The organism is Citrobacter sp. VF227 (assembly GCF_052950715.1).
Window position 1 is genome coordinate 862,050 of record NZ_JBRFVF010000002.1, and the last position, 57,671, is coordinate 919,720.

50 protein-coding genes and 1 pseudogene (2 of these 51 cut by a window edge) are annotated in these 57,671 nt (G+C 53.7%); 22 read left to right on the forward strand and 29 right to left on the reverse strand.

Features of this window, described 5'->3' with window-relative positions:
• From phoA to ACU8YC_RS11585, 3 genes are all read right to left on the reverse strand, one after another.
• Positions 1-923, reverse strand: partial view of an alkaline phosphatase gene (phoA, locus tag ACU8YC_RS11575; protein ID WP_446895347.1) — the 5' portion only. Its footprint begins 493 nt before the window's first position; only the first 923 of its 1,416 coding nucleotides appear in the window; the start codon lies at positions 921-923; its stop codon lies off the left edge, out of view.
• 104 nt (positions 924-1,027) lie between these two features.
• Complete coding sequence (locus ACU8YC_RS11580) at positions 1,028-1,270, reverse strand: sigma-S stabilization anti-adapter protein IraP (protein ID WP_151218589.1); 243 nt, start codon at positions 1,268-1,270, stop codon at positions 1,028-1,030.
• Positions 1,271-1,516: 246 nt separating this feature from the next.
• Entirely contained in the window at positions 1,517-2,713 is a 1,197-nt protein-coding gene (locus tag ACU8YC_RS11585; RefSeq protein ID WP_446895348.1) for a multidrug efflux MFS transporter, read from the reverse strand.
• Between the two features lie 301 nt (positions 2,714-3,014).
• Here ACU8YC_RS11585 and ddlA point away from each other — a divergent pair, with 301 nt between their 5' ends.
• Positions 3,015-4,109, forward strand: coding sequence for a D-alanine--D-alanine ligase (gene ddlA / locus ACU8YC_RS11590; RefSeq protein WP_187259352.1), 1,095 nt, complete (start codon positions 3,015-3,017; stop codon positions 4,107-4,109).
• A 21-nt stretch (positions 4,110-4,130) separates the two neighbouring features.
• Here the strand turns inward: ddlA and ACU8YC_RS11595 are convergent, their stop codons facing one another.
• Positions 4,131-4,358, reverse strand: a complete 228-nt coding sequence (locus ACU8YC_RS11595; protein ID WP_278238057.1) for a DUF2754 family protein — start codon at positions 4,356-4,358, stop codon at positions 4,131-4,133.
• A gap of 263 nt (positions 4,359-4,621) precedes the next feature.
• Here ACU8YC_RS11595 and ACU8YC_RS11600 point away from each other — a divergent pair, with 263 nt between their 5' ends.
• Positions 4,622-4,945 (forward strand): DUF2755 family protein, encoded by a 324-nt coding sequence (locus ACU8YC_RS11600; RefSeq protein ID WP_151218585.1) that lies wholly within the window; start codon positions 4,622-4,624, stop codon positions 4,943-4,945.
• Here the strand turns inward: ACU8YC_RS11600 and ACU8YC_RS11605 are convergent.
• Entirely contained in the window at positions 4,930-6,033 is a 1,104-nt protein-coding gene (locus ACU8YC_RS11605) for a DUF1615 domain-containing protein (protein WP_187252937.1), read from the reverse strand. The two genes, ACU8YC_RS11600 and ACU8YC_RS11605, sit on opposite strands and share 16 nt — an antisense overlap.
• 15 nt (positions 6,034-6,048) lie before the next feature.
• On the reverse strand, positions 6,049-7,269 hold the full coding sequence (gene sbmA, locus ACU8YC_RS11610; protein ID WP_187252938.1) for a peptide antibiotic transporter SbmA: 1,221 nt from the start codon (positions 7,267-7,269) through the stop codon (positions 6,049-6,051).
• A 383-nt stretch (positions 7,270-7,652) separates the two neighbouring features.
• On the opposite strand from sbmA, the gene ampH reads away from it, so the two are divergent.
• Complete coding sequence (ampH, locus tag ACU8YC_RS11615) at positions 7,653-8,810, forward strand: D-alanyl-D-alanine-carboxypeptidase/endopeptidase AmpH (RefSeq protein ID WP_446895349.1); 1,158 nt, start codon at positions 7,653-7,655, stop codon at positions 8,808-8,810.
• A 1-nt stretch (position 8,811) separates the two neighbouring features.
• Here the strand turns inward: ampH and iprA are convergent, their stop codons facing one another.
• Both iprA and ehaB read right to left on the reverse strand, forming a co-directional pair.
• Positions 8,812-9,435, reverse strand: coding sequence for a hydrogen peroxide resistance inhibitor IprA (iprA, locus tag ACU8YC_RS11620; RefSeq protein WP_151218582.1), 624 nt, complete (start codon positions 9,433-9,435; stop codon positions 8,812-8,814).
• Between the two features lie 89 nt (positions 9,436-9,524).
• A complete protein-coding gene (gene ehaB / locus ACU8YC_RS11625) occupies positions 9,525-12,446 on the reverse strand; it encodes an autotransporter adhesin EhaB (RefSeq protein WP_446895350.1) in 2,922 nt (973 codons plus the stop codon).
• 487 nt (positions 12,447-12,933) lie between these two features.
• Between ehaB and hemB the strand changes: the two genes are divergently transcribed.
• Positions 12,934-13,908 carry a porphobilinogen synthase gene (gene hemB / locus ACU8YC_RS11630; protein WP_042310217.1) on the forward strand — a complete coding sequence of 325 codons (975 nt, stop codon included), beginning with the start codon at positions 12,934-12,936 and terminating at the stop codon, positions 13,906-13,908.
• A 58-nt stretch (positions 13,909-13,966) separates the two neighbouring features.
• Here the strand turns inward: hemB and tauD are convergent, their stop codons facing one another.
• The 4 genes from tauD to tauA are packed head-to-tail and all read right to left on the reverse strand — an operon-like array spanning position 13,967 to position 17,386.
• Positions 13,967-14,818 carry a taurine dioxygenase gene (gene tauD / locus ACU8YC_RS11635; RefSeq protein WP_187259349.1) on the reverse strand — a complete coding sequence of 284 codons (852 nt, stop codon included), beginning with the start codon at positions 14,816-14,818 and terminating at the stop codon, positions 13,967-13,969.
• Positions 14,815-15,645, reverse strand: a complete 831-nt coding sequence (tauC, locus tag ACU8YC_RS11640; RefSeq protein ID WP_446895351.1) for a taurine ABC transporter permease TauC — start codon at positions 15,643-15,645, stop codon at positions 14,815-14,817. Before tauC ends, tauD begins: the two co-directional genes overlap by 4 nt.
• Complete coding sequence (gene tauB / locus ACU8YC_RS11645) at positions 15,642-16,409, reverse strand: taurine ABC transporter ATP-binding subunit (RefSeq protein ID WP_370618886.1); 768 nt, start codon at positions 16,407-16,409, stop codon at positions 15,642-15,644. Before tauB ends, tauC begins: the two co-directional genes overlap by 4 nt.
• A gap of 14 nt (positions 16,410-16,423) precedes the next feature.
• The gene (gene tauA, locus ACU8YC_RS11650) at positions 16,424-17,386 is read right to left on the reverse strand and encodes a taurine ABC transporter substrate-binding protein (RefSeq protein WP_210904701.1); all 963 of its coding nucleotides are present in this window, start codon (positions 17,384-17,386) and stop codon (positions 16,424-16,426) included.
• A 419-nt stretch (positions 17,387-17,805) separates the two neighbouring features.
• Here tauA and ACU8YC_RS11655 point away from each other — a divergent pair, with 419 nt between their 5' ends.
• The 6 genes from ACU8YC_RS11655 to fbpC all read left to right on the forward strand — a co-directional run bounded on the left by ACU8YC_RS11655 (position 17,806) and on the right by fbpC (position 25,600).
• Positions 17,806-18,435 carry a response regulator transcription factor gene (locus tag ACU8YC_RS11655; RefSeq protein WP_151218773.1) on the forward strand — a complete coding sequence of 210 codons (630 nt, stop codon included), beginning with the start codon at positions 17,806-17,808 and terminating at the stop codon, positions 18,433-18,435.
• Complete coding sequence (locus ACU8YC_RS11660) at positions 18,435-19,976, forward strand: MASE1 domain-containing sensor histidine kinase (protein WP_151224834.1); 1,542 nt, start codon at positions 18,435-18,437, stop codon at positions 19,974-19,976. Before ACU8YC_RS11655 ends, ACU8YC_RS11660 begins: the two co-directional genes overlap by 1 nt.
• 85 nt (positions 19,977-20,061) lie before the next feature.
• A complete protein-coding gene (gene uhpC / locus ACU8YC_RS11665) occupies positions 20,062-21,366 on the forward strand; it encodes an MFS transporter family glucose-6-phosphate receptor UhpC (RefSeq protein ID WP_446895352.1) in 1,305 nt (434 codons plus the stop codon).
• Positions 21,363-22,394 carry an ABC transporter substrate-binding protein gene (locus tag ACU8YC_RS11670; RefSeq protein ID WP_003021397.1) on the forward strand — a complete coding sequence of 344 codons (1,032 nt, stop codon included), beginning with the start codon at positions 21,363-21,365 and terminating at the stop codon, positions 22,392-22,394. Before uhpC ends, ACU8YC_RS11670 begins: the two co-directional genes overlap by 4 nt.
• A 69-nt stretch (positions 22,395-22,463) precedes the next feature.
• On the forward strand, positions 22,464-24,542 hold the full coding sequence (locus tag ACU8YC_RS11675) for an ABC transporter permease (RefSeq protein WP_151218575.1): 2,079 nt from the start codon (positions 22,464-22,466) through the stop codon (positions 24,540-24,542).
• An 11-nt stretch (positions 24,543-24,553) separates the two neighbouring features.
• Positions 24,554-25,600 (forward strand): ferric ABC transporter ATP-binding protein, encoded by a 1,047-nt coding sequence (gene fbpC / locus ACU8YC_RS11680; RefSeq protein WP_151224831.1) that lies wholly within the window; start codon positions 24,554-24,556, stop codon positions 25,598-25,600.
• A 38-nt stretch (positions 25,601-25,638) separates the two neighbouring features.
• On the opposite strand, the gene mmuM is transcribed toward fbpC, so the two are convergent.
• The 9 genes from mmuM to ACU8YC_RS11725 form a co-directional block, all read right to left on the reverse strand.
• Positions 25,639-26,571: a homocysteine S-methyltransferase gene (mmuM, locus tag ACU8YC_RS11685; RefSeq protein WP_151218573.1), complete on the reverse strand. Its 933-nt coding sequence runs from the start codon at positions 26,569-26,571 to the stop codon at positions 25,639-25,641.
• A complete protein-coding gene (gene mmuP, locus ACU8YC_RS11690) occupies positions 26,558-27,961 on the reverse strand; it encodes an S-methylmethionine permease (protein ID WP_151218572.1) in 1,404 nt (467 codons plus the stop codon). Before mmuP ends, mmuM begins: the two co-directional genes overlap by 14 nt.
• 274 nt (positions 27,962-28,235) lie before the next feature.
• Positions 28,236-29,450, reverse strand: coding sequence for a 3-(3-hydroxy-phenyl)propionate transporter MhpT (gene mhpT / locus ACU8YC_RS11695; RefSeq protein WP_210904699.1), 1,215 nt, complete (start codon positions 29,448-29,450; stop codon positions 28,236-28,238).
• A 68-nt stretch (positions 29,451-29,518) separates the two neighbouring features.
• Positions 29,519-30,532 (reverse strand): 4-hydroxy-2-oxovalerate aldolase, encoded by a 1,014-nt coding sequence (gene mhpE, locus ACU8YC_RS11700; RefSeq protein WP_151218570.1) that lies wholly within the window; start codon positions 30,530-30,532, stop codon positions 29,519-29,521.
• Positions 30,529-31,479, reverse strand: coding sequence for an acetaldehyde dehydrogenase (gene mhpF, locus ACU8YC_RS11705; protein ID WP_446895353.1), 951 nt, complete (start codon positions 31,477-31,479; stop codon positions 30,529-30,531). The genes mhpE and mhpF overlap by 4 nt, the downstream gene beginning before the upstream one ends.
• Positions 31,476-32,285 carry a 2-keto-4-pentenoate hydratase gene (gene mhpD / locus ACU8YC_RS11710; protein WP_252837917.1) on the reverse strand — a complete coding sequence of 270 codons (810 nt, stop codon included), beginning with the start codon at positions 32,283-32,285 and terminating at the stop codon, positions 31,476-31,478. Before mhpD ends, mhpF begins: the two co-directional genes overlap by 4 nt.
• Positions 32,286-32,294: 9 nt before the next feature.
• Entirely contained in the window at positions 32,295-33,161 is an 867-nt protein-coding gene (mhpC, locus tag ACU8YC_RS11715; RefSeq protein WP_151218567.1) for a 2-hydroxy-6-oxonona-2,4-dienedioate hydrolase, read from the reverse strand.
• Between the two features lie 28 nt (positions 33,162-33,189).
• A complete protein-coding gene (mhpB, locus tag ACU8YC_RS11720; protein ID WP_151218566.1) occupies positions 33,190-34,134 on the reverse strand; it encodes a 2,3-dihydroxyphenylpropionate/2,3-dihydroxicinnamic acid 1,2-dioxygenase in 945 nt (314 codons plus the stop codon).
• Between the two features lies 1 nt (position 34,135).
• Positions 34,136-35,800, reverse strand: a complete 1,665-nt coding sequence (locus ACU8YC_RS11725) for a bifunctional 3-(3-hydroxy-phenyl)propionate/3-hydroxycinnamic acid hydroxylase (RefSeq protein ID WP_446895354.1) — start codon at positions 35,798-35,800, stop codon at positions 34,136-34,138.
• Positions 35,801-35,992: 192 nt separating this feature from the next.
• Here ACU8YC_RS11725 and ACU8YC_RS11730 point away from each other — a divergent pair, with 192 nt between their 5' ends.
• Positions 35,993-36,805: a DNA-binding transcriptional regulator gene (locus ACU8YC_RS11730; protein WP_446895355.1), complete on the forward strand. Its 813-nt coding sequence runs from the start codon at positions 35,993-35,995 to the stop codon at positions 36,803-36,805.
• A 135-nt stretch (positions 36,806-36,940) separates the two neighbouring features.
• Positions 36,941-37,130, forward strand: a pseudogene (locus tag ACU8YC_RS11735) (putative quinol monooxygenase); the annotation flags it as partial.
• 108 nt (positions 37,131-37,238) lie between these two features.
• On the opposite strand, the gene ACU8YC_RS11740 reads toward ACU8YC_RS11735, so the two are convergent.
• Positions 37,239-37,715: a cold-shock protein gene (locus tag ACU8YC_RS11740; protein ID WP_187252951.1), complete on the reverse strand. Its 477-nt coding sequence runs from the start codon at positions 37,713-37,715 to the stop codon at positions 37,239-37,241.
• Between the two features lie 86 nt (positions 37,716-37,801).
• Positions 37,802-38,047 (reverse strand): DUF2543 family protein, encoded by a 246-nt coding sequence (locus tag ACU8YC_RS11745; RefSeq protein WP_151218563.1) that lies wholly within the window; start codon positions 38,045-38,047, stop codon positions 37,802-37,804.
• 407 nt (positions 38,048-38,454) lie between these two features.
• On the opposite strand from ACU8YC_RS11745, the gene ACU8YC_RS11750 reads away from it, so the two are divergent.
• Positions 38,455-39,231: an MBL fold metallo-hydrolase gene (locus ACU8YC_RS11750; RefSeq protein ID WP_446895356.1), complete on the forward strand. Its 777-nt coding sequence runs from the start codon at positions 38,455-38,457 to the stop codon at positions 39,229-39,231.
• A gap of 18 nt (positions 39,232-39,249) precedes the next feature.
• Positions 39,250-40,200 (forward strand): GlxA family transcriptional regulator, encoded by a 951-nt coding sequence (locus ACU8YC_RS11755; protein ID WP_446895357.1) that lies wholly within the window; start codon positions 39,250-39,252, stop codon positions 40,198-40,200.
• Here the strand turns inward: ACU8YC_RS11755 and ACU8YC_RS11760 are convergent.
• On the reverse strand, positions 40,197-40,805 hold the full coding sequence (locus ACU8YC_RS11760) for a class I SAM-dependent DNA methyltransferase (protein WP_151224825.1): 609 nt from the start codon (positions 40,803-40,805) through the stop codon (positions 40,197-40,199). The two genes, ACU8YC_RS11755 and ACU8YC_RS11760, sit on opposite strands and share 4 nt — an antisense overlap.
• Before the next feature lie 163 nt (positions 40,806-40,968).
• Here ACU8YC_RS11760 and ACU8YC_RS11765 point away from each other — a divergent pair, with 163 nt between their 5' ends.
• The 4 genes from ACU8YC_RS11765 to lacA all read left to right on the forward strand — a co-directional run bounded on the left by ACU8YC_RS11765 (position 40,969) and on the right by lacA (position 47,199).
• A complete protein-coding gene (locus ACU8YC_RS11765) occupies positions 40,969-42,051 on the forward strand; it encodes a LacI family DNA-binding transcriptional regulator (RefSeq protein ID WP_151224824.1) in 1,083 nt (360 codons plus the stop codon).
• Between the two features lie 121 nt (positions 42,052-42,172).
• Entirely contained in the window at positions 42,173-45,250 is a 3,078-nt protein-coding gene (locus tag ACU8YC_RS11770; protein WP_446895358.1) for a beta-galactosidase, read from the forward strand.
• Between the two features lie 54 nt (positions 45,251-45,304).
• The gene (locus ACU8YC_RS11775; protein WP_187252955.1) at positions 45,305-46,558 is read left to right on the forward strand and encodes an MFS transporter; all 1,254 of its coding nucleotides are present in this window, start codon (positions 45,305-45,307) and stop codon (positions 46,556-46,558) included.
• Between the two features lie 29 nt (positions 46,559-46,587).
• Positions 46,588-47,199 carry a galactoside O-acetyltransferase gene (lacA, locus tag ACU8YC_RS11780; protein WP_446895359.1) on the forward strand — a complete coding sequence of 204 codons (612 nt, stop codon included), beginning with the start codon at positions 46,588-46,590 and terminating at the stop codon, positions 47,197-47,199.
• Between the two features lie 106 nt (positions 47,200-47,305).
• Here lacA and prpE read toward each other — a convergent pair whose 3' ends face one another.
• The 4 genes from prpE to prpB form a co-directional block, all read right to left on the reverse strand.
• On the reverse strand, positions 47,306-49,192 hold the full coding sequence (gene prpE, locus ACU8YC_RS11785; RefSeq protein ID WP_446895360.1) for a propionate--CoA ligase: 1,887 nt from the start codon (positions 49,190-49,192) through the stop codon (positions 47,306-47,308).
• Positions 49,193-49,232: 40 nt separating this feature from the next.
• Complete coding sequence (locus tag ACU8YC_RS11790) at positions 49,233-50,684, reverse strand: bifunctional 2-methylcitrate dehydratase/aconitate hydratase (protein ID WP_187259338.1); 1,452 nt, start codon at positions 50,682-50,684, stop codon at positions 49,233-49,235.
• A 40-nt stretch (positions 50,685-50,724) separates the two neighbouring features.
• Positions 50,725-51,894, reverse strand: coding sequence for a bifunctional 2-methylcitrate synthase/citrate synthase (gene prpC, locus ACU8YC_RS11795; RefSeq protein WP_003838667.1), 1,170 nt, complete (start codon positions 51,892-51,894; stop codon positions 50,725-50,727).
• Between the two features lie 80 nt (positions 51,895-51,974).
• On the reverse strand, positions 51,975-52,856 hold the full coding sequence (prpB, locus tag ACU8YC_RS11800; protein ID WP_151218557.1) for a methylisocitrate lyase: 882 nt from the start codon (positions 52,854-52,856) through the stop codon (positions 51,975-51,977).
• Between the two features lie 252 nt (positions 52,857-53,108).
• Here prpB and prpR point away from each other — a divergent pair, with 252 nt between their 5' ends.
• Positions 53,109-54,719 (forward strand): propionate catabolism operon regulatory protein PrpR, encoded by a 1,611-nt coding sequence (gene prpR / locus ACU8YC_RS11805; protein ID WP_151224820.1) that lies wholly within the window; start codon positions 53,109-53,111, stop codon positions 54,717-54,719.
• 32 nt (positions 54,720-54,751) lie between these two features.
• On the opposite strand, the gene yahO is transcribed toward prpR, so the two are convergent.
• Complete coding sequence (gene yahO / locus ACU8YC_RS11810; RefSeq protein WP_151218555.1) at positions 54,752-55,027, reverse strand: DUF1471 family periplasmic protein YahO; 276 nt, start codon at positions 55,025-55,027, stop codon at positions 54,752-54,754.
• 274 nt (positions 55,028-55,301) lie between these two features.
• On the opposite strand from yahO, the gene ACU8YC_RS11815 reads away from it, so the two are divergent.
• The 3 genes from ACU8YC_RS11815 to ACU8YC_RS11825 form a co-directional block, all read left to right on the forward strand.
• Positions 55,302-55,934 carry a LysE family transporter gene (locus ACU8YC_RS11815; protein WP_210904691.1) on the forward strand — a complete coding sequence of 211 codons (633 nt, stop codon included), beginning with the start codon at positions 55,302-55,304 and terminating at the stop codon, positions 55,932-55,934.
• An 80-nt stretch (positions 55,935-56,014) separates the two neighbouring features.
• The gene (locus ACU8YC_RS11820) at positions 56,015-57,403 is read left to right on the forward strand and encodes a diguanylate cyclase (protein WP_151218553.1); all 1,389 of its coding nucleotides are present in this window, start codon (positions 56,015-56,017) and stop codon (positions 57,401-57,403) included.
• A 119-nt stretch (positions 57,404-57,522) separates the two neighbouring features.
• Positions 57,523-57,671, forward strand: the 5' portion of a protein-coding gene (locus ACU8YC_RS11825) for a 4Fe-4S binding protein (RefSeq protein ID WP_446895361.1). Its footprint extends 958 nt past the window's final position; only the first 149 of its 1,107 coding nucleotides appear in the window; its start codon is at positions 57,523-57,525; the stop codon falls past the right edge of the window.

Sequence of the window (57,671 nt, forward strand, 5' to 3'; positions counted from 1 at the left end):
CAGGTCACAACCGGTTTATCCAGATTGCCATGATAAGATGCCTTCGGTCCTTCCCAGCGTACCGGCATATTGCCGTCAGAGAACAGACCCAGCAGCGGTTTATCCTGATTAGCTTCAGTAATCGCCGCCAGCGTAGCCGCATCACTCACCAGTTGATAACCGCGGGCCTGGGCTTGTTCACGCAATGTTTTACCCTGCCATTCGCCTGCCGCTGCGGTTTCCGCAAACGTTTTTGCCCCGCCGCCCAACGTAACGTCAGCCCTGGAATTGAGTAATTGTTCGGTGATTGACCCTTTGCCGCCTTTTTCCAGCGCATTAGTTGGACATTTTTCACGGGTCACGTCAGGGCCATAGCACTTACGCGAGGTCACATGAGCAACCAGCGCTGCCGGAGTCGCATCCTGCAATTCAGCGGTAGAAACGTTGCCCGTCGCCAGCCCCGCTGCTTTTGCCATTTCAAGAATTGTGGTGTGATCTTTTTCGTGGATATCCACGCCCAGAGCACCATTATAGGTTTTCACACCGGTGGTCCACGCCGTGGCGGATGCCGCAGAATCCGTCACATAATCGGGTTTGCCCGTTTTTTTATCCAGCGCATAATGCGTGTATTGTCCGGTCAACGGTAAAGCATCAATACCTTTAAAAAAGCCGCCTGCGCCTTCGGCATAATTTCGTGCTGCCGTTATTTCTGAGTCACCCATCCCATCACCAATCAATAGAATAATATTTTTGGCAGGTTTATCGTTCAGAGAATCGCGCAGAGCCGCCGTTTGATCGGCAGCCAATCGGCGGGCACCGCCCGGTGTGGTGATATCACCCTGAGCGGCACGATTATCCAGAACCGGCATAGCAGATGATTCTGCATAAATAACCGGGGTAAACAGCAAAGGTAACAGGGCAATAGCGAGTGCGCTTTGTTTCACTTTATTTTCTCCATGTATAAATACAGTAAAATTAAAACAAAGCGACTATAAGTATTTGATGTGACACTTTTATGATAATTCGTGGACGACGCGCCACAGATGACTCAAAACGCTTTTGGCACACTCTCGCCTGCGTTATGAATGCTGGTCAGAAATGCAGGCATACGGCCTACCCCAGCCACAGCATCCTCTATCTGGCGAATAAAAATTTGCCGATCGTTCCACGTCATATTACGCAGCATTTCGATGATTACCTGCTCGAGCGTTTCAACCTGCGTCGCCAGCTCTTGCGACTCTTCTTCTTTTTGGGCGAGCTTAAGTAACAACTCAGTGATGAGATTTTTCATTTGCGTATTCCCTTAACCAAATATGAGCCACGTTATCATTAAGACTCACCACTGCCTAGAGGATGAAAGTTGTATTTTTATAAAAAATAAAACATTTTGCGAAAACAATCACAACACAAAATAAGGAGGGGCGTAGTAACGTAGAATCATTGCATATAAAAGGGTATGGGAATTAATAATAACATAGATATATAATGCACAATTATGGATTAACAACGCTGACGAGCAGCGTTGTTAATCAGAACTTCAGCGTACGCTACGTCGACGTCGCAGCGCGATAGCCAGTTGCCAGATATTGATAAGCACAATGCTCGCCGTGGCAATAAACACCCAGCGAAAGCCCGCCATTGCTGATACCGTTGCTCCCATTAATGGCCCGGCCACGTTACCGAGGTACATAAATGACTGGTTATAACCAAAAATTCGCCCGGTTATCTGGTCGCTGGAGTATTTCACCAGCAGTGTCTGCACTGCGGGCAACATTGCGCCGTCGGCAAATCCGAGCAGAAAACGTAAGATTCCCAACTGCAATGGCGTGGTGACCCATGACATGGCGAAAAACAACACTACCGCGAAGATTAACGTCGCCATTAAAATCCGTTCGGTCCCAATACGGTCGCCTAACTTACCTAGCCGGGGCGCTGAAATCAGGGCCGAGACGCCCGGCACCGAAGCAATCAACCCGCTGAGAAAGGCAATATTCGAACTGTCTGGCACCATCGATTTAATAAACAGCGCCAGAATCGGTCCAATTGAGCCGTTACACAGTTGGATAACCATAGTAGTAAAAAACAGGCTAATCACCAGCGCCGGGTAAGGCAGTGAGGCAAAGACGGCCTTACCGCTCTGACGTTCGCTTTTTTTGATAGTCGGGCGCACGCCCTCTTTGATTAAGAACAGCGTGACCAGGAAACTCACCACCAGCAAGGCTGCGGTAATACAGAATACTGCCCGTAAACCAACATGATCGGCAATAAAGCCCCCCATCAGCGGCCCGCCAATGACGCCGCTAATTTGCGCCGTCGAAAGTGTACTCAGTGCCCATCCGCTGCGTTCGCGCGGTACCTGTGAGGCCACCAGCGCCATCGCATTGGGAATATAGCCAGAAGTTAACCCCATCACCCCACGCAGAAGAAAAAGCTGCCAGACGTTGGTGGCAAAGGCCTGCAGTAAAATCGCAATCGCCATCCCCAGAGAAGCACGCAGCAACATCAGCTTACGTCCTTTACGGTCCGCTAAACTGCCCCACATCGGAGAGACAATGGCTGAAATCAGAAAGGTGACGCTGAACGTTAAGCCGGACCACATTGAGAGCGCTTCATGCGAGGTCACTCCCAGTTGGGAGATATAGAGCGGTAAAAAAGGCAGGATTTGGCTAATCGCCAGTCCGGTAAAAAAGCAACCGAACCACACGGAAATAAGGTTAACTCTCCAGGATTCCATAAGGACTCATAACGATAAATAGCTGAAAACTGCGAGCAGCTTAACAAATTACTTAGCCAAATAAGGGTTCACAGGTGCGATAAATCACAGTTTAGGATTTTATCTCCCCTCTCATCATATTTGTGATACACCTCACACCAAACCCATAATTTAAACAGGGAATTATGCTTCACGGTCGATCTGCGCGTTTACGCCTATCACTTCCCCGGTTATCCACTAAAACAATCTGCCAGAAGCCGAGGAAACCTACGTTTTGTCGTGGTAATGTATGTGCTTTGCATTCATGGAATGGGTTTTTAAGATGGCAAAGTTGCGGGTAGGAATCGTATTTGGTGGTAAATCAGCGGAACATGAAGTGTCATTGCAATCGGCAAAAAATATTGTCGATGCCATCGACAAGACTCGCTTTGACGTTGTGCTGTTAGGTATTGATAAACAAGGGCAATGGCACGTCAGCGATGCCAGTAATTATCTGCTCAATTCAAACGATCCGGCGCATATTGCGCTGCGTCCCTCCGCGACCAGCCTTGCTCAGGTACCGGGTAAACAAGAACATCAGTTGATCGATGCGCAAAACGGTAAGCCGCTGCCTACGGTCGATGTTATTTTCCCAATTGTACACGGCACGCTGGGTGAAGATGGCTCTTTGCAGGGGATGCTGCGCGTGGCGAATCTACCATTCGTCGGATCTGATGTATTAGGTTCTGCGGCCTGTATGGATAAAGACGTGACCAAACGTCTGCTGCGCGATGCCGGATTAAACATCGCCCCGTTTATTACGCTGACTCGCGCCAATCGCAACAGCATCAGCTTTGCCGAGGTTGAGTCTCGCCTGGGTCTGCCGCTGTTTGTAAAACCGGCCAACCAGGGATCGTCCGTTGGCGTCAGTAAAGTGACCAGCGAAGCACAATACGACCAGGCCGTCGGACTCGCATTTGAATTCGATCATAAAGTCGTCGTCGAACAAGGGATCAAAGGCCGCGAGATCGAATGCGCGGTGCTGGGTAACGATCATCCGCAGGCCAGTACCTGTGGCGAGATCGTGCTGAACAGTGATTTTTACGCTTACGACACCAAATATATTGACGACAACGGTGCCAAAGTGGTTGTTCCGGCAGCAATCGCACCGGAAATTAACGATAAGATCCGAGACATTGCAATTCAGGCTTATCAGACGTTGGGCTGTGCCGGCATGGCCCGCGTGGACGTTTTCTTAACCGCAGAGAACGAGGTTGTGATCAACGAGATCAACACACTGCCGGGCTTTACCAACATCAGCATGTATCCAAAACTGTGGCAGGCGAGCGGTTTAGGCTATACCGATTTGATCACTCGCCTGATCGAGCTGGCGCTGGAACGCCATGCGGCAGATAGCGCGCTGAAAACCAGTATGTAAACCCGTCAGGATGCCCGATCTCTATTGGGCATCCTTTGTTTCATCTTCATCTTCATCTTCCACCCGGCGACGAATAATTAATCCGGCCAGCCAAAAGCTAATCACCCAGGTAACCAGCCCCACCGCATAGGTTTGCCACCCCTGCGCTTCAAAACCGAGCAAGCCCACCACGCCGTTCAGAATAAAGATAAGCCCGATTGCGAAGGCATAGTAGTGCCAGTCTCGGCGGATTTTTACAGGCAGGTTCATAACAGCTCCGGTAGAAATACAACATGGAAGCGCATCCTCGCACATTTCCTCATGGACGTCTGTGGCCTGTACGGAAATTCTGAAATGTAACTTAATTTCACTTAAGGTTACTCAATTGTGACGGAAAGCAAAAAACCGAAATCCAGGAATAATCTCTACCTGAAATTACCATCATTCTGATATTGACATTGCCGATCACCTGTCAGACTCACGGTGAGTTCCAGGCATTACGTCAAAAAAGCAGGTTATTTCCGGAGGTCTTTATGGCTGATTTTACGCTCTCAAAATCCCTTTTTAAGGGCAAGCATCGGGACACCTCCTCCCTGCCCGGCAACATTGCGTATGCCGTATTTGTGCTGTTTTGCTTTTGGGCGGGCGCGCAGATTTTAAATCTGTTGGCCCACGCTCCCGGCATCTATGAACAACTAATGCAGTTACAAATGCAAGAGACAGGGCGACCGCGAGTTGAAATCGGTTTGGGTGTCGGTACCCTTTTTGGGCTGGTCCCTTTCATCACCGGAAGCCTGATTCTGGGTGCTATCGCGGCATTCGTGCACTGGCGCCGTCGTCATCATAACGACGACTGACCCATACATCTCGCCCGACGATCGTCCACGCGTTTCGCAAACCACGCGGTAGTCAGATTTCGCGTGATCTTCGGGCTTTCCAGTTGAATGCCTGGCAGCATTTCACGGGGGAGCGCTTTCCCGGTCTTCGCTTCCGCCAGCTTATAGACCTTCTCGTACAACGCAGTCTCTTCAAACGCCAGGCTGTCACCTTTTTGCAATTGACGGCTGATCTCACTCTCGCTCATATCCAGTTTCCCGGCCAGTTTACGCACTGCCAGCTCGGTTTTACCCGGTTCGCTGCTACCGTAGAGAATCAAATCCCCATCCATCGCCAGCTTCACCCCGCTGGCTTTACTGACCGCATTCTGGAAAGCCGCATTGCGGCTGGCATACCATCCGGCATTAAAATCGGCGAAGCGGAAGATGGGCGCACTGTAGTTCGCCGGGTAGTTAAGCAGATGATACGTACCAAACCACAGCCCGCCGCGACGGCTAAACACTTCCTGACGCACGGTTCCCGCCATTTTCCACGGATAACCGCCAGCATGTTGCTCGGCAAAGGCGATACTGACCTGCATCGGACCGCCGGTATGCACCGGATTAAGCGAACCAAATAGCGTCTGCCCCATCGGTACCATATTAATAAAATCATCAAAGATGGCACTCAGCTGTTTTTCCGTCTTCACCGAATCCAGACGTTCGCTGTAGCTTTTCCCCGTTGGCGAGTTAATCTTCAGCGCGGTATGCACCACAAACAGCGGAATGTGCATACGCTCGGCGCGGCGGTCGATTTCTTTCCAGGCGATTTTATTCAGTCCTGGAACAGCAGGGTCCGCCTGATAGTTAGACTCCTGCTGAGCCACCGCCAGCACCGAACAGATATTTTCAACCGTCGGCGCCAGCTTCTGGCTTTCAAACGTCTTTGCCAGGTCCTGTGCCCACGCGTCCCTGTCTTTCACGCTGGCGGGCATTTTCTGGCGCACCACGCTCGCCACATCGACGGCTTTCTCCCCCTTTTTTAACGGCTGCGCAGGTTGGCTACTACATCCCACCAGCACCAGAGCGGCCAAACCGGACAAGGGGTAAAGACGGGAAACCGTCGACATAACATCTCCTCATTATTAACCAAGGGTATGGGTAACTTCCTGAATATCCTGATCATCAAGCTCACGTTCAAAGCTGCGCAGACGCTTATATATAGACATCAGTTCAACTAACGTTGTCCAGGAGTTAATCAAATACTGGAACGAGCCGCGCACCTGACCAAACACGTTTGTAATTTGCGTCATCAAACCAAGCGTAATCGTACCGGCAACAATCGACGGAAACAGCAGGAACAAACCGAAAACGTTATCAACCTGCAGGTACAGAATACGGGCGATATTGAAGTACATATAGTGAAAATAGAGGCGGAAGTAGTTCTGGCGTACCGCGTGAAACAGTTCACGCACCGTTGGCGGTGTCGCACGATTGGCGTCATCTTCACCGTATACCAGTTCTTTACGGTAGGCCGCCTCCACGCGCTGGTTTTTAAACTCCAGCCCTGGAAGTTTAATCCCGACTACCGCCAGTAAGCCAGTTCCCATCAGGGACCAGACAATCGCGGCAATCACCAGGCCATAAGGCACATGCCCAATAATTGGCAGGTCAGGAACATGGGCAGAGAGTGTGACCAGCACGGGCAAAAAGGCGATCAGCGTCATAATCGCGTTGATAAAGCTGACTCCCATATTTTCCAGCGTGGAGGCAAAACGCATAGTGTCTTCCTGCACACGCTGCGCAGCGCCTTCGATATGACGCAGATGCTGCCAGTGCGCCATATAGTGTTCATTCATTGCGGTCCGCCAGCGGAAGACATAGTGACTGACAAAGAAGTTGTTCATCACGCCAATAATTACGGCAATCAGTGCAATGCCGAGAAAGATGCCCACTTCATGATAGAACTGCTCAATCTTCACCTTGTGCGGCGCGCTGAGTGCGGTTTGAATCAGATCATAGAATGGCGCATACCAGGCGTTGACGGCGACGCCAACTTCAACCAGAAACCAGGTCACGAAAATAATCAGCGATGTGCCGAGTATCGACCAGTACTGCCAGCGGTGCGGGCTGTAGATAAACCAAAACAGCGCGAACACCCCAACGCAAAGAATGTAATACGCATAAAAAATCAGGTAATCCAACGACCAGAATCGGGCCGCGCTAATCGGTACATCTCCCGACGCGCCGGTAAAGCGTGCAACCCAGGCTCCCCCACCTGCTTGCCAGAATACAACAGCGACCAGTGCCCAAATAAATGCCGAAATAAAGAACGCTCCCGGCTTTGGGAAAAAAGACTTAAACATAGTGCTCTCCTGCTAACTTCTTATCGTTATGACGACTGCTGTGCATTTGCCACTCTGAAAGTACGTGGCCAGATGGCTTACGCCCAAAAACACAAGCTGAAACCCACATTGTGACCAAAACCGGGGCACTTAGTTCGCCCCCCAGTTATGAAGAATTGTTTCTGTGGTTTTCACACTCGACAACGTTCCAATCTGTGCTGATTATCACAGCGTGAGATCACAAAAGCGAATATGCATAATCCCGAAAACGATCGCGTTTACTCATCGTTACGTTTTTCACACTATCATTGGCTGATAAGCGCTTTGCAATACGCTGATGAGTAGTATAAATACGCATACGCACGACATCCTTTTTCACTTTCTCTAACTCATGGACACCACCGTTGAAACGTAGTCTGCTTTTTTCTGCCGCGCTGTGTGCGGCGTCATTGACATCTGTCCAGGCGGCACAGCCTATAACCGATCCGGTCTTCGCCTCTGATATCGTTGATCGTTATGCCGACCATATATTTTACGGCAGTGGTGCTACAGGGATGGCACTCGTAGTGATTGATGGCAATCAGCGCGTATTTCGCAGCTTTGGCGAAACGCGTCCCGGTAACAACGTCCATCCGCAACTGGATTCCGTAATTCGTATTGCCTCCATCACCAAATTAATGACCAGCGAAATGCTGGTAAAATTACTCGATCAGGGCACAGTTAAACTCAACGATCCGTTGAGTAAATATGCACCACCTGGCGCACGCGTGCCGACTTATCAGGGCACACCGATTAGACTGGTGAATTTGGCGACGCATACCAGTGCGCTGCCGCGCGAACAGCCAGGCGGCGCAGCAAAGCGCCCCGTGTTTGTCTGGCCAACCCGCGAACAGCGCTGGAACTATCTCTCAACCGCCACGCTAAAAGCCGCACCGGGCTCGCAGGCTTCTTATTCCAACCTGGCGTTTGATCTACTGGCCGATGCGCTGGGAACCGCCTCAGGTAAGCCTTATCCGCAGCTGTTTGAAGAAAAAATCACCCGTCCGCTGGGGATGAAAGACACCACCTTTACGCCGTCCCCCGATCAATGTCGACGCCTGATGGTCGCGGAAAAAGGAGCCAGCCCTTGCAACAACACGCTGGCGGCGATGGGCAGCGGCGGCGTCTATTCAACACCCGGCGATATGATGCGCTGGATGCAGCAGTATCTCTCATCTGATTTTTATCATCGTAGCCAACAGGCCGATCGGATGCAGACGCTGATTTATCAGCGTACACAGTTGACCAAAGTGATAGGGATGGATGTTCCGGGCAAGGCCGATGCACTTGGTTTGGGCTGGGTCTATATGGCACCGAAAAATGGCCGACCGGGAATTATTCAAAAAACCGGCGGCGGCGGCGGATTCATCACCTATATGGCGATGATCCCGCAGCAAAACGTTGGGGCGTTTGTCGTGGTAACACGTTCTCCGCTGACCCGCTTTACCAATATGAGCGACGGTATCAACGATCTGGTTGCAGAGTTGAGCGGAAACAAACCGCAGGTTATTCCCGCATCCTGACTTAATACTCAAAAGGCAAACGGTTAATGTTCACCAGTTTGCCTTTATTCATTTCAATGTAACCACCTTTACGCAAAGCCGCGAGAACTTCAGCAACAACTGAGCGTGAAATTCGCGTGCGTTGGTGAATATAGTTCATGACACCGACACGCGAACGCAGTTCGTCGTCCCATTTCGTCATGGATATCAGCGTCGCGCGGATCTGATCGTAGGAGTTATTGCCAATTAACTGTAAGTCGCGCATTTCAAGCATGCAGTTTTGCCACGCTAACCAGCAGAAGGCTTCGCGCCAAACCTGGCATTGTTCAATTATATTAATCGTTTGTGAAGCCGGAAGATGATATCCCGTACAATTACTTTCGGTTATTAATCTGTAAGGTACATCTGTTTTCATCACGCCATCCGAAAGCCCCATAATAAACGGAGCCTGCGCGATGCCAACCAGCACATTTTCTCCTCGTCGCAGGGAAATTACGCCGCTTAATATAATAAAGGTATCGTCACTATTTATATCACTGGAATATATAATTTGCTTTTCGTTATCATATTTGAAATGTTGTCCGTATTTTGACAAACATTTATCAAGCTTACCAAATTCCAAAAGAGGTTTATTCGTCGAGAACATTTGTGCATTCCTTGCAACAAATGCCCGTCAAATCCGTGACGGGCATTATTCTGAATTAAATTACCTTATACTTCTCAGCGAGAAAATTCTTACCAGGTATATTTAACACCAACGTTTGCAGCCCAGTCTTGATCAACATCACCGCCACCGAGGTAGTTAGCATCGGTGTAAGCACTGAAGTTCTTGGTGAAGCTGAACTGAGTACCCAGTCCAACACGTACCGCAGAACCTTCTACGCCATTGTCGATAGAGTCTCCGTTTACGTTAGAATCGTTGTTAGAGTCATCGTAAACATAGGCCAGTTTGAAGTACGGGGTCAGCGCCTGATCTTCGCTGTAGGCGAAGGTATAACCTGCATCTACACCCAGTTCATAACGCATGCTGTCATAAGACTGACCGTCAACTTTCATGTCGTTGCTCAGCTTATAGTCATCACCAGACTGGAACAGACCGGATACACTACCGTAAGGCGTCACGTAACCGGCATCACCCAGTTTCAGGTCGTAACCCAGTTTCAGGCCAAAGCCCCAGGCATCAGCAGAGGTGCTGCCATCAACATACTGACCGTTGCTCATGTTAGCAGACAGATCGTTGTTGAAGTGGGAGTAGCTTAAGTTACCGTCAACAAAGATGTTGTTGTCAAAGCGAGCAGAAGAGTAGATGTAGGCCGTCTGGCTGTCTTGATCCACCTGACCAGTACGGTCGCTCATATCACCTTTCGCAAAGCCTGCCGCAGCACCGACAATCCACTTAGCGTTGTTGCCATCGATTTTGGAATCAACACCGACCATGATGCCGCTGACATCCTGATCGTAGTTAATACTGCCGTTATCCGCGTCGAAGCTGCCGCCGAAGTAGCTTACCCATGCACCACCGTTATCTGCCAGACCATGACGAGCGTTAGTCAGACGAGTTCCAACGGTGTCTTGTTCCAGGTTCCAGATATTGGTGTTAGCAGACGGAATGCTCAGCGCCATGTTCGCGTAGTCGGTCAGCTCCATCTGCTGCAGAACAACGGTGTTACCCTGCTGCTGCGCCTGATAGGTGTAAGCACCCAGATCCGCTTTGTTAGCTGCAGAGAAGGTCGCAGTGCTGTTGGTGTCGTTAACATAAACCAGTTCTTTGCCTTTGTAATCAGCAATAGAACCAGTACCGGTCGCGTTATCGATACGTACTTTATAGTTACCAGTTGCAGCTGCAACGTGGTCACCATAGTTATCAACTTCAGACTGATCGTAGGAGGTGTCGGAATCGCCGTTACCATTGATAGTCAAGTGACCATCAGAGTTCATTGCGATCACGCCGTAACCATAGTTAGCCTGAGTTTTGTCGTTAGTACGGTCGTTGGTCAGGTCGGCATTCAACACATAGTTGGTACTGTTGATGTCGAAAACACCCGCATTAACATGGTTGTAAGCGTCGGTGTAGCTGGTCAGATTCAGCGTATCAACCTGCAGTGCATCACCTGTGCTGTTACCCACATCCAGAACACCATTGTTGGTTACGTTGATAGTATTTGCATACAGCGCAGCATCACCTACGCCCCAGCCAGCAGCAACATCATCCGCAATTGTGACGGTACTGTTGTCAATAGACAGGGTATCGGTCGCAACATGACCATCCTCGTTGATGTTCAGGGCAGAAGCACCGGTCAGCGCGATAGAGTCAGAAATCAGATCAGAATCGCCTACATTCACGACGGAACCACTGTTGATGCTCAGGGTATCAATCAGAGAAGTTTTGGTGGTATCCCACTGTGAAGCGCCGTTCAGCGTGACGTTGAACAGACCGCTCTGGTAGACGGCGTTGCCAACCACATGACCATTTTCATTATAAGAACTCGTATCGCTGTCAATACCGTAGGTTGAATCAGGCCACAGGCTATTGGCTGCAATATCAATCAGCGTAGCGGTAGCTTCTGTACCCGCAGTATAGCTGTCGTAAACACCATCGCCATCAACATCAACCTGATGTACGGACATCGCTGCGCCAACCCACTTGCTGCCGTTGTTCAGGGTCAGGTCCAGACGGTCAGTACCGTCCCAACCATTGGTATCCAGATCGGCATCAGTATCACGGTAAGTATCAGCGCCGTTCGGGAAGAAGTTCTCATCGAAGTTGCTGGAGAACACCACGTCGCCCATCAGCGTGGAATTGTTAAAGGTGGCAGTAGTCTGCATCGCGTTGTCGGCATCTGGATGCGCAATAACAGCCAATGCAACATCATCAGCAGTATAAGAACCGCTGTAATCGCTTGCATTGCTGGTATTACCAAACCAGCCAGAAGTGCCTTCATCAGACCATGAACCTGAGGTCACAGTAGAATCACTGACAGCAATAGTATTATTAAATACTTCGCTGCTGTTTACACCAGTACTAACGGTATTATCGTCAATATCTTCCCACTCGTAACCCTGAGTCAGCGTAATACCCGCAACGTGAGAGTTATTGGAGATAGACAGATCAACTTCCTGATCCAGAGTAATAGCCGTGCCCAGATTATAAACATCGACAACATGCGTATCAGCGGCGTCATTATACGTACCGTTGTAGGTATAATGTTCGTAGTTGTCATCGATAGTTGAATTAATGACGTTCATCGCCAGACGATCGTAGTAATAGTCGGTGCCCGTACGGTTAGTACAATCCGTGGTCATACACTCGGATGTCACCATACCGTGAATAGTACTATTTTTAATCGTCAGGCTATTGTTATTGCTGTCAGCATAAACTCCATCATCCAGGTAATAAGTCGAAATAACGCCGTTGACAGTAGCGTTATTGATTACCGGATAAATATCACCGTTATAAATACTATCAGTGTCGTAATTATTCCAACCGACATATTCATCATAGTAAACGCCATCAGTATAAGATGCGTCGTTATAATGCGTGAAAGTAGTATAAGTAGTGCCAGAGATATCAGTGGAAGCATTCGCCTGAGAAGTGATTGCCAAAGTGCAGGCTAATGCTAATTGTGAGACTACAAGTTTCTTTTTCCAAGTGTGCATTTGTCATCCCTCCTCAGGGACGTAATATAGTTGATCCATCAATTATCAATGCATAGAAAACATTTTATGTTTCGCAGGAACGATTATGCGGCGTCATGGAGGAAAGGTTCAATTATTCTTTGCCCGTTGTCCGAAAACGGACAACACCACGAATGCCAACTTCTTTATTTAAGAAACAAAAAAATCATTACCTTCAATTAATTACGGACAACCAGTCGTTCAAAATATATTATTTACCAATGAATTACGATGCATACAAACAAATAACTAATAAATAGACGCATCTTATGCATCGGGATATAAAAGCAAACATATAGATATTTAAAATAATAAATAATAATAAACAACATAATGAATATGAATAAATGGCTCTAATGACTCAACCTTCCATCAAGGGAAATCCAGATATAACGCCAACTTTCGTAACCCCCTCGCCTTCAGGTTCGGGTATACTGCGATCTTCGATTCCACAAACATCAGGCATACCATGACAGACCTAATCCAACGCCCTCGCCGCCTGCGCAAATCTCCTGCGCTGCGCGCTATGTTTGAAGAGACAACACTCAGCTTAAATGACCTGGTGTTGCCGATCTTTGTTGAAGAAGAACTCGACGATTACAAAGCTATTGACGCCATGCCTGGCGTGATGCGTATTCCAGAGAAGCATCTGGCGCGCGAAATTGAACGCATTGCCAATGCGGGCATCCGTTCGGTCATGACTTTCGGCATTTCCCACCATACGGATGACACCGGCAGCGATGCCTGGAAAGAAGACGGTCTGGTGGCGCGCATGTCGCGTATCTGTAAACAGACCGTGCCGGAAATGATTGTCATGTCCGACACCTGTTTCTGTGAATACACCTCGCATGGCCACTGTGGTGTGTTATGCGATCACGGCGTTGATAACGATTTAACCCTTGCTAACCTCGGCAAACAAGCGGTCGTTGCCGCAGCAGCGGGTGCGGACTTCATTGCGCCTTCCGCCGCTATGGACGGTCAGGTGCAGGCGATTCGCCAGGCGCTGGATGCTGCGGGCTTCACCGATACCGCGATCATGTCCTACTCCACTAAGTTTGCCTCTTCTTTCTACGGCCCGTTCCGTGAAGCTGCAGGCACCGCGCTGAAGGGCGATCGTAAAACCTATCAGATGAACCCGATGAACCGCCGCGAGGCGATCCGTGAATCACTGCTGGATGAAGCCCAGGGCGCAGACTGCCTGATGGTAAAACCGGCTGGCGCATACCTCGATATTCTGCGCGATATTCGCGAGCGCACCGAGTTGCCGATTGGCGCTTATCAGGTCAGCGGCGAGTATGCGATGATTAAATTCGCAGCAATGGCGGGCGCTATTGATGAAGAGAAAGTGGTGCTGGAAAGCTTAGGGTCGATCAAACGCGCTGGCGCGGATCTGATCTTCAGCTACTTCGCACTGGATCTGGCTGAGAAAAAAATCCTGCGTTAATAACGTCGCCTTATCGGGCCTGCTTTTTCAGGCCCGATGAAAAAGCACCACCGGACTGTTAGCCTGCACGGAAGTAAGGCTTATCTCCCAGAATCGTTGCCCGATGCATAATGCGCCGCTGCGGTAGATAATCCGCATTCGCATAATGCTGTGTCACGCGATTATCCCAAATCGCGACATCGTTAGGCTGCCAGCGCCAGCGTACCTGGAACTCCGGTTTAGTGATATGCGCGAACAGAAATCCCAGTAACGTCTCGCTCTCTTTTTCCGTCACATCGACAATTCGCGTCGTAAATCCCTCATTCACAAACAGCGCCTGTTTTCCGCTTACCGGATGTGTGCGCACCACCGGATGCAACAGAGGCGGATGCTTCACTACCGCCTCCAGCCAGCGCTGATGCTCCTCCTCCGTTTTGCGGTATTTATATTCCGGGAATGATTTACGGAAATCATGCTCTGCCCGCAGACCGCTCAGCAACTGACGCAAAGGCTCTGAAAGCGCCTCAAAAGCAGCAATTCCGCTGGTCCACAGGGTATCGCCCCCGGTTGATGGCAGCTCTTTCGCCGCTAAAATCGCCCCGGCAGGCGGCGTGTCAATAAAGGTTACATCGGTGTGCCAGTTGTCGTTATCCGGGGGATTATCATTATGCGTATCCAGCACGATAATCTCTTCTACCCCTTCGGCATGCGGATAGACCGGATGAATATGCAGATCGCCGAAACGCAGCGCCAGCGTACGCTGCTGTTGCGGCGTAATCACCTGCTCACGCAGAAACACCACCTGGTGACGCAGTACTGCGTGATAAAGCTGCTCGAACTGGTTATCACTCAGCGGGCGCGCCAAATCCGCACCGGTAATTTGTGCGCCAATATACGGCCCCAGCGGGGTAATGATCAGACGTTCACTCATTGTACTTCTCCATGCCAGGGCGTCAGACGGCGCTGAAGCGCACGCAGACCCAGTTCTAAAATAAACGCGATAACGGCAATCACCGCGATCCCCGCCAGCACCACATCCGTTGCCAGAAACTCACCGGCTGACTGCACCATAAATCCTAAACCTCGCGTGGCGGCAATCAGCTCTGCGGCCACCAGCGTCGACCAGCCCACGCCAAGCCCGATCCGTAACCCGGTGAGTATTTCCGGCAATGCCCCCGGCAAAATAACAAACCACAGCACCTGCGCACGGCTGGCTCCCAGCGATTGAGCAGCACGTACTCTCACCTGCTGCGCGCTTTTGACCCCCGCCAGCGCAGACATTGCTACAGGGGCGAAAATCGCCAGATAGATCAGCAGGATCTTCGAGGTTTCGCCAATGCCAAACCAGATGACCATCAGCGGTAGATAGGCCAGGGGCGGAACCGGACGATACAGCTCAATGATCGGATCGAGAATGCCGCGCATCGTCGGACTCAGTCCCATAGCGATTCCAACCGGAACGCCCAGCAGCACCGCCGCCAGCAGCGCGATAACAATACGTGTCAGACTCGCCGCCAGATGCTGCCACAGCGTGGCATCCATAAATCCCTGCGGACCGGCAATAACGATCAGCTTTTGTAAAACCTGTCCCGGTGGCGGTACAAACAGCGGACTGACTAACTGCAGCGCCGCCACAGCCCACCACACCGCCAAAATAACGGCCAGCGTACCGAGGCTTAAAATAATCTGCCGCGAGAACGGCCAGCGCCAGTTGAGCGCGCGCTGGCGACGGGGTTTATCATTAATGACCACGCTCATGAAAATGCCTCCCGTTGTTCAAAGACTCGACCTAACACGTACTCGCGCATGGCGATAAACTGCGGATCGGACTTAATGCTGCGACTCGACTCTCCAGCCACAAAGCGACGGGCGAAATTCAGCGGCAGACGCTCCAGTACCCGGCCAGGGCCTGGCGACAGCAATACCAGCTCCGTTGCCATAAACACGGCTTCTTCAATATCGTGGGTAATCAACAGCACCTGTTTGCCCGTCTCATGCCACAGCTTCAGCAGCAGAGTTTGCATCTGCTCGCGAGTAAAAGCGTCGAGCGCGCCAAAGGGTTCATCCAGCAGCAACAGCCGCGGGTTGGCCGCCAGCGCCCGGGCAATACCGACGCGCTGCCGCTGCCCGCCAGAAAGCTGCCAGATAAAACGTTTTCCCGCATCCTCCAGCCCAACTTTCTGCAGCATCTCCTGCGCGATTCGTTGACGCTGGAGCTTCTCCACCCCCGCCAGCTGCAACCCAAAGGCCACGTTGTCCTGCACGTTGCGCCAGGGCAGCAGGCCTTCGTTCTGGAACACGACTCCGCGATCTGCGCCGGGACCGTCAACTTTCTTACCCGCCAACGTAATGCTACCGTGCTGATACGGCGCAAACCCGGCAATCAGATTTAACAACGTGGTTTTCCCGCAGCCGGAAGGTCCGAGTACTACCAGAAGTTCGCCGCTATCAAGCGTCAGGTTGATATCCTCCAGCGCCGGTTTTCCACCGTAGCTGGCGGCAAGATGTGAGATTTTCAGCATCAGTGCCTCCTTATTTATTGCACGAAGCGATCGGTCACGTACTGGCTATAATCTGTCGCCACGGCGGGGACTTTGCCCTGCTCTTTAAGGAACTGCGCGGTGTCGATAATCGCTTTATTCACCGCTCCATTTAGTTCGGCAGTCTGCTGTTGCGGCGTCAGGTAAGCGTTACCTTTCACCAGCCCCGGTACATCCGCCTCCGGCACACCGCTTAAACGCGACAATTTACTGATATTTTCTGACTGCTTTAGCCACTCATCAGGATTGGCGATATAAGGTTGCTGCGCGTCGATAGCGCTTTTGGCAAAGGCTTTAACTACCTCTGGGTATTTCTCGGCAAAATCTTTGCGCACCACCCATACGTCCAGCGTCGGCGCGCCCCACTCGCCAACCTGCGATGAGTCGGTTAACACCCTGCCATCTTTTTCCAACGCATTGACCGCAGGCGCCCAGACGTACGCGCCATCAATGTCCCCACGCTGCCAAGCGGCAATAATTGCCGGTGGCTGCAGGTTCACAATCTCAACCTGACCGGGCTTGATGCCCCAGTGTTTTAACGCTGCCAACAGGCTGTAATGAGTAGTAGAGATAAACGGCACGGCAATGCGTTTACCTATCAAGTCTTGCGGTTTACTGATATTTTTCTTCACCACCAGCGCTTCAGAATTGCCAAGTTTTGATGCCAGCAGGAAAACCTCAATCGGCACCTGCTGACTGGCTGCTACCGCCAGCGGACTGGAGCCAAGATTACCGATCTGCACGTCGCCGGAGGCCAGCGCCCGGACGATGCTCGCGCCGCTGTCAAATTTGCGCCAGTCAACAGTCGCGCCGCTCTCCTTCGCAAAAGTGTTATCCGCCTGCGCCACTTTGGCGGGTTCGGCGGAGGTCTGATAAGCGACGGTGACGTTCACCGCCTGTGCCTGAAATGCGATGAATGCCAGTACGCCGAGAAATGCGTTACGCGATGAAATAGCCATGATTTTCTGTTCCCCTGTCTTGTTATGGGGGCAGTATTTCGTTGCGGCACAATTTGATAAAGGAATTAAAAATTCTGGCTAAGAACAAAGCGTTTTTAGAAAAAAAGCGGCAATGCTTATACACAAAATCATTCAAGATACGTTGAGGCGGTAACGGAAGCCCCCCAGGAGCATAGATAACTATGTGACTGGGGTTTCTGACAAATCTGCCGGGAGCAGATTTGAACGCTGTTTGCAGCGGCCCCATAAGGGGCGAGGCCCAGGGATGGGCCGAGTAATCCGCAGCCAACAATGAGGCAGCTTGAAGGATGCCTTGTATTGCGATTTTGTTACATTCGTTACATAACTGCACCTGGATGATTGCCAGCGCGGCGCTGGCAGGCATCATAGACTGCATTATCAGGCAAGAGAGCAATATCATGATTCATGTTGTGCTGGTGGATGACCATGTGGTGGTGCGTTCCGGCTTTGCGCAATTACTCAGTCTCGAAGACGATCTCAACGTTACCGGTCAGTACAGCAGCGCAGCTCAGGCGTGGCCTGCGTTACTGCATGATGACGTAAACGTTGCGGTGATGGATATCGCCATGCCGGATGAAAATGGTCTGAGCCTGTTAAAACGACTGCGAGCACAAAAGCCCGGTTTTCGCGCCATTATTCTCAGCATTTATGACTCTCCCACATTTGTGCAAAGCGCGCTGGATGCCGGCGCCAGCGGTTATCTGACCAAACGCTGCGGACCAGAGGAACTGGTGCAGGCGGTACGTTCAGTCGGTATGGGCGGGCATTACCTGTGCGCCGACGCGCTGCGGGCGCTACGCGGCGGCGAACAACCCGCACGGGTCCTGGAGGTACTGACCCCCCGCGAGCGCGAAGTGTTTGATCTGCTGGTCAAAGGCGACAGCGTGAAAGAGATAGCCTTCAAGCTCGATCTCAGCCATAAAACGGTGCATGTTCATCGCGCGAACGTGCTGGGCAAACTGCAATGCCACAGCACCATCGATCTGGTGCATTTTGCCCTCGACCACCAGTTGCTGACGGGGCATTAATGTCGCGTAACCTTCGTCATTGGGTTATTTCTCTGTTTATTCTGCTGGCCTGGGGATCGGGCTGGCTGATGCTGTGGACGCTGGGTTTTTACCTGACCCACAACGGCCAGCAGGCGGCGCTATTCCTGCCGCACGGCGTCTATCTCGCGCTGCTCATCCTGCTTTCTCGCCGTTACTGGCCCGCGCTGATATTGCCGCCGGTGCTGATGTTGTTCTGGCTGCACAGCGAGCAATTATTGAGCGGCTATATCCTGCTGGCTGCGCCGTTTATTAGCCTTATTCCGGCAAGCATCGGCCAGTCATACTGGCACCGCTTCCCCCTTTACTGGCAGCGCTTAACGCTACTGCTGGCTGCGGTGACGCTTACCTCATTGCTCAATACCGCCCTGCTTTCACCATTTATCCAAAGCCCGGCAACGTTAATTGGCCTGGCGTCATTTACCGGTGGCGTGCTGCTGACGCCGTTTGTCTATCTGATCTATGAATTTCTGCGCCAGCAGCACCGCTATCATCTGCTCGGGTTGGATACCACCAATCCCCCGCTGCGCACCTCACTTATCATCTGGTGCAGTCTGTTTTTTATTATTGGCATTGGCACCCAGATGGTGCTGTCACCAGAGATTGAGCGTCTGCTGCTGATCGTGGTGTTCCTACCGAACGTGGTGATGGCATGGAAATTCGGCTGGCAGGGCGGCGTGTTGTCCGGATTGCTCGGCAGTATGATGATCACTATCGCCCGGCAAATCGGCGTCGGGTTCAGTAATTTACTGGAGCTGGAGATTTTCCTCGCCACCCAGGCGCTGCTGGGCATCGGGCTTGGGATCGCTATCAGCCGCCAGCAACATCTTGCACAAAACCTGCACCATTATCGCCAGCGTCTGGAAGCCGAACTGGCGGCACGCCGCGAGCTGACCGAGCAACTGATCCGCACCGAAGAAAATACGCGCAAAAGCCTGGCGCGGGAACTGCATGACGAAATTGGTCAGAATATCACCGCCATTCAAATTCAGTCGCAGCTGGTCAAACGCGCGCCGGGACGCGAGCAAACGCTTGTGGCGGCAAATCAGATCAACGACCTTGCCCGGCGTATTCACCACTCCACCCGCCAGCTGCTGCGCCAACTGCGCCCGCCCGCGCTCGATGAACTGGCCTTTAAAGATGCCCTGCATCACCTGGTGAATGAATTTGCCTTTGCCGAACGAGGCATTCGCTGTTGGTTTGACTATCAGCTTGAAAATACGCCAGAAAATGAAACGGTGCGCTTCACACTGTATCGGCTGCTGCAGGAGTTACTCAACAACGTCTGTAAACATGCCGACGCCAGCGAAGTATCGATTACGCTGCGTCAGCAGGAACAGCGCTTGTTTCTGGAAGTCGCTGACAACGGCGTGGGCATTCTGCCGGAAAAAATTCCCGGTTTCGGTATTCAGGGGATGCGTGAGCGGGTCAGCGCTCTTGGCGGCGAACTGACGCTCGAATCGAACGGTGGCACACGGGTAATTGTTAACCTGCCCACAAATTTGCAACAAATCAGCCGCTAACCAGGAAAAAGTCTTAGCCACTCTGGACTTTCTCTCATCCTCTTTTGCTTTCACTTTCCTATAGTCAGCACAAACGGAGACAGCCATGCACGCACGCTCAGCCAGCGAAACAGACCAACAATACCGGGCGCTACGCCCTCGGCTGCTGATGTGTATGGTAATTGGTTACGCCGCGTTTTATCTGACACGCAAAAGCGTCAACTACGTTCTCCCGGCGCTGCAAACGGACCTCGGTCTGGATAAAGGCGATATCGGCCTGCTGGGATCACTGTTTTACCTGACCTATGGCCTGTCGAAATTTACCGCCGGACTGTGGCACGACAGCCACGGACAGCGCGCGTTTATGGGCATCGGCCTTTTCGCCACCGGCGTTTTGAATGTGCTGTTCGCCTTTGGTGAATCGCTAACGCTGCTGCTGGTGGTGTGGACGCTAAACGGTTTTTTCCAGGGTTGGGGCTGGCCGCCCTGCGCTCGACTGCTGACTCACTGGTACTCGCGCAACGAACGCGGATTCTGGTGGGGCTGCTGGAATATGTCGATCAACATGGGTGGGGCAATTATCCCGCTGATAAGCGCCTTTGCCGCCCACTGGTGGGGCTGGCAGGCGGCGATGCTGGCACCGGGGATTATCAGCATGGCGTTAGGCATTTGGCTCACCCTGCAACTGAAAGGCACGCCCCGGGAAGAGGGATTACCGACGGTTGGAGAATGGCGACACGACCCGCTGGAACTGCGCCAGGAACAGCAAAGCCCGCCGATGGGACTGTGGCAAATGTTGCGCACCACCATGCTGAAGAACCCGATGATCTGGCTGCTCGGCGTGTCGTATGTGCTGGTCTATTTGATCCGTATTGCGCTTAATGACTGGGGCAATCTCTGGCTGACAGAAAGCCACGGCGTGAATCTGCTCAGCGCCAATGCCACGGTGATGCTGTTTGAGGTCGGCGGCTTGTTCGGCGCGCTGTTTGCCGGATGGGGATCAGATCTGCTGTTCAGCGGTCAGCGTGCGCCGATGATTTTGTTGTTCACGCTGGGGCTGATGGTCTCTGTCGCCGCGCTGTGGCTGGCACCGGTACACCACTACGCACTACTGGCAATGTGTTTCTTTACGGTGGGCTTTTTTGTGTTTGGCCCACAGATGTTGATTGGCCTCGCGGCGGTGGAGTGCGGACACAAGGCGGCGGCAGGTTCAATCACCGGTTTTCTCGGACTGTTCGCCTATCTGGGGGCCGCGCTTGCGGGTTGGCCGCTGTCGCTGGTCATAGAACACTACGGCTGGTCGGGAATGTTCAGTTTGCTCTCGGTCGCTGCTGTCTTTATGGGTTTATTGCTAATGCCGCTGCTCATTGCGGGTATTACCCCTTCTCTCAGTCAAAGGATAAAACAATGAAACTGACGCTTACCTCTACCCTGATTGCTTCCGCTCTGACGCTGGCGGCCTTCAGCAATGCCGCTCAGGCGCAGGGCCGTCTGGTGGTGTATTGCAGCGCCACTAACGAGATGTGCGAAACCGAAACCAAGGCCTTCGGTGAAAAATATGACGTGAAAACCTCATTCATTCGCAACGGCTCGGGCAGTACGCTGGCAAAAGTGGATGCCGAGAAGAAAAACCCGCAGGCGGATGTCTGGTACGGCGGGACGCTGGATCCGCAGTCCCAGGCCGGTGAAATGGGTCTGCTGCAGCCCTATAAATCCCCCAATCTCGAACAGATCATGGAGAAATTCCGCGATCCCGCGAAGGTGAAAGGCAACCTGTCCTCTGCGGTTTACGTCGGTATTCTGGGTTTTGGCGTCAATACCCAGCGCCTGAAAGAGAAAAATCTGCCGGTGCCCAAATGCTGGAAAGATCTGACCAAACCGGAATACAAAGGCGAAATCCAGATTGCTGACCCACAAAGCTCCGGTACCGCCTACACCGCGCTGGCGACTTTTGCCCAACTGTGGGGTGAAGATCAGGCCTTTGACTACCTGAAACAGCTCAACGCCAACGTCTCTCAATACACTAAATCAGGCATTGCCCCAGCGCGTAACGCCGCACGTGGCGAAACAGCGATTGGTATTGGCTTCCTGCACGACTACTCGCTGGAAAAAGAACAGGGCGCACCGCTGGAGCTAATTTCACCGTGCGAAGGTACTGGCTATGAGATCGGCGGCGTCAGCATTCTGAAAGGCGCGCGCAATCTCGATAACGCCAAACTGTTCGTTGACTGGGTACTGTCAAAAGATGCTCAGGAACTGGCGTGGAAGAAAGGCAAGTCCTATCAGATCCTGACCAACACCACCGCCGAGACGTCTCCTAACTCGCTGAAACTCGACGACCTGAAGCTTATCAATTACGACATGGATAAGTACGGCTCAACCGATGTCCGTAAAGCGTTGATCAATAAGTGGGTCAGCGAAGTGAAGATGGGTAAATAAACCTACATCGGCGATCATTTGCCGGGTGCGGCGTAAATACCGCATCCGGCCTGGAATACCGGAACCGCTATGTCACACACACTTGCACTCCATCCCGTGAAAAAACGGGATGCGATATTTCTTTGGGTTTTGCTTGGCTGGCTGGCGTTTGCCCTGTTACCAAGCTGGAGCCTGGACTACGGCCTGCTGGAGTCGACGCGCGAGGAAATACTCGCCGCCTACGGTTGGTCACAGTTCAATATCAGTTGGTTATGGTATCTGCTGCCGAGCCTGCTGCTGGTACGTCCGTTCCATGAGGCCAGGCGCGAACAGCGCGGCCGCCATTATCTTGACGCTGGCTGGGCATTCTTCTGTATGGCGTTTATCGTCGCCAGCGCGACTCTTGAGGGGCGCGGCTTAGGCTATGCCACCATTGTGCTGTTTGTGGCACTTGGCGCGATCATGACCCTGGCACTCACCCGTCTGGAATGGCTGGGCGGCGACCGTTTCGTCATCGGTTCGCTCACCGCGATTGTCGCGCTAATCGGTATTTTTATCGTCTGGCCGAGCATCGCTATTTTTATTCCGATGTTCACCAACGACGCCGGAGAATTTGCCCCGCTGGCATTTATGAATGTGCTGTCTCAGGCGCATATCATTCAGGTGATCCTCAACTCGATTATGCTGTCGATTGCCGTCGGCGTCGGCTGCACCTTCTTTGGCCTGGTGCTGGCTATCTACACTACCCGGATCGCCAAACGCAGCGCCATTATCGGACGAATTTTCTCGATTCTGCCGATCGTCACCCCGCCGTTTGTTGTGGGGTTAGGCGTCACGCTGATGATGGGGCGATCCGGTTACATCACCGAATTTATGGTCGAATGGTTTGGCTTAACCAACACCAACTGGCTGTACGGTTTTACCGGCATCTGGCTGGCGCAGGTACTGGCCTTCACGCCGATGGCATTTATGATCCTCGACGGGGCGATTAAAACCATTCATCCGTCGCTGGAAGAGGCCTCTTACACCCTGCGCGCCAGCCGCTGGCAGACCTTTAACGGCGTGTTTGTCCCGCTACTGAAACCAGCACTGGCCAACGCCTTTTTGATTGTGGTGGTGCAATCGCTGGCTGACTTCAGTAACCCGCTGGTGCTCGGCGGAAACTTCGACGTGCTGGCAACGCAAATCTACTTCTACATCACCGGTTCGCAGCTCGACTACCAGGCCGCCAGTACGCTGGGCGCATTCCTGCTGCTGTTCTCGCTGCTGGTGTTCTGCGTGCAGTACATGTGGATTGGTAAACGCTCGTACGTCACCGTTTCCGGTAAATCCTACCGGGGCGACGTACAGCCACTGCCGGTGACGCTGGTGTGGAGCGTGGTCGCGCTGTTGGCAGTGTGGATTGCCTTTAACGCCCTGCTGTACGGCAGCATTTTCTACGGCAGTTTCACCGTTAACTGGGGCGTGGACTACACGCTGACGCTGGCGAACTTTACCAAACTGTTCGGCCAGGGGATGAGCGACGGCGCGTGGCCTTCACTGCTCGACACCCTGCTCTACGCCGGGATTGCCGCGCCGATCACTGCTATCTTCGGCCTGCTGATCGCCTGGATTGTGGTGCGCCAGCAGTTTAAGGGCAAAAAGACCATCGAATTCACCACTATGTTGTGCTTTGCCGTTCCGGGCACCGTCGCGGGCGTGTCGTACATTCTGGCCTTTAACAGCGCCCCGGTGTACCTCACTGGTACGGCGGCGATTGTCATTATCTCGATGGTAATGCGTAACGTCCCGGTCGGTATTCGGGCAGGTATCGCGGGCTTAGGCCAGATCGATAAATCACTGGATGAAGCTTCGCTTAGCCTGCGCGCTGGCTCGTTGCGGACCATTACGCACATCCTGCTGCCGCTGCTGCGCCCGGCGATCCTCTCGGCGCTGATCTACAGCTTTGTGCGCGCCATTACCACCGTCAGCGCCATTGTGTTCCTCGTCACGCCGGATACCCGCGTAGCCACAGCCTATATCCTTAACCGCGTGGAAGACGGCGAATACGGCGTGGCGATTGCCTACGGTTCTATTCTGATCGTGGTGATGCTGGCGATTATTTTCATCTTTGACTGGCTGATCGGTGAATCACGAACCTCCCGTTCAAAAGCCAAAAACCAGGCGTAATGGAGCGCACTATGACTCAGAAAAATTTCGTTGAACTGCGCAACGTCACCAAACGATTTGGCAGCAACACGGTTATCGACAATATCAATCTCACCATTCCGCAGGGACAAATGGTCACGCTGCTCGGCCCGTCCGGCTGTGGCAAAACCACCATTTTGCGCCTGGTCGCCGGGCTGGAAAAACCGAGCGAAGGACAGATTTTCATTGATGGCGAAGACGTCACCCATCGCTCAATTCAGCAGCGTGATATCTGTATGGTGTTTCAGTCTTATGCCCTGTTCCCGCATATGTCGCTGGGAGAGAACGTTGGTTATGGCCTGAAGATGCTCGGTGTGTCCCGCGCTGAGGTGAAATCCCGCGTCAAAGAGGCGCTGGCGATGGTCGATCTGGAGGGGTTCGAAGAACGCTATGTTGATCAGATCTCCGGCGGTCAGCAGCAGCGCGTGGCACTGGCGCGCGCACTGATCCTCAAACCGAAAGTGCTGCTGTTTGATGAACCGTTAAGTAACCTCGACGCCAACCTGCGTCGCAGCATGCGCGACAAGATCCGCGAACTGCAAAAGCAGTTTGATATCACCTCGTTGTACGTCACCCACGATCAAAGCGAAGCCTTTGCGGTTTCCGATACCGTGCTGGTGATGAACAAGGGACACATCATGCAGATCGGTTCACCGCAGGATCTCTATCGCCAGCCCGCCTCGCGCTTTATGGCAAGCTTTATGGGTGATGCCAACCTGTTCCCGGCCACCTTCAGTGACCAATACGTTGATATCTACGGCTATCACCTGCCGCGCCCGTTGCACTTTGGTACGCAAGGCGAAGGTATGGTCGGCGTGCGCCCGGAAGCGATCACGCTCAGCGATCGCGGCGAAGAGAGTCAGCGCTGCGTGATCCGCCACGTGGCCTATATGGGCCCCCAGTATGAAGTCACGGTGGAATGGCACGGGCAGGAGATCTTATTACAGGTCAACGCCACACGTCTGCAGCCGGACGTCGGCGAGCAGTATTATCTCGAAATCCATCCGTACGGCATGTTTGTTCTGGCGGATGCGGCATGATTTATGCCGGGTGGCGCTGCGCTTACCCGGCATTATTCTTAGCGCTGCGCGTTCAGCTCAGCAATATCTTTCGGCGTGGTGCGACAGCACCCGCCAATCAACCGGGCGCCAGCGGCCTGCCACTGCGGCAGATAATCCGCCAGCTGCGCACAATGCTCACCGTGATGATGCCAGGTTTTGCTCGCGGCATCGTAGTGCTCACCCGAGTTCGGATACACCACCAGCGGCAGCGTCGTTAAGCTGTGTAAATGCTGCAACGCGGCGGTGGTGTTTTCCAGCGCAATGCAGTTAATCCCTAACGCCACCACCTGCGGATAACCCGATAGCAGCGCAACTACGTCACGCAGCGGCGTACCGTCACTCAGGTGTTCGCTGTCGCGCAGGGTAAATGAGAACCACGCCCGTGCGCGCGGATACGCTGTCAATAGCTCAGCCAGCACGCTAATTTCGGCAAAATTTGGCAGGGTTTCACAGGCTAACAGATCGGCCCCGGCATCCAGCAAGGCTTCCACGCGCGGGCGGTGAAACGCCTGAAACTCTTCAGCGCTACATTGGTAATCACCACGGTATTCAGAACCGTCCGCCAGATATGCGCCGTAAGGCCCGACGGATCCTGCTACCAGCAGCGTGCCTGCCTGCGGGTTCTCGGCCAGATACGCTTCACGGGCTTTACGCGCCAGCTCCACGCTTTTACCAATTAGCGCTTTCGACTGCGCTTCATCCAGACCACGGGCGGCAAACCCCGCCGGTGTCGCCTGATAGCTGGCGGTGATCGCACACTGCGCCCCCGCCCGGTAGTAATCGAGATGGACTTCGCGGATAAGCTCCGGATTTTCGACCAGCACTTTGGCTGACCACAGGCTATCGGCTAAGTTACAGCCACGCGCTTCCAGCTCCGTCGCCATCGCACCATCGAGCAGCAGGAAATCCTGTTTATCGAGGATGGCGCTTAACGGATTATTCTGCGACATGTTCGGGCTCCTGTTTGGCTTTACGCGGTTGAGTAAGAAAATAGGCACCATAACACACCGCCACAAACGGTAACCCGCACCACAGCGCAATTCTCTGCGCTGGATCGAATGCCAGCCCGACACAAGCCACCAGACACAGCATAAATCCCAGTACCGGCACCAGTGGATACCACGGCGCGCGATAATGTAATTCACTCAATGCCTTACCCTGCTGCAGATGACGGCGGCGAAAGACGAAGTGCGAAGCGCAAATGCTCAGCCACACCGCCACCACTGCGAACCCGGAGATTGCCGACAGCGCGACAAATACCGTATCCGGGGCCACCACGCTGGAAAATAGCGCCAGTACGCCGCCAAGCATACTGACCGACAGCGCCGTCAGCGGCACGCCATTTTTCGTCACTCGGGCAAAACAGGCTGGCAGCGTGCGTTCATTCGATAGCGACCACAGCATGCGTCCGGAGGCATACAGCCCGGAGTTCGCCGCGGAAAGAATAGCCGTCAGGATCACGAAGTTAAAAATATCGGCGGCGTAAGGAATCCCCACCTTTTCAAACACCAGCACAAACGGGCTTTTCTCCACACCCGCCTGCTGCATCGGGATCAGCGCCGCCAGCACAAACACGGTGCCGATAAAGAAAATAATCAGTCGCGCGATGGTAGTACGGATCGCCACCGGAATGACCTTGCGCGGGTTTTCTGTTTCTCCGGCGGCAATACCGATAAGCTCGGTTCCCGAAAAAGCAAAATTCACCGCCACCATCGTCATCAGGATCGGTAAGCCACCGTGTGGAAACCAGCCTTCCGCCGTGATATTACTCAGTCCAGGCGCGGGCGAGCCATCCTGCATCGGGATAAAACCAAAAATCGCCGCCCCGCCGAGAATAATAAAAGCGATGATGGTGACCACTTTCACCAGCGAGAACCAGAACTCCCCTTCGGCAAAAAAGCGCGTGGAGATGACGTTCAGACCAAAAATAATCGCGCAGAACACCACGCACCAGACCCATACAGGCACCTGTGGAAACCAGTATTGCATACAGAATCCGGCGGCGGTAAAACTCGAACCCAGCGCGACAGTCCAGGTCAGCCAGTAGAGCCAGGCCACGGTATATCCTGTTGCGGGGCCGAGATAACGCGCAGCATATACGTGAAACGCCCCGGTCTCCGGCATCGCGACCGACAGCTCGCCCAGACACTGCATAACCAACCAGACCACCAGCGCGCCAATCAGATAGGCCAGTAGCGTTCCCGCCGCCCCGGTGGTGGAGATGATGTACCCGGTATTGAAGAATAACCCTGTGCCAATCACGCCGCCTAAGGAGAGCATTATCAGGTGACGCGTTTTCATTGTGCGCTTCAGTGGCGCATTTTGTTGTGCTGTTTGCATATAACCTTCTAACCGTATGGACATCTAAACATCCAAAGAAGGTTTGTTATACCGCGTTTGTTAACAGAATGCAAAGTCAACCCTGCACCAGGCGCAGATGCCCGCGCCGGGCGCTTAAGATCGGGTGGGAATTAATAATCAAATACAAAAAGGGCCGCCAGCTCATAACGCCTCCGTTGCCAGGCTTTATGTAAACTCTGGCAACGTCCTCACCGACTGGCGTTCACCCGGAAGTGGGAACCGTATCTCCCTGCTCATACTACCGAATGAGCGCTTAAGCACCGCTGGCCGGGATCGGCATCTGCGATTTGCGGCTCATCAGAATAAATACCGCCAGCCCTGCCAGCAATATCCCCGGCGCAGAAGCCGCCATCACCCCCACCGTTCCGGTGCCGAGCGCTAACATTTTTCCTGCCAACAACGGACCACTCATCGCACCCAGACGCCCGACGGCAACAGCGGTACCCACACCGGTGGCGCGGATCTGCGTGTTGTAAAACAGCGGTGCCAGCGCATACAACACGCTTTGCCCGCCGGTGGCAAACATCCCCGCCACAAATCCGGCCATCAACATGCCGCTCAATGACGATACCGTGCCCAGCGCCAGCAGAGATGCCAGCATCCCGGTGTAGATCAGCAGCGACATGACCACCGGGCGCAGTTTGTCCATTAACGCCCCGAGGATTAAGGTGCCGCTGGCTGCGCCAATTTGCAGGGCAAACATCACGCCCGCCGCCTGCGAGGGCTCAAAACCCTGCCCGACCAACAGCATCGGCAGCCAGTTGATCAGCATATACACCACCAGGAGGGTGAAGAAATAGCATAGCCACAGCAACAGCGTGGCGGTGGCCGTCGCTGGCGCAAACAGGGCGCGCAGCGGTGCAGCGGCAACCTGCGTTTGTTGGGTGTAAACCTGCGATTCCGGCAGCCAGCGCATCAACAGCGGCACCAGCAGCAGCGGGATCGCCCCGCCGACCCAGAACACCGTTTGCCAGGCTGAAGCCAGGCCGCTAAACCCGAGCGCCGCCGCCAGCGCCGCGCCAATCGGCACGCCGCAGTACATCAGGCTTACCGCCGTACCGCGAAAACGCGGACCCGCCGCCTCGGAAGTCAGCGCAATCAGATTCGGCAACGCCGCGCCCAGCCCGACGCCGGTCATCAGACGGGCAAACACCAGCGATGAGAAATTCCAGGAAACCGCTGTTGCCAGCGAGAAAAGGCCGAACAGCGCCACGGAGGCAATAAGAATCCGTTTGCGGCCATAGCGATCGGCCAGCATGCCACCCACCAGCGCGCCGGGCAGCAGCCCGAGAATGCCCGCGCTGAAGATCCAGCCCATTTGCATTTTATCCAATGCAAACGCATGGGCGATACCGACAGCAGCGATCCCGGCGGCCTGTAAATCCAGCCCTTCCATCAGGGCGACTAAAAAACACAACCCGACGGTCAATGTCAGGCGGGATGAGGATGCGGGGGTACGAGTAGTCATAAGATGTACCTCTGAAGTCACGATGCAGGTGAATCGCGGCTGATACATTGCCAGCCGCGTAATCATTTTTATTTGCTGTTGCGCAGATCCAGCGCCACGTCGACGATCATATCTTCCTGGCCGCCTACCATCCGGCGTTTGCCCAGTTCAACCAGAATATCTACCGCACTCAGGCCATAACGCGCCGCCGCGACTTCACAATGGCGCAGGAAGCTGGAGTACACCCCGGCATAACCCAGCGCCAGCGTTTCGCGATCCACCCGCACCGGGCGGTCCTGCAACGGGCGTACCAGATCGTCGGCGGCGTCCATTAGCGCATACAGATCGGTCCCGTGCCGCCAGCCGAGCTTATCCGCCGCGGCGATAAACACTTCCAGCGGTGCGTTGCCTGCGCCTGCACCCATACCGGCCAGGCTGGCATCGATACGGTCACACCCCTCTTCCACCGCGGCAATCGAGTTCGCCACGCCGAGGCTCAGGTTGTGGTGGGCGTGCATCCCGGTTTCCGTCTCCGGTTTCAGCACCGCTTTCAGGGCGCGGAAGCGGGCGCGAATATCGCTCATGTTCATCGCCCCGCCGGAATCGACCACATAGATACAAGTTGCACCATAACCTTCCATCAGTTTCGCCTGCTGCGCGAGGTTTTCCGGCGTGGTCATATGGCTCATCATCAGAAAGCCGACGGTGTCCATACCCAGTTCACGCGCATACTGAATATGCTGGGCCGACACATCCGCTTCGGTGCAGTGGGTCGCCACACGCACGACGCGCGCCCCAGCCTGATACGCATTTTTCAGGTCATGAATCGTGCCGATACCCGGCAGCAGCAGCGTGGCGATCTTAGCGTGCTTCACCACGTCCGCTGCCGCTTCAATCCACTCCAGATCGCTGTGCGCGCCAAAGCCGTAGTTAAAGCTGGAACCTTGTAAGCCGTCTCCGTGTGCCACCTCAATGGAATCGACCCGCGCGTCGTCCAGCGCTTTGGCAATCTGGCGCACGTTTTCCAGTGAATACTGGTGACGAATAGCGTGCATGCCGTCGCGCAGGGTCACGTCAGAGATATAGAGTTTTTTACCGTTCATGCTGCTTCTCCTGCCTTGCGTACCAATGACTGCGCCATCTTCTCAGCGGTCGCCAGCGCGCTGGAGGTCATAATATCGAGATTGCCCGCGTAGGCTGGCAGATAGTGCGCCGCGCCTTCCACTTCCAGATACACCGCGGTTTTCAGCCCGGAGAACTGACCGATGCCCGGCAGATTGACCGGTTTATCCTGCGGGATGACTTCAAATTGCACGCGCTGTTTCAGCCGATAGCCCGGCACGTACGCCTGTACCGCCGCCGCCATCTCATTAATAGACGCTTCAACTTCAAGCTGGGAAGCCGCTTCGCTCAGCACATACACCGTGTCGCGCATCATCAGCGGCGGCTCGGCCGGGTTAAGGACGATAATCGCTTTACCTTTTGCCGCGCCGCCAACCACTTCAATCGCCTTCGAGGTGGTTTCAGTAAACTCATCGATATTAGCGCGCGTGCCTGGACCCGCAGATTTACTGGCGATCGAGGCGATAATTTCGGCGTAATGGACTTTTGCCACGCGAGAAACTGCCGCCACCATCGGGATAGTCGCCTGCCCGCCGCAGGTCACCATATTGACGTTCTGTTGGTCAACGTTAGCGTCCAGATTCACCACCGGGACGCAGTACGGACCGATCGCCGCAGGCGTCAGGTCGATCAGGCGGATCTCCGGTTTTACGGCGCGCAGCGCGGCATCGTTTTTCACATGCGCACCCGCACTGGTGGCATCAAACACGATGTCGATATCGGCAAATTCCGGCATGGCGATAAGTCCCGTAACCCCTTCATGGGTGGTAGCAACGCCCATACGTCTGGCACGCGCCAGACCATCGGATTGCGGGTCGATACCGACCATCACCGCCATTTCAAGCTGTTTCCCGTGACGCAGAATTTTAATCATCAAATCGGTGCCGATGTTACCGGAGCCGATAATGGCCACTTTACGCTTACTCATGACTGACTTCCTTTTGTAACCGCCGCTGAAAAGGTGGCGGCGACTGAACCAATACCCTCGATATGGGCTTCAAAACGATCGCCCGCATTCACCGCTACCATCGGACCTAAGGCCCCAGTGAGAATAATGTCTCCGGCGCGCAGCGGCTCGCCGAGGCTGGCCATTTTGCGCGCCAGCCAGACGGCGGCGTTGATCGGATGTCCCAGACATTCGCTGCCGCGCCCGCTGGAGACCTCTTCGTTATTGCGCGTCATTTTCATCGTGCAATTTTTCAGCTCTAACCCTGCCGGACGCTGTGCCGGACCACCGACCACATACACGCCACAGGAGGCGTTATCCGCCACGGTATCAACAAACTTGATTGACCAGTCGCGGATACGGCTGCCGACCACTTCCAGCGCGGGCAGTACCCACTCAATGGCGTTGTACAGCTCGTCAAAGGTAGTGTCGGCATTGGGCAAATCGCGGTTCAGCACCAGCGCAATTTCCGCTTCAATTCGCGGTTGCAGCACGCGCTCAAACGCAATGGTGTCGTTATCGCCGTAACACATATCGGCAAACAACGTGCCGAAATCCGGCTGATCGACCCCCAGTTGCTGCTGCACTTTCGGGTGCGTCAGCCCTACTTTGCGCCCCACCACGCGACGCCCACGTGCCACGTCGTACTGTACGTTGATGCGCTGAATAGCGTAGGCCGCTTCGCCGTTGTCCACGCCGATCAGTTCACGCAGCGGAGCAATCGCTTCCCCTTTTTCCTCAGCCTGACGTAAATCGGCGGCTAACTGCTCAAGATTAAGATTGGTCATGTCCGTTCCTTAAGGGCGTGCGAGGAAATTCAGCACCAGCTGGTTAAAGGCATCCGCATGTTCCCACTGCGCCCAGTGTCCGCAGTCGCGGTAGATGTGCAGCTCAGAACCCGCAATTCCGGAGAGCAAGCGCAGTCCGGCGTCCATCGGTACGAAGCGGTCATTGCGTCCCCAGACAATCAGGGTCTGGGCTTTAATTTCCCCCAGGCGTGGGCCGAAGTCCGGGAACTGTTTCGGGTTGGCTTCGAGGCTTTTCACAAAGTTTTCCAGGTGATCGCGGCGCGACAGCATATTGTTCAGACGCGCTTCAAACAGCGCCTCAGTGAGATCGCTGGTATCGAAGACAAAGATCTCCATCATTAGCTTCAGGTTCTCGATGGTCGGCTCGCGGTACAGCTGATTCAGCCGCTTGATACCTTCGGTCGGCATCGGGGTAAACAGACTCATGCCGCCCGTTCCGCCGCCCATCAGCACCAGTTTGCCCACGCGCTCCGGCCAGCTCAGGGTAAACGCCACAGCACTGTGGCCGCCCATCGAATTGCCCAGCAGGTGGATTTTGTGAATATCCAATTGATCGACCACGCTTTTCAGGATGCGAGCGTTGAGATCGGATCGCGAACCGCGGTTAACGATCCCATCGCTTTTACCCCAGCCAGGACAATCCAGCAGGATCACCCGGTATCCGGCCTGCACCAACGGATCGATATTGCGACTGAAGTTCGCCCAGCCGGTCGCCCCCGGACCGGAGCCGTGCAGCAGCACAACGGTTTCTTCTCCCTGTCCACAGTCATTGAAATGCACGCGTAGGGTTTCGCCTGCTTCCTGCACCTCCAGGAAACGACTGGTCGCGGCTTCGGTTTGCGGTTGGTAAGTCATGGTTTTCTCCTGCATATTCAGTTCTGTTTCAGTTCTTTGTGGTGGCGCTCAGGGAGCCGAATCCGGCGATCCACTCCGGGATCGGGCGGTAATAACGGCCTTCGCTGCGCCAGTTTCCAAAGGCAGAAATAGCGGCGAAGGCGGCAACCCAGGTTTTTACTTCGTGCGTTGATTTGCCCGCCATCGCAGACAACTCTTCGTTACTGACCGCGTCCAGCTCCTGCAAACGCCCCTGTTCAAGCAGGGTCATAAAGCGGTTATCCCAGACAGGGTTCAGCGGGTGCAGCGTGTTTTGATCGGCCACGAACTTCTCGGCGGCGCTAATCACCCGCTGCTGGCGCAGCTCGCGCTCGTTTTCGGGCAGCTGCTTACCGCTGCCGAGCAGACGGTCGCGCATATGAGCATCGGCCTTCGCCAGCTCCGGTACCGGCGGCTGATGTGACAGCCCGCCGGAGCCTAAAAACAGTACGCGTTTATTCAATGAGCTGGCGAAACGGCCAATCGCTTCCCCGAGCATGCGGGTACGCTGAAAGCCCGGCAGCGGCGTGGCGACGCCGTTAATAAACACTGGCAGCACAGGGACCTTATCCAGCCCCCCGAGCAAGAACTCCAGCGGCTGGGCGAAACCATGATCGACTTGCATGTTGTAGGACACGGCGAGATCGATGCCGCTTTTCATCACCGCGTGGGCGCAAGCTTCAGCGAGATCTGTCGGCACTGGCAGTTCCCCCGCCGCGCTGCCGAAATCGCCGATCGCCGTGGCTCCCACACCTAAACAGAACGGCGGCATCACATCGTAAAAAAAACCGTTGTAGTGATCGGGGGCAAACAGCACTACCAGTTCAGGGTCAAACGCCGCGATACGCGCCCGGGCGTTGGCGATCACGCCGTTAACCTCGTCGAGCACGGCCTGAGCCGGGTCGACGTAACCCACCAGCGGCGAGTGGGAGAGACAGTGAAGATAAGCATGCATATCAGGCTACCTTTTCAACGGGAATGTCGGCGCTTACTCGAGTGAGGGTCATCACCGACGCCAGTTTATTCAGGGTACTGCCCAGGGTTTGCGGAATAGCGGTAGCAGCGACGAAACGGTCCGGGCGCATAATCACCAGCGAGGCGTTATGTTGGGCAAACCACGCGCGCAGGCGGTTTTGCGTATCGCCAAGGCGGGTCACGCCGTCATAGTTATCCTGCTCGGTGCTGATTTGCGTGTCGGGTACCACCTGGATAAACCGCGTGCCCAGCGCCTGCCACTGTTGGATCTGCGCCTCGCTCATGCTCCATAGCGGGTTACACCCCCAACCGATTACAGCGAAATTCGGTCCGATGACATTGTCGAGCAGCGTCACGTCGCCGGTTTCCAGCGTCACCTTCGGCTGGATAAACATCTTGCCGACCGGAGAAGTTTTCGCGTCGCCCTCACGCACCAGCGCCCCGGAGTGGTATTGCGGCATCGGTTTAAAACGCATCTCAAGGAAGTAGCGTTTGACCGGCGGAATGTAGTTCAGCAGCAAGGAAACCCCGTCGCGCACAGCACCGTGCCAGCGTTTCGGCGGCGCCAGTACGTTGCCTGCGGTCACGGAGAGATCGATCATCGCTTTGGCGTGGTCGCGACGTTCCTGCTGGTAGGAATCCAGCAGCGCATCACCGGCTTTGCCCTTAATCACCAGCGCCAGTTTCCACGCCAGGTTAAAGGCATCGCGCATGCCGCTGTTGTACCCCTGCCCCTGCCAGACCGGCATAATGTGCGCCGCATCGCCCGCCAGCAGCACGCGGTCAATACGAAAACGTTCGGCCAGACGGGCGTTATGGGTATACACACGCTGGCGGATCAGTTCGACGTTGTCCGGGTTCGGCAGCACTTTGCTCAGCAACTGGCGCATATTTTTCGGCTCACTGAGCTGTGCTTCGGTTTCTCCCGGCATCACCATAAATTCAAAGCGGCGCACCGCATGCGGCAGCGCGGCGGAGACATACGGGCGCACTGGATCGCAGCACAGATACACATGCGGTGTGCTGAGCGGATCGTTGGCGATATCCACCACAATCCACTGATTTGGAGCGGTTTTGCCTTCAAATGGCACATTCAGCGACCGTCTGACGTAACTGGCCCCGCCGTCGCAGGCCACCAGCCACTGGGCTTTCACCGTTTCGCGCTGGCCGTCCGGCGCTTTCAGATTCAGCGTTACTTCACCGTTCTGTTGGCTGAAGGCTTCCAGTTCGCGGGAAAACAGGCAGCGCACGTTGGGAAAACGCGACAGCCCTTCCAGCATCACTGCATCCACCTGCGGCTGAATAAACGCGTTGCGCCGCGACCAGCCAAATTCGTCGGTCATCGGCTGGATATCAGCAAAGCAGCGGCCTTTCGGGGTGAGGAAACGCATCGCGTGCCACGGAGTGGTATGCGGCAACACGTTTTCGACCAGACCGACGGACTGCATGGTGCGCAGCGCTTCATCGTCAATCCCGATAGCACGGGGATAGTCGATAAGCGTGTCGAGCTTCTCCACCACCAGCACTTCAATGCCCATCTGGCCAAGATAGTTCGCCATCATCAGCCCTACCGGACCGGCTCCGGCAATCGCGACCTGAACGGTGTGTTGCACTGCGGGTTGGATATCAGGGTTTATTGTTGTCATTTCAGAACCTCACGACTCGGTCAAAACGCAATTGCTACCCCAGGTGAGGTGCAATTGCGTTTTGTTAAAAAGATGTAAATTATTTTTTATTGTGCGGTCAGTATAGAAGTGAGTTTTTGCGCTACAATCAAAACATGCCTGGATGTGCACCAGGTGCACAACGTTGTTTTACCTTTAGATTTGTCAACGAATATGAAAAATGATGACAACACCGAATACAAAACCGTGCGCGGGCTAACGCGCGGATTAATGTTATTAAATATGTTAAATCGACTCGATGGCGGGGCCAGTGTTGGCCTGCTGGCTGAGCTGAGCAGCCTGCACCGCACCACGGTCAGGCGGCTGCTGGAAACGTTGCAGGATGAAGGTTACGTCCGACGCAGCTTGTCCGATGACAGCTTTCGCTTAACCATTAAAGTCCGCCAGCTCAGCGAGGGATTTCGTGACGAGCAGTGGATTTCTGCGCTGGCCGCCCCGCTGCTGGGAGATTTACTACGCGAGGTGATCTGGCCGACTGACGTTTCCACGCTGGATGTGGATGCCATGGTGGTGCGTGAAACCACCCACCGCTTCAGCCGCCTGTCGTTTCACCGGGCGATGGTCGGGCGTCGACTGCCGCTGCTGAAAACCGCCTCCGGCCTGACCTGGCTGGCATTTAGCCCGGAAAATGAACGTCAGGAACTGATTGAAATGCTGGCCTCACGACCGGGAGAAGAGTTCCAGTTGGCGCGAGAACCCTTAAAGCTCGACGCCATATTGGCTCGTGCGCGAAAAGACGGTTTTGGCCAGAACTATCGCGGCTGGGATCAGGAGGAGAAAATCGCCTCTATCGCCGTTCCCATCCGCAGCGAACAGCGGGTCATCGGCTGCCTGAATCTGGTGTATATGGCCAGCGCCATGACCATCGAACAGGCTGCGGAAAAGCATCTTCCAGCCTTACAAAAGGTGGCGAAACAGATAGAGGACGGCGTCGAGTCACAGGAGATTTTGGTTGCCGGGAGGTGAAGTTGATCACAGTTATGCAGATAATCTGATTGAGCGCTGGAATAACTCACTCACCGACCGATATATCACTGTGGCGTCTTCCCCGCAATATATCTTCATTACATAGTGTGCTTACGTTTTTTGCCAGGAGGTTGAATGTTAAAGATTATTGCCGAATGATTTCATCAAACTTGAGTATATTGAAACCGGTCTTGCTTTGTATCGTGAGCAAATATCGACCACCAGGAAAGAACCGCGCTGTATTGCTTATAACCTTTATATTGATGAAAAAGATCCGGGCCATGTTATTTTTATAGAAGAATGGCCAGAGCACGCGGCTCTCGATGGCATTTATTACAGAAGGCTTAAATTACTGAGTTGACTATTTGATGCAAAAAAACCGAAACCCACTCAGAAAGAGCAGCGTTTCGGCATTCATTCACTCTGAAGGGCTTCAGACTTTAAGCAGTTTCACCGTCTCGTCGATATCGATTTCATCTTCCGAGAAGATCAGCGTCGTGCCCTGGAAGGTGGTGATGGCCAGCTTTTTCAGCGTGCGCATTTCGCCAGGCTTGACGTCTGATTTCGGTCGGATGCTGTTCATCAGCACGCCAACAGACAGTACCGCGTTCTCTTTATCGATACGGGTCTCGGCAGGAACGTCTTCGCTGTAGACCAGGTATGATTTGATAGAGGTAAGCTTCAGGCGCTCACCTGCAATATAGATGTATTTGCTGTCCGGAATGACTTTCACCGCATAGGCAGACAGGCCTTTGTTGTTGGTGGTGGGTTCAAAGGTCACCGCCGCGTCTTTTTTGATCAGCTCAGGATTCGCAACCTTAATCACATGAAAATAGCGGTTATCGCCGTTTTCATCTTTGATAAATCCAAAGCCTTTATCTTTAAACCACGTTGTGATTGTTCCGTTCATTGCTGTTTCCGCCTGATTAAACCTATTACTTGTAGAGTATACCTACTCAATTTGCGCGCAGTGTAAAACACAGGCCACACCTTTGGCTACTCGTTACCCCAACGATTGAGAAACTCCGCGATATCATCGATGCGCTGCGCGTCGACGCCGGCCAAGGTTGCCATCTCCTGCTGTGCTTCTTCGCTGATCTCTTCGTTGTTCATTAGACGGGTGATCAACTGCTGGAAGTAGTGCGCCAGCGCGTCGCGTTCAGCGTCGCTCACCGGCTTTGCCGCTTCGGTCGCGTACTCGTCAGCGATATCATAATATTTTAGCGCTATGTCGTTGTTCATCAGGTACTCCGAGGTGAATGCGTGGGCCAGCAGGTTCCTGCCGTGTCTGATGTGAATGATAGCATTCTTATTTCGTGGTTCGCGATCTGTTTCCTGTCTGTGATGCGTAGCAGATATCAACACTATTTTCCGGAGTCGCTTCGAATTTAATAAATCTTCCTTTTATTAAAATAACTGCATTTTTATTCAGACTCTGATAATACCTGCAGAATAAATAATGCAGAAAAAAGGAAGATAGATGTTTATTAATTTAGGCAATGAGACGGAGATTAAACGCAGTAAATAACATTTACTGCAGGCTGAATGCAATTGGCCCAATCTCATCGCTAGTCGCCCATTTGCCCACATTCATCTTCTGGACAACACTCTACGATGACACCACAGACCCAACACGTGGAGTAAACACCATGAACATTACGCAAATCCGTAACGCTACGCAGCGCATCACCTTTGGCGGTAAAACTTTTCTGGTTGATCCGATGCTGGCGAAGAAAGGGGCTTATCCAGGCTTTGCCGGAACGGCGCGCGCCGAGATCCGCAACCCGACCGTGGAATTGCGTGTCGATATCGACACGCTGCTCAACGTTGATGCGCTGATCGTCACCCATCTGCATGAAGACCACTGGGATGAAGCTGCGGCTCGCATCGTCCCGAAAGATAAACCGATCTATGTGCAAAATGAGCAGGACGCACAGGTGTTGCGGGGTCAGGGGTTCACACAACTGACCGTCCTGATGCAGAACACCGTGATCGGCGATATCACCCTGCGTAAAACCGGCGGCCAGCACGGCTCAGATCGCGCCTACGCTATCCCACAAATGGCGGAGCGTCTGGGTGATGCCTGTGGGGTTATATTCCAGCATCCGGCAGAAAAAACGCTGTATCTGGTCGGTGACACCATCTGGCGCGATGAGGTGGAAACTAACATGCGGACATTCCAGCCAGACGTGGTTATTTTGAATGCAGGTTTTGCCCACGTTATCGGGTTTGGCCCAATTATTATGGGCGCGGAAGATGTGCTGAAAACCCACTTCACGCTACCCGAAGCACACATTGTGGCGACCCATATGGAGGCGATTAACCACTGTCTGCTGACCCGAGAGGTGCTGAAAGAGTACGCCCGCGACAACCAGATTGCGCAATTCATTAACGTGCCGGAAGATGGCGAAACCCTGACGTTCTAACATCCACAGAGGAATCGTATGCAGCCGCTCAACGTCGCCATTGTTGCCGTGGAAGATTTCAGCCCGTTTCACTTCTCGGTGCCGTGCATTATTTTCAGTGACAAAGTGGCAACGAAAAAGCGTTTCGAGGTGCAACTGTGCGCCGAAAAACCGGGCATCATTTCCTCGCAGGATGGCTTCTCAATTACTGCCGCTTACGGCTATGGAGCGGTAGAGGCCGCCGACATCGTGGTGATCCCCTGGTGGAGCACCACCGCACATCGTCCACCACAAAGCTTGCTGGATGCGCTCAACCGCGCACGACAAAACGGCGCACAGATTGTCGGGCTATGTCTGGGAGCGTTTGTCCTTGGATATGCCGGCCTGCTGGATGGAAAACGGGCGGCTACGCACTGGGAGTTCGAGCAGGATTTTCAGGCGCGCTTCCCGGCGGCCCGTCTGGATATCAACGCCCTGTACGTGGATGACGACGGAATTATTACCTCGGCAGGCACCGCTGCGGCGCTGGATTGCTGTCTGTATGTCATCCGTCAGCGTTTTGGCAGCACGGTGGCGAATCAGATTGCCCGACGGATGATCGTGCCACCGCACCGCGAGGGCGGTCAGGCGCAGTTTATCGAACAACCGGTAGCGAAAAATACCCAGGATCAACGCATCAACGCCTTGCTCGACTATTTGCGCCAGCATCTCCACGAACCGCATAATCTCGACGAACTGGCACAGCGGGTGATGATGAGTCGCCGCACCCTGACCCGCCACTTTATGAAGGCCACCGGGTCGAGCGTAGCCGACTGGTTGATTACCGAGCGTCTTCGGCGTAGCCAGACGTTGCTGGAATCCAGCCCATTGCCCGTTGAGCGCATCGCCGAACAAGTTGGTTTCCAGTCGCCCGTCACCTGGCGCCAGCATTTTAAATCCCACTTTGGCGTTAGCCCGGCAGAATGGCGTAGAACCTTTCGCGGCGACTAGCTTCTTTTTTGCGCCAACCAGATGGTATGCCCGGCGCAGTGCGGATCTTCCATCACCATCTCGACCACCGTAAAGCCGTGTGCTGACAGCAATGCGCGGTATTCATCCGGCGCGAGGCTGGCGTGAAACAGCGGTTCGCCCTCAAATTCCCCCATCGCAATGCCGTTTTCCGTACCACTGGTAAACATCAGCGCGCTGCCAGGATGGCTGAGCTGGTCAAAAATCGGGAACATCTTTTGCTGATCCGGTTGGGTTAAATGGAAAAAGCTGTCCCAGGCGATCAGTCCGTCGAATGTCTCGTTAAGCGCCAGCTCGCGCATATCCTGCTCCAGCCAGCGCTGTGCGGGGAAAGAGTGCCGCGCCCGCGCCAGCATTTCCGGGGAACCATCAACGCCCGTCAGCTGAAAGCCTTGCTGGATAAAATAATCCGCAATCGGCTGACCATTGCCGCAGCCAATATCCACAATGCAGCCCTGCCCGCCCATTACGGTAATGAACTTGTCCAGCCAGCTTTTCTCAAACAAGGCGCGAGAGCGCTGGCTGGCAAAAGCCTCCGCATGGCGTCGGTAGATGGACAAAATATTATTTGCCGCAGAGTCGCTCACGATGTCCTCACTTTTTATTCCGTTCAGCATCACGACGATAAATCCTCCAGCACACAATCCGCAACCCTGGAATGCGCCTCGCATAACCCATGCGTAAATACCCCAAAACCTTCCCGCTGTGGCATCATAGCGCGCAGATAACGTCATGACAGGGGTGATAAACGTGAAACCGGTAACGCTATACGATGTGGCAGACCATGCAGGTGTCTCTTACCAGACCGTCTCTCGCGTCGTGAATCAGGCCAGCCACGTTTCCGCAAAAACCCGACAGAAAGTTGAGGCCGCGATGGCGGAGCTCAATTACATCCCCAACCGCGTCGCACAGCAGTTGGCAGGTAAACAGACGCCGCTAATTGGCGTCGTGACGGCGAACCTTGCCCTGCATGCCCCCTCGCAAATCGTGGCCGCCATAAAATCCCGCGCCGACCAGTCCGGTGCCAGCGTGGTGATCGCCATGGTCGAGCGTAGCGGCGTTGAGGCATGTAAAGCCGCCGTCCACAACCTGCTTTCTCAACGCGTAACCGGACTTATCATCAACTATCCGCTGGATGAAGAAGATGCCATTGCCGTGGCCACCGCCTGCGGTACGGTGCCGGTACTGTTTCTCGATGTCTCTGACCAGACACCGATTAACAGCGTGATTTTCTCCCATGACGACGGCGCACGCCTCGGCGTTGAACATCTGGTACAGCATGGACATCAGCGGATTGCCCTGCTGAGCGGGCCGCATACTTCAGTGTCGGCAAGGCTTCGCCATACGGGGTGGCATAAATATCTGGCGCACTACCAGCTAAAACCCGTCGCGGAGCTGGAAGGCGACTGGAGCGCGATGTCCGGTTTTCAGCAAACGCTGCATATGCTTAATGACGGCAACCTCCCCACCGCCATGCTGGTCGCTAATGATCAAATGGCGCTAGGCGCGATGCGTGCAATCAGCGAGTTCGGTCTGCGGGTGGCGGTGGATATCTCGGTGATCGGCTACGATGACACCGAAGACAGCGCCTGCTACATTCCACCGCTGACTACCATCAGGCAGGATTTTCCGTTATTGGGTGAAACCAGCGTCGACAGGCTGCTGCAACTTCCCCGTGGTGAATCAACCGTTGGCAATCAATTACTGCCCGTCACCCTGGTTAAGCGCCAAACAGTTCTGCCACCCGATACACAGACCACCTCGCCCCAGGCGCTGGCCGATTCACTGATCCAGCTTGCGCGGCAAGTTTCTCAGCTCACCCCCAAATTGTGAACGCGTAACAATTGTGTGAGTCAGTTCACTCATTGAACGCCCCATCCTTTACAGTTGGGATCGCTTATCCGTATTTTGATTGAAATTGTGAGCGAATAACAAATTCAAACAGGATACCGTTATGAACCTGAACACAGATTCACTCTCCGCTGTTCTGAAACGTCGCGACTGGGAAAATCCCGGCGTTACGCAGCTCAACCGCCTGGAGGCGCACCCACCGTTCTGTAGCTGGCGTTCAGCAGATGACGCGCGTACTAATCAGCACTCGACTCAGTTACGCTCGCTGAATGGCCAGTGGCAATTTGCCTGGTTTCCCGCGCCAGAGGCAGTGCCGGAAAGCTGGCTGACAAGCGATCTGCCCCAGGCTGACATTATCAACGTCCCCTCTAACTGGCAGATGGACGGCTACGACGCCCCAATTTATACCAATGTCACCTATCCGATTCCGGTTAACCCCCCGTACGTTCCGGCACAGAACCCGACAGGATGTTACTCGCTCACATTCAATATTGACGATGCATGGTTAGATGAGGGTCAGACGCGCATTATTTTTGACGGCGTGAACTCCGCATTTCATTTGTGGTGCAACGGCCGCTGGGTGGGATACGGACAGGACAGCCGCCTGCCATCTGAATTCGATCTTAGCGATTATCTGCTGCACGGCGAAAACCGTCTGGCGGTGATGGTGCTGCGCTGGAGCGATGGCAGCTATCTGGAAGACCAGGATATGTGGCGCATGAGCGGTATTTTTCGCGACGTATCTTTACTACATAAGCCTACAACGCAAATTCGCGACCTGCGCATTAATACCCGTTTTAACGACGACTTCAGCCGCGCTGCGCTGACAGTGGAAGTCAGAGTGGCGGGCAACGCGAGCGAAGATTTACGCGTAGCCCTTCAATTGTGGGAGGGAGAAACGCTCACAACCGAAACGACTTCTCCACTCGGCAGCGAGATTATTGATGAACGCGGTGCTTATCATGACCGGGTTACCCTGCGTCTGAACGTCGAACACCCGGCGCTGTGGAGTGCCGAAACACCCAATCTGTACCGTGCCGTTGTGCAGTTACGCACCGCGGACGGAGCGCTGATTGAAGCGGAAGCCTATGACGTCGGCTTTCGTCAGGTTTGCATTGAAAACGGACTGCTGTTACTCAATGGTAAGCCACTGTTGATTCGCGGCACCAACCGTCATGAGCACCATCCGGTCAATGGTCAGGTTATGGACGAAGAAACGATGGTGCAGGATATTCTGTTGATGAAGCAGAACAACTTTAACGCCGTGCGCTGCTCGCATTACCCGAACCATCCGTTATGGTACACGCTGTGCGATCGCTACGGGCTGTACGTGGTGGACGAAGCCAACATTGAAACCCATGGCATGGTGCCGATGAATCGCCTCACTGACGATCCCGCGTGGTTGCCAGCCATGAGCCAGCGCGTTACGCGCATGGTACAGCGCGATCGCAACCATCCGAGCATTATCATCTGGTCTCTGGGCAATGAATCCGGTCATGGGGTCAATCACGACGCGCTCTACCGCTGGATAAAATCAGAAGACCCGTCACGCCCGGTACAATATGAAGGCGGCGGCGCAAATACTACGGCGACTGACATCATTTGCCCGATGTATGCCCGCGTCGATCAGGATCAGCCCTTCCCCGCCGTACCCAAATGGTCGATTAAAAAGTGGCTGTCGATGCCCGGCGAGCAACGTCCACTGATCCTTTGCGAATACGCCCACGCCATGGGCAACAGTTTTGGCGGCTTCGCCAAATACTGGCAAGCGTTCCGTCAATATCCGCGCCTGCAAGGCGGCTTTGTCTGGGACTGGGTGGATCAGTCGCTGATTAAATATGATGAAAACGGCAAGGCATGGTCCGCCTACGGTGGTGATTTTGGCGACACACCTAACGATCGTCAGTTTTGCATGAACGGACTGGTGTTCGCCGATCGCACCCCACACCCGGCGTTATATGAGGCCAAACATGAACAGCAGTTTTTCCAGTTCACGTTACTGCCGGGCGCTGAACGCCAGATTGAAGTGACCAGCGAATATCTGTTCCGCCGCAGCGATAACGAAGTTCTGCACTGGTCGATCGCCCAGGATGGCAACCCGCTAGCCGCCGGAGAAATCGTTCTGGATATCGCTCCACAGGGTCGCCAGGTGATTACCCTGCCAGATGTCCCGATGCCGAAAACCGCAGGTCAGGTGTGGCTGACGGTACGCGTAGAACAACCTCAGGCAACTGCGTGGTCAGACGCCGGGCACATCAGCGCCTGGCAGCAATGGAAGCTTCAAGAGAAACTCAGCCTGCCGCAACTGCCAACTGCCCACATCGCGCCACAGCTTAACGCTAGCGAAAACGTCTTTACTGTTGAGAGCGGCAACAAGCGCTGGCAATTCGACCGTCAGTCTGGCCTGCTGGCACAGTACTGGATTGGCGATACAGCCCAACTGTTAACTCCGCTAACCGATCAGTTCATCCGTGCCCCACTGGACAACGACATCGGCGTGAGCGAGTCAACCCGCATCGACCCTAACGCCTGGGTCGAACGCTGGAAGTCTGCCGGTCATTATCAGGTCGAGGCAACGTTACTGCACTGTGCAGCCGACACGCTGAGCAATGCGGTTCTGATTACCACCGAACATGTGTGGCAGTATCAGGGTGAAACGCTGTTCATCAGCCGAAAAAGCTACCGTATTGACGGCAAGGGTGAAATGCAGATAACGGTGGATGTCAACGTCGCCAGCGACACGCCGCATCCGGCCCGTATCGGTCTGAGCTGCCAGTTGACGCAGGTCGCTGAGCGGGTGAACTGGTTAGGTCTTGGCCCGCATGAGAACTACCCGGACAGGCTGAGCGCCGCCTGTTTCGACCGTTGGGATTTATCGCTCGATGAAATGTACACGCCGTATGTTTTTCCAAGTGAAAACGGTCTGCGCTGCGGCACGCGAGAACTGCACTACGGCGCGCACCAGTGGCGCGGAGACTTCCTGTTCAACATCAGCCGCTTTAGCCAGCAGCAATTGATGGAAACCAGCCACCGCCATCTGCTGCAACCGGAAGCGGGTAGCTGGCTCAATATTGATGGCTTCCATATGGGCGTCGGTGGCGATGATTCGTGGAGTCCTTCGGTATCACCGGAATTTCTACTGAGCGCAGGGCGTTACCACTACCAGGTTATCTGGGGTTAAACATAATAAAGGGTAGGTCGCAACCTGCCCTTATTTTGCCTAAGGAAGTCCATTATGTATTATTTAAAGAACACGAACTTTTGGATGTTTGGCTTTTTTTTCTTCTTTTATTTTTTCATTATGGGTGCATATTTCCCCTTCTTCCCTATCTGGTTACACGATGTAAACCACATCAGTAAAGGGGATACGGGAATTATTTTCGCCTGTATTTCGCTATTTTCATTATTGTTCCAGCCGGTTTTTGGGCTGCTTTCCGATAAGCTTGGTCTGCGTAAACACCTGCTGTGGGTGATTACCGGAATGCTGGTGATGTTTGCCCCGTTCTTTATTTACGTCTTTGGCCCGTTGTTACAGGTTAATATTTTACTGGGGTCGATTGTCGGTGGAATTTACCTTGGTTTTATTTACAATGCCGGTGCCCCGGCGATTGAAGCCTATATTGAAAAGGCCAGCCGCCGAAGCAACTTTGAATTTGGTCGCGCGCGTATGTTCGGTTGCGTGGGCTGGGCGCTGTGCGCCTCGATTGCCGGAATTATGTTCACCATCAACAACCAGTTTGTCTTCTGGTTAGGTTCTGGCTGCGCGGTGATCCTGGCATTGCTGCTGCTCTTTTCAAAAACCGATGCGCCCTCTTCTGCAAAAGTCGCGGATGCGGTAGGCGCCAACAACTCGGCATTCAGCCTGAAGCTGGCGCTGGAGTTATTCAAACAGCCGAAGCTCTGGTTCCTCTCTCTGTACGTGGTCGGCGTGTCCTGTACTTATGACGTGTTTGACCAGCAGTTCGCCAACTTCTTTACCTCGTTCTTTGCCACCGGCGAACAAGGCACCCGAGTGTTTGGCTACGTCACGACCATGGGGGAATTACTCAATGCCTCAATCATGTTCTTTGCGCCGCTGATTGTGAATCGCATCGGCGGTAAGAACGCTCTGCTGCTGGCGGGGATGATTATGTCGGTGCGGATCATCGGCTCCTCCTTTGCCACCTCTGCGCTGGAGGTCGTTATTCTCAAAACGTTGCATATGTTTGAGATACCGTTCCTGATCGTCGGTTGCTTCAAATACATCACCAGTCAGTTTGAAGTGCGTTTCTCGGCGACGATTTATCTGGTGTGTTTCTGCTTCTTCAAGCAGTTAGCCATGATTTTCATGTCAGTCCTGGCTGGAAAAATGTATGAGAGTATTGGTTTCCAAGGGGCTTATCTGGTACTGGGAATAATTGCGCTGAGCTTCACCCTGATTTCCGTCTTTACCCTTAGCGGGCCCGGGCCATTTTCCCGCGTTTTCACTCAAACAAGCAAACAAGTCTGAAGACGAATGACAATAAAGGAATAGCTGCGATGAGCATGTCTATGAGAGACAGAATAAAAGCAGGCAGATTGTATACCGATATGTGCGAAGGGCTGCCGGAAGAGAGATTGCGCGGAAAAGAGTTGATGTATGAATTTAACCACACGCGTCCATCGGAGATTAAAAAGAGGGAAAAACTGATTCGTGAAATGTTTGCCACCGTGGGAGAGAATGCGTGGATCGAGCCCCCGATTTATTTCTCTTACGGCAGCAATATTCACATTGGCAAAAACTTCTACGCCAATTTTAACTTTACCATTGTGGATGATTACACGGTCAGCATTGGCAATAACGTATTAATTGCGCCAAACGTCACCATCTCAGTAACAGGTCACCCTGTTCATCATGAATTAAGGCAATCCGGAGAGATGTTTTCCTTTCCGGTCACCATCGGCAATAACGTATGGATTGGCAGTAATGTGGTCATTAATCCAGGCATAACGATTGGCGATAATTCCGTGATTGGCGCGGGGAGCGTCGTCACAAAAGACATTCCGGCAAATGTCGTGGCCGTGGGGATTCCCTGTCGGGTTATCCGCGAGATAAATGACAGAGATAAGCAATATTATTATAAAAACTATAAATTAGAACATGCTCTTTGATACCGGGCATAAGAGCCGAATGGTGCCGCATTGCGACTCATCCGGCTACCAGTTGTGCCGTTTGTAGGCCCGGTGAGCTTCGCGCCACCGGGCCTGGTCAAAACAGCTATTCCTCGATAGCCTGACGGATTTGCTGCAACGACGCGGGATCGTCAATGGTCGTCAGATCGCCGGGATCGCGGCCTTCGCAGATCGCCTGGATCGTCCGTCTGAGCATTTTACCGGAACGTGTTTTCGGCAGTTGCGATACAAACCAGACGTGCGCCGGGCGGCCAAAATTGCCAATCTGGCTGTCCACCAGCGCCATAATCGCCTTCTCTTCGGAATGCGCGATGTCGCTGTCTTCCAGGCTGTCGCCCTGTTTTGGAATGACAAACGCCACCGCCACCTGCCCTTTAAGCGCATCCTTCACGCCGACCACCGCCACTTCCGCAACGTTCGGATAGCTGGAAATACTCTCCTCGATCTCTCGCGTACCGAGTCGGTGTCCAGCCACATTTATTACGTCATCCGTACGTCCCAGAATGAAGTAATAGCCATCGGCGTCGCGAATGCCCCAGTCAAAGGTGGCGTACACCTGGCGAGAAAACAGCGACCAGTAGGTATTCACAAACCGCGCGTCATCGCCCCAGATGGTCTGGATACAGCCCGGCGGCAGCGGGCCTTCAATCACCAACATGCCCTTTTCGTTCGCCGCACAGGGTTCACCAGTGACTTCATTGAGCAGTTGTACGTTGTAGCCGTACATCGGCACCCCAGGACTGCCCAGACGCGACGGCCTGTCGTCCAGCCCGCGGGCAATCGCCATAATTGGCCAGCCGGATTCGGTCTGCCAGTAGTTGTCGATAACCGGGACACCCAGCGTTTCCGTTACCCAACTGGCAGTTGGTTCGTCCAGCGGTTCCCCCGCCAGATACAGCACCTCCAGCGAGGAGAGATCGTGATTGCGGATTTGCGCGGTCGGGAATTTCTTCAGCACGCGGATAGCTGTCGGGGCCGAGAACATCCTACTGACCTGATACTTCTCAACAATTTTCCACCACACGCCGCAGTCCGGGTACGTTGGCAGCCCTTCATAAACTACCGTCGCCATCCCCGCCAGCAGCGGGGCATACACGATATAGGAATGTCCAACTACCCAACCGATATCCGACGCGCAAAAGAACACGCCGCCCGCTTTACCACCGAAAATGGTATCCATCGAGGTCGCCAGCGCCACCGCGTAACCGCCAACATCGCGTTGCACGCCTTTCGGTTTACCGGTTGTCCCGGAGGTATAGAGAATGCAGGAAGTTTCGTTCGATTCCAGCCAGGTCACCGGCACCCGCGCCCCGAGATGCTGTTGATGCAGGGTAGCAAAGTCGAGGTCACGCCTCTCGACCCGCGCCATTTTCGCCAGACCACGATCGACCAGCACCACATGACGCGGCTGGTGATGCGCCTGTGCGATCGCATCATCAAGCAGCTTTTTATACGGCAGGATCTTGCCCCCACGCGCCCCGGCATCCGCCGAGACGATAACCACCGGCCGGGCGTCGTCGATGCGCGCTGCCACGCTGTGTGAAGCAAACCCACCGAACACTACCGAATGAATTGCCCCAATGCGCGCGCAGGCCAGCAGCGTAATGTGCGCCTCGGCGATCATCGGCATATACACCAGCACCCGATCGCCACGCTGTACGCCCAGCGACAGCAGCATTGCCGCCGCGACGTTCACTTCGTCATACAGCTGACGAAAGGTAAACGTGCGCTCTTCTTCGGTTTCGGATGACACCGCAATCAGCGCCAGCGCCTCGGGCTGTTTCTCCAGCCAACGGTCGATGGCGTTATGGCACAGATTGGTCATGCCGCCGCAAAACCAGCGGGCAAACGGCGGGTTGCTGTGATCCAGTACCTGCGTATACGGCTGCTGCCAGTCAATACGCTGGGCCTGCTCGGCCCAGAACGACTCCGGTTGCGTTATAGAACGTTGATAAAACTCGCTATAAGACATAATGCTCTCCTGTTGAACTTACGCCTTGCTGCACGCTGGTTTAAATAATGAAGAGATCCATATACTCATTGACCGGCATCTGCTCCAGGCGAGTTCTGTCCAGGGAGACATCCAGAATGCGCTGCTGCTGTCGGGTCGGGAACTGACGCGCCAGGTTGATTTTGAACTTCTCGACCAGCTTCGGTATGCCGTCAGTACGACGACGCGCGTGGCCGATTGGGTACTCCACCACCACTTCTTCAAAGCGTGAACCGTCGGTGAACTCCAGAGTGATGGCGTTGGCGATGGCGCGTTTTTCCGGATCGTGGTAATCAGCGGTAAAAGCCGGATCTTCGAAGCAGTTGATCTTCTCGCGCAGGGCATCAATGCGTTTGTCCTGCGCCACGCCATCTTCGTAATCTGCCGCCGTTAAGCGCCCGAACAGCAGCGGAATGGCAACCATATACTGGATACAGTGATCCCTGTCCGCCGGATTATTCAGCGGGCCTTTTTTGTCGATGATGCGGATACAGGCTTCATGCGTGCGAATAGTGACTTTTTCGATATCCGCCGCCGTTTTACCTGCGGCCTGTAGCTGCTCGTACAACGTCATTGCCGCTTCTACCGCGGTCTGCGAGTGGAACTCTGCCGGGAAGGAGATTTTAAACAGCACGTTTTCCATCACATAAGAGCCGTACGGGCGCTGGAAGCGGAACGATTCGCCTTTGAAAGAGACATCGTAAAAGCCCCAGGTTTTCGCCGTCAGCGCGGACGGATACCCCATCTCACCGGTTTTCGCCATCAATGCCAGACGTACCGCGCGTGAGGTCGCATCGCCTGCTGCCCAGGATTTACGCGTACCGGTATTTGGCGCATGGCGATAAGTACGCAGCGACTGCCCGTCGACCCACGCCAGCGACACGGCGTTGAGAATTTCATCCCGGTTCAGCCCGAGCATCTCAGCGACCACCGCCGTGGAGGCCACTTTTACCAGCAGGACGTGATCGAGACCAACGCGATTAAACGAGTTTTCCAGCGCGATACAGCCCTGAATCTCATGAGCTTTGATCATGCCGGTCAGCACTTTTTTCATGGTCAACGGCGCTTTCCCCACCGCCACCGCATTGCGTGACAGCCAGTCAGCCGTGGCCAAAATACCGCCGAGGTTATCGGAAGGATGACCCCACTCAGCGGCGAGCCAAGTATCGTTAAAATCCAGCCAGCGGATCATCGCGCCGATGTTAAACGCCGCCTGCACCGGGTCGAGCTGGAACTGGGTGCCAGGTACGCGTACGCCGTTCGGCACCACTGTACCTGGGACGACCGGTCCCAGCAGTTTTTTACAGGCCGGATATTCCAGCGCTTCCAGGCCGCAGCCTAATGTATCAAGCAGGCAATAATGCGCGGTGTCATACGCCACCTTCGAGGTGATCTCGTAGTTCATGACGTAATCAACGATATCAACGATTTCACGGTCAAATTCCGGGCGGACGTTCGAAATATGTGCGGACATAGGGTACATTTCCTGTTTTTTATCTTTAGAGGTTTTTGAATTAGCAACGTTTTTCAATCGGGACAAATTCGCGATCTTCCGGGCCGGTGTAATTGGCGGAAGGACGGATAATTTTGTTGTCCTGACGCTGTTCGATGATGTGCGCCGCCCAGCCGGTGACGCGGGCGATGACAAACAGCGGGGTGAACATTTCAGTGGGGACGCCCATCATGTTGTAGGAGACCGCCGAGAACCAGTCGAGGTTGGGGAACATCTTTTTCGTTTCCCACATCACGTCTTCCAGACGGTCGGCAATGTTGTACATTTTCAGCGAACCGCCTTCCTGAGAAAGCTGTTTCGCCACGCGCTTGATCACCTGATGGCGCGGGTCAGCGATGGTGTAAACCGGATGACCAAAACCAATCACCACTTCTTTGTTTTCCACGCGTTTACGGATATCCGCTTCGGCTTCGTCCGGCGTTTCGTAGCGCTGTTGGATCTCCAGCGACACTTCATTCGCTCCGCCGTGTTTCGGACCACGCAGTGCGCCAATCGCGCCGATAATCGCGGAATACATATCGGAGCCGGTCCCGGCAATCACGCGGCTGGTAAAGGTGGAGGCGTTAAATTCGTGCTCGGCGTACAGCACCAGCGAAATATGCATCGCTTTTTCCCAGCTTCGCGACGGCTTTTCGCCATGCAGCAGGTGCAAGAAGTGACCGCCAATAGAATCATCGTCAGTTTCTGGCTGAATACGCTCGCCGTTATGGCTATAGTGATACCAGTACAAAAGGATTGAACTGAGCGACGCCAGTAGCTTGTCGGCGATATCGCGCGCACCGGAGACGGTATGACCTTCTTTTTCCGGCAGCGTACAGCCCAGCGCGGAGACGCCGGTGCGCATCACATCCATCGGATGCGAGGCGGCTGGCAGCGCTTCCAGCACGGTGCGCACGTTAGCCGGCAGTCCGCGCAGCGCTTTGAGTTTGCTTTTATAGGCGGTGAGTTCATCGCGGGTGGGTAATTTCCCGTGGATCAGCAGATGTGCGACTTCTTCAAATTCGCACTGCTGCGCCAGGTCGAGAATATCGTAACCGCGATAGTGCAGGTCGTTACCGCTTTTGCCTACGGTACACAGCGCGGTATTTCCGGCGGCAACGCCTGACAGCGCAACCGATTTTTTAGGTTTAATGACATGGGTACTATTTTGCAGGATCGTTGTGTCGCTCATGTTGTCCTCGTCATTTTTATAATATGTAGGGTACAAATTTATTGCCGGATGGCGGCTGTGCCTTATCCGGCCTAAGACGGTTACTTTTTGCTATACAACGCGTCGAGTTTCTCTTCGAACTGGTAATAATTGATGCTTTCGTACAGTTCGTTGCGCGTCTGCATAATGTCGATCACGCTCTTCTGCGTTCCTTCCTGGCGCAGCACGTTGTAAACCTTTTCCGCAGCGCGGTTCATGGCGCGAAAGGCCGATAACGGATACAACGCCATCGCAACGTTCGCGCTACGCAATTCATCGGTGGTGAACAGCGGCGTAGCGCCAAATTCAGTAATGTTGGCGAGGATCGGCACCTGCACCGCGTCGGCAAACTGGCGGTACATCGCAAGCTCGGTGATGGCTTCCGGAAACAGCATGTCCGCGCCGGCTTCGACGTACGCTTGGGCACGATCGATGGCCGCCTCTAACCCTTCCACTGCCAACGCATCGGTCCGCGCCATGATGACAAAGTTGGGGTCGGTACGTGCATCCACCGCAGCGCGGATCCTGTCGACCATCTCTTCTTTAGAGACGATCGCTTTGTTCGGGCGATGGCCGCAGCGCTTGGCGCCGATCTGATCTTCAATATGCAGCGCGGCAGCCCCAGCTTTGGAAATCGACTTCACGGTACGCGCCACATTGAACGCTGACGATCCAAACCCGATATCCGCATCCACCAGCAAGGGCAGCGGGCAAACATCAGTAATGCGACGAATATCGGTCAGCACATCATCAAGGGTAGAAATACCGAGATCCGGCAGCCCTAACGACCCTGCCGCCACACCGCCGCCGGAGAGATAAATCGCCTGATACCCGGCGCGTTGGGCCAGCAGAGCGTGATTGGCGTTGATGGTGCCAACGATTTGTAATGGATTTTCTTTAGTGAGCGCAGCGCGAAACGCCAGCCCTGGGGAGTGTTGAGACATATCCCGTCCTCTTGTTATCAACTTGTTAGCATTCGTTGATTTACCTAAAGCAAGGGATATGCCAAAGACCTTAATTTTTAATTAATTTATATATTCACCTTCAAAAACAATAGATTAAAATAAATTCCTGTATCTTTGTTGTACAAAAGCGTGTCAGCTATCGTTTCATGAAACCGACCTTAACGTTTCATTGCAACATTTATGAAACACGACTAAACCCATTATTGGGTTCCTTACTTTTTTGGGTTGGTTATGGCTGATAGGCATCTTCCGCCGCGGGTGAACGACGACAAACCGGTTATCTGGACGGTTTCTGTCACCCGTCTGTTCGAACTGTTTCGCGACATCAGCCTGGAGTTCGACCACCTGGCAACCATCACCCCTATTCAGTTGGGTTTTGAAAAAGCGGTGACGTATATCCGAAAGAAGCTGGCCACCGAGCGTTGCGATGCCATCATTGCGGCAGGCTCCAACGGGGCGTATCTGAAAAGCCGTCTATCGATCCCGGTTATTCTGATTAAACCCAGCGGGTTTGACGTGCTACAGGCGCTGGCAAAAGCAGGTAAGCTCACCTCGTCGATTGGTGTCATTACCTATCAGGAAACTATCCCTGCGCTTCTCGCCTTTCAAAAGACCTTCAATTTGCAACTTGAACAGCGCAGCTATATCACCGAAGAAGATGCTCGTGGACAAATCAACGAACTGAAGGCCAGCGGTACACAAGCGGTAGTCGGCGCGGGGTTGATTACTGACCTGGCTGAAGAAGCAGGCATGACCGGCATCTTTATCTATTCGGCGGCCACCGTGCGCCAGGCCTTTGTTGATGCACTCGATATGACGCGTCTGACGCTGCACAGAAACGGTCAGTACGCGTCCGGCGATACGCTACGTACCCGCTATGCGCTGGGGGATATGCGCGGCCACTCTGCGCAAATGGAACAGGTGCGGCACACTATTATGCTTTACGCCCGCTCCCGCGCCCCGGTGCTGATTCAGGGCGAAACCGGCACCGGTAAAGAGCTGGCGGCGCAGGCCATTCATCGTGAGTTTTTCACCCGTCAGGAGAATCGGCGCGGTAAACCTTCGCCGCCGTTTGTCGCCGTCAACTGCGGGGCCATCACCGAATCACTACTGGAAGCGGAACTGTTCGGCTATGAGGATGGCGCCTTTACCGGCTCCCGTCGGGGAGGACGCGCGGGCCTGTTTGAAATCGCCCACGGCGGAACGCTGTTTCTTGATGAGATAGGCGAAATGCCGCTGCCGTTACAAACCCGACTGCTGCGCGTGTTGGAAGAAAAAGAGGTTACCCGGGTTGGGGGACATCAGCCGATTCCGGTCGATGTACGGGTGATCAGCGCCACGCACTGCAACCTGGAGCAGGAGATGAAACAGGGTGAGTTTCGCACCGATCTGTTTTATCGCCTGAGCATATTACGCCTCACGCTGCCGCCGCTACGCGAGCGCTTACCCGATATCCTGCCGTTGGCGGAAGGTTTTTTAAAACAGTCGCTGGCGGATCTGGACGTGCCGTTTTCTGAGTCTGTGCGCAAGGGGCTGAGTCTGAGTCAGCCGACGTTACTGAATTATGGCTGGCCGGGAAATATCCGCGAACTGCGTAATATGATGGAGCGCCTTGCGTTGTTCTTAAGCGTCGAGCCACAGCCGGAACTAAACATACAATTTTTGCAGCAGCTGTTACCAGAACTGGCCGCTGCGGCTGACACGCCACAGGTATCCTCAGCGCTGACGCCGCAGCAGGTACTGGCGCAATTTAATGGTGATAAAACTGCGGCCGCGCGATATCTCGGGGTAAGCCGAACCACATTCTGGCGTAGATTAAAAGAAAACCCGCCAGCACAATGACCGACGGGAGTCGTGATTTTTACAGCAGCGTATTATTTTTTCTTGTAGATATTGGCTGTGCCATGGATTTTATTATCCGTTTGACCGGAAGTTAATACCACAACATCGGCACCTTTCTGTTCGGCTTTCTTCAGCAGTTCTTCTTTGGCATCTGCGACAGAAACTTCATTACTCGTTGAGATATCACCGATTTTTGTGTACTGCGACTCAACCTTTTCAAACTCAAGTTTTGTCATAAATTCTGCGGCATATGCGTTGGTCACGACAAAAGCTAATGCACCAATAAGTACTTTAATTCCAGTTTTCATAGACGAGCTCCAGGTTTTGTTATGATGCCATCATCCATCCCTGAACATGAGATAACGCGATTCAAGGATGATTAATAACTAGTCCAAACTGGATAAAAAATCCACACTCAGCAGAAATATATAGAAATTTTGTGGCGCAGATAAAACTGCGCCATCGAGTATCAGCACATCAACTTGTTCAAAGTTTCAATAGCCAGTGTGAGTTGATCCTCAGAACAGCCCGCTCGCTGAAATTATAGTGTTAACTTTATGAATATTTGAGGAATGGTTGTCTATGGAACCGCTACATGCCGTCGTGCTCACCGTCAGCCTGTTTGTTTTAACCTTTTTTAATCCCGGCGCGAACCTGTTTGTGGTGGTGCAAACCAGCCTGGCGTCAGGGCGGCGTGCGGGGGTGATGACCGGTATGGGTGTGGCCCTAGGCGATGCATTCTACTCCGGCCTTGGGCTGTTTGGCATGGCGACGCTTATCACCCAGTGTGAAGAGATTTTTTCGTTGATAAAGATTGTTGGCGGAGCCTATCTACTATGGTTTGCCTGGAATAGCATTCGCCATCAGGCGACACCGCAAATGCCAACGTTACAGCAGCCGCTTTCCGCCCCGTGGTATGTGTTTTTCCGCCGTGGGTTATTAACGGATTTATCTAATCCGCAAACCGTACTGTTTTTTATTAGTATCTTCTCGGTCACCTTAAGCGCAGACACGCCAACGTGGGCCAGGCTGATGGCCTGGGCTGGTATTGTGTTGTCTTCCATTATCTGGCGTATTTTTCTCAGCCAGGCATTTTCGTTACCCGCTGTACGCCGTGCATATGGCCGAATCCAACGCGTTGCCAGTCGGGTGATTGGCGCAATTATTGGTATCTTCGCGCTCAGGCTTATTTATGAAGGTATTAGCCATCGATAAGAGAGTTTAACTTGACCATCGTGAGGTAATTGTCCGTAATACCGCCTGAATTTTTTAATCGTATTTTGAGTGGTTGTGAGATGGAACAAGTTGATCCGGTAAACGACACATTACTCCTTACAGAATGGCAGGCGCTGTTACGTCAAACATCTCCAGAAGTTCATTCGCTCCTGATGTCATTAAGCGATGAGGAGATTCGTCATTTAGTAACCGTTTTTTATGACTATATGCTCTCCCACGCGGAGAGCGCATTGTTCCTCAATACAGAGCAAGTCAGCACCCGCCTCAGCGGCAGCATGTTTGACTGGCTGCGCAGTGTCCTTGGTAGCGCGCATGAAGATCTCTCACAACTCCTGGCCAAACAGCGCAAAATTGGCGTGGTGCATGCCCGTATTGGTCTGCCCATCGATCTGGTGAACCGCGGCGCGCGTAAACTGAAAGATGAATTGTATCGGGTCCTGAAAAACAAAGCGCATGACTCACCCGCCCTGCTGAGCGATGCCATCTGTTTCAGCAGCCTGGCAATGGACACGGCGCTGGAGGCCATGACGGTCTCCTATTCCCCCAGTTTTCAAAACTCAATGCATACGCAGGAGCAGTACCGCCTGCAGACTATTTACGATGACGTTAACGTCGAGCGCGAGCGGCAAATCCGTTCATTTACCGACTGGGAAAACCAGTTTATCTATAACATCGCCACCGGAATGCCTTTCGGTGAGATGGTGCTTCTGGCGAATTCTGATTTCGGTATGTGGTTCTCACACAAGGGAAAACACATTCTCGGCAGCAGCAATCTGTTGAAAAAGATGGAATCACTGATTACAGAGATCGACAGCCGTCTGACAACCACCCTGTCGCATCAGCATCAGCCGACAGAATCTGAGCGGATGAGCTTATTGCAGGATATTCGCCAGCTATCGGCACAAATCCATTTCCTGCTCGCCTCAATGTTTGACGCGCTGGTTAAGCAGGAAAATGGTAAGGACTCACTGACTCAGTTGCTTAACCGGCGTTTTATTCCAACGATTATGCGCCGTGAGATTTCGCTGGCGTTGCATACGCGTAAGCCTTTTACCCTGGCAATGCTGGATATTGACTACTTTAAGCAAATCAACGACAGCTACGGACATAACACCGGCGATCAGACGCTCAAAAACGTTGCAGCGATCATATATGATCATATCCGCAGCAGCGATTACGTATTCCGCTATGGTGGCGAAGAATTTATGATTCTGCTCGTCGAGTCTGACAAATCGCAGGCCAGTATTATTCTGGAAACACTGCGCATGAAGATTGCCGAGATGCGCATGACAACCTCAGCAACAGAGTCATTTTCTATTACCGTCAGTATTGGTATTGCCGAATATGACTATCATCCCGACTATAAACAGTTGGTTGATAAAGCCGATCGCGCACTATATCTGGCAAAAAGCAATGGCCGCGACCGCGTTGAGGTTTACCATGAATGACCGTTATCATTCGCTTAATAAGATGCAAATCAAATACATCATATCTGAGTCGCGTTAGCATATCCCTGAGCTAACCCCGCTGAATGTAAGTGGGAAAATATGAGGGAATGTAGAAGACCATGAACGGGAAGAAGAGAATGCGCTGGCAGCGCCGTCCAGGCACAAGCGGGGGCAAACTGCCGTGGAATGACTGGCGCAACGCCAGCAGCTGGCGAAAAGCCACCCAGTTTCTGCTGCTGGCTATCAATATTTATATAGGTGTAACGTT

Bases quoted from the DNA above. Each gene is read 5' to 3' on its own strand.
- ACU8YC_RS11820 (WP_151218553.1), top strand. From the start codon at position 56,015: ATGGAACAAGTTGATCCGGTAAACGACACATTACTCCTTACAGAATGG.
- lacA (WP_446895359.1), top strand. From the start codon at position 46,588: ATGAGCATGTCTATGAGAGACAGAATAAAAGCAGGCAGATTGTATACC.
- sbmA (WP_187252938.1), bottom strand. From the start codon at position 7,269: ATGTTTAAGTCTTTTTTCCCAAAGCCGGGAGCGTTCTTTATTTCGGCA.
- ACU8YC_RS11755 (WP_446895357.1), top strand. From the start codon at position 39,250: ATGCAGCCGCTCAACGTCGCCATTGTTGCCGTGGAAGATTTCAGCCCG.
- ddlA (WP_187259352.1), top strand. From the start codon at position 3,015: ATGGCAAAGTTGCGGGTAGGAATCGTATTTGGTGGTAAATCAGCGGAA.
- ACU8YC_RS11595 (WP_278238057.1), bottom strand. From the start codon at position 4,358: ATGAACCTGCCTGTAAAAATCCGCCGAGACTGGCACTACTATGCCTTC.
- ACU8YC_RS11585 (WP_446895348.1), bottom strand. From the start codon at position 2,713: ATGGAATCCTGGAGAGTTAACCTTATTTCCGTGTGGTTCGGTTGCTTT.
- ACU8YC_RS11730 (WP_446895355.1), top strand. From the start codon at position 35,993: ATGAAAAATGATGACAACACCGAATACAAAACCGTGCGCGGGCTAACG.
- ACU8YC_RS11580 (WP_151218589.1), bottom strand. From the start codon at position 1,270: ATGAAAAATCTCATCACTGAGTTGTTACTTAAGCTCGCCCAAAAAGAA.
- ACU8YC_RS11775 (WP_187252955.1), top strand. From the start codon at position 45,305: ATGTATTATTTAAAGAACACGAACTTTTGGATGTTTGGCTTTTTTTTC.
- mhpD (WP_252837917.1), bottom strand. From the start codon at position 32,285: ATGACCAATCTTAATCTTGAGCAGTTAGCCGCCGATTTACGTCAGGCT.
- tauC (WP_446895351.1), bottom strand. From the start codon at position 15,645: ATGAGCGTGGTCATTAATGATAAACCCCGTCGCCAGCGCGCGCTCAAC.
- ACU8YC_RS11725 (WP_446895354.1), bottom strand. From the start codon at position 35,800: ATGACAACAATAAACCCTGATATCCAACCCGCAGTGCAACACACCGTT.
- prpB (WP_151218557.1), bottom strand. From the start codon at position 52,856: ATGTCTCAACACTCCCCAGGGCTGGCGTTTCGCGCTGCGCTCACTAAA.
- mhpF (WP_446895353.1), bottom strand. From the start codon at position 31,479: ATGAGTAAGCGTAAAGTGGCCATTATCGGCTCCGGTAACATCGGCACC.
- mmuM (WP_151218573.1), bottom strand. From the start codon at position 26,571: ATGTCGCAGAATAATCCGTTAAGCGCCATCCTCGATAAACAGGATTTC.
- prpC (WP_003838667.1), bottom strand. From the start codon at position 51,894: ATGAGCGACACAACGATCCTGCAAAATAGTACCCATGTCATTAAACCT.
- ACU8YC_RS11660 (WP_151224834.1), top strand. From the start codon at position 18,435: ATGTCGCGTAACCTTCGTCATTGGGTTATTTCTCTGTTTATTCTGCTG.
- uhpC (WP_446895352.1), top strand. From the start codon at position 20,062: ATGCACGCACGCTCAGCCAGCGAAACAGACCAACAATACCGGGCGCTA.
- ACU8YC_RS11750 (WP_446895356.1), top strand. From the start codon at position 38,455: ATGAACATTACGCAAATCCGTAACGCTACGCAGCGCATCACCTTTGGC.
- ACU8YC_RS11675 (WP_151218575.1), top strand. From the start codon at position 22,464: ATGTCACACACACTTGCACTCCATCCCGTGAAAAAACGGGATGCGATA.
- ehaB (WP_446895350.1), bottom strand. From the start codon at position 12,446: ATGCACACTTGGAAAAAGAAACTTGTAGTCTCACAATTAGCATTAGCC.
- ACU8YC_RS11815 (WP_210904691.1), top strand. From the start codon at position 55,302: ATGGAACCGCTACATGCCGTCGTGCTCACCGTCAGCCTGTTTGTTTTA.
- ACU8YC_RS11745 (WP_151218563.1), bottom strand. From the start codon at position 38,047: ATGAACAACGACATAGCGCTAAAATATTATGATATCGCTGACGAGTAC.
- ACU8YC_RS11600 (WP_151218585.1), top strand. From the start codon at position 4,622: ATGGCTGATTTTACGCTCTCAAAATCCCTTTTTAAGGGCAAGCATCGG.
- ACU8YC_RS11740 (WP_187252951.1), bottom strand. From the start codon at position 37,715: ATGAACGGAACAATCACAACGTGGTTTAAAGATAAAGGCTTTGGATTT.
- ACU8YC_RS11605 (WP_187252937.1), bottom strand. From the start codon at position 6,033: ATGTCGACGGTTTCCCGTCTTTACCCCTTGTCCGGTTTGGCCGCTCTG.
- mhpB (WP_151218566.1), bottom strand. From the start codon at position 34,134: ATGCATGCTTATCTTCACTGTCTCTCCCACTCGCCGCTGGTGGGTTAC.
- mhpE (WP_151218570.1), bottom strand. From the start codon at position 30,532: ATGAACGGTAAAAAACTCTATATCTCTGACGTGACCCTGCGCGACGGC.
- fbpC (WP_151224831.1), top strand. From the start codon at position 24,554: ATGACTCAGAAAAATTTCGTTGAACTGCGCAACGTCACCAAACGATTT.
- tauD (WP_187259349.1), bottom strand. From the start codon at position 14,818: ATGAGTGAACGTCTGATCATTACCCCGCTGGGGCCGTATATTGGCGCA.
- tauA (WP_210904701.1), bottom strand. From the start codon at position 17,386: ATGGCTATTTCATCGCGTAACGCATTTCTCGGCGTACTGGCATTCATC.
- tauB (WP_370618886.1), bottom strand. From the start codon at position 16,409: ATGCTGAAAATCTCACATCTTGCCGCCAGCTACGGTGGAAAACCGGCG.
- ACU8YC_RS11790 (WP_187259338.1), bottom strand. From the start codon at position 50,684: ATGTCCGCACATATTTCGAACGTCCGCCCGGAATTTGACCGTGAAATC.
- prpR (WP_151224820.1), top strand. From the start codon at position 53,109: ATGGCTGATAGGCATCTTCCGCCGCGGGTGAACGACGACAAACCGGTT.
- hemB (WP_042310217.1), top strand. From the start codon at position 12,934: ATGACAGACCTAATCCAACGCCCTCGCCGCCTGCGCAAATCTCCTGCG.
- ACU8YC_RS11655 (WP_151218773.1), top strand. From the start codon at position 17,806: ATGATTCATGTTGTGCTGGTGGATGACCATGTGGTGGTGCGTTCCGGC.
- mhpC (WP_151218567.1), bottom strand. From the start codon at position 33,161: ATGACTTACCAACCGCAAACCGAAGCCGCGACCAGTCGTTTCCTGGAG.
- mmuP (WP_151218572.1), bottom strand. From the start codon at position 27,961: ATGCAAACAGCACAACAAAATGCGCCACTGAAGCGCACAATGAAAACG.
- ACU8YC_RS11770 (WP_446895358.1), top strand. From the start codon at position 42,173: ATGAACCTGAACACAGATTCACTCTCCGCTGTTCTGAAACGTCGCGAC.
- mhpT (WP_210904699.1), bottom strand. From the start codon at position 29,450: ATGACTACTCGTACCCCCGCATCCTCATCCCGCCTGACATTGACCGTC.
- ACU8YC_RS11670 (WP_003021397.1), top strand. From the start codon at position 21,363: ATGAAACTGACGCTTACCTCTACCCTGATTGCTTCCGCTCTGACGCTG.
- prpE (WP_446895360.1), bottom strand. From the start codon at position 49,192: ATGTCTTATAGCGAGTTTTATCAACGTTCTATAACGCAACCGGAGTCG.
- iprA (WP_151218582.1), bottom strand. From the start codon at position 9,435: ATGTTCTCGACGAATAAACCTCTTTTGGAATTTGGTAAGCTTGATAAA.
- yahO (WP_151218555.1), bottom strand. From the start codon at position 55,027: ATGAAAACTGGAATTAAAGTACTTATTGGTGCATTAGCTTTTGTCGTG.